Here is a 50,346-nt window from a genome sequence, read left to right on the forward strand (position 1 = left end):
TTTCGTTCACTAGCGAAAGCTAGCTAGTAAAAACTATATTGATTACGTTTTGCTTGTTCAGTTTTCAAGGTTCATTTACTTTATTTTCAGCGTCACCTCTTGGCGACTCATTAATAATATCAATATTCTATAACTATGTCAACACTTTCTCAAAAGAATTATATTGTTTTTTTATAATTAACTATTTCATTTCTATACTATCTTAATTAGAAAACAATAACATACTCATTAACGTTGTATGAATTTCAATTAAATTTCTGTCTCTTTATTTCTTGCGACAGTTAAACAAAAGTAGTTAACACTTAATTTTTTACTTTAAACTTTGACTTAGGCAATGGACCGTTCTCAATCCTTATGAAACCATATTTCCTTCTATTTTTTCGAAGTAAAATACGTGTCTATTTTCATAATACTACTTTTGAGTATCTACTAATTTGTAGTTTGTATGAAGTTGTGCCAGCGCATTTAAGCAGTATACGATCATCGCAATGTTCCCTCGATTGTGCACAGCTTGGTTGCTTTGCCCGTAGAACTTTTTAATATTCAGATGTTGTTTCATCCACACTTTAAAAAATACAGTCTCTTTCCTTATAAAGCTTACCTTCTTTGCTAATAGAAAAATCCCCTCCAGGCAGAATTGTATTGACTATTACTGTAGCCATTTTTCAACTCCTACTTAGAAGGGACAATATATCCTCATATTGCCTTTATAAATTTGTAATAATACGTGAAATATAGAATGTACGATTTTTCCCTAAATCAAAAATCTCACCTGAAAGGCATAATTTGATAAGTGGTCGTGTTGGTGCAAATTTATTTACAAACATTACTTCTCCACGTTCCAAATTAGACAATTCTACGATTGTTCCTATTGGTAGGTCAGCAACAATATCAATAAGTGCTCGAACTACTTTAATATCAAATTTTCCAAATTCGGATTCATTAATCATTTCGATTACTTTAAAGGATGATTGTTTAGCTCTATATACACGTTCGCAAGTCATTGCATGAAATACATCTGCAACCGCTATAATTTGAGCAAACATCGAAATATTTGCGATTTTCTCAGCCTTTGGGTAACCGCTTCCGTTTAAGCGTTCATGGTGTTGATAAATGGCTTCCTTCATTGTATCTTTTAAGATTGTTAAATCCTTGACCATATTATAACTATACGTCGGATGCTTATAAATTTCATCAAATTCCTTCTCTGTTAAGGTTGTTTTCTTATCGCGAATCCGAGGGTGAATTTTTGCCATTCCACAATCAGCTAACAGTCCCCCAATTGCAACTTGAATGGTTGTTCCTCTATCATAGCCTAATTTTTGTGCTATCACTGCTGAAATCAATGCCGTTGCAACACAATGATGATATAAATAATCTTTAGGGTTTGAATACTCATTTAAATCAAAAATGATTGTTCGATCCTCTAACACCATTTCCACTAACGGTAAAATAATTGAACGTGCTTTGGCAATATCAACTTTTGCACCAGCTTCCCAATTTTTAAATTCCTTTTTAAATTGTTCAACAGAATTATCATAGACCCTCTTAAATGTTGGAACAGCCTCAGGTGGTGCAACTAATTCGGTATCATTGACCTCTGATTGATGGTCCGTGCCATCCTTGTAAACAGAAACTCTTGAAATATTAAAAGCAAAAAAAACTTGTAAATGCTCATGGGAAATGATTGTGTTTTTAAATATTATAGGATATTGTGTATTTGCAAAAATATCCTCTGAAATTACTTTACCTACACGCAACTCCGATATTGGGACATGTATAGTTTCCATGCAATTAACACCTCTTCACTATTTCTCTTGCTTTAACAGTTAATTTCATTTTATCATGGAATTCAAAATAATTACTTATTTTTCATGAATTATGCTAAAAAACCGATGAACGGCAATTTTAGCTGCCGTCATCGGTCCCTTTATTATTCTTCTACTTCATCATTTTCTTCATTAGGCTCATCTTCTTTTTCAACTTTTGCTACAGTTGCAACAAGCTCGTCATCCCCTAAACGAATTAAACGAACTCCCTGTGTACTACGACCAATTAATGAAATATCATTGACATCCATACGAATCAACATGCCATTAATGGTAATAAGCATTAAATCCTCAGATCCATCAACAGTTTTTACAGCTACCATTGGACCGTTTTTATCAGTGATTTGCATGGTTTTCAACCCTACACCACCACGGCTCTGCAAACGATATTCTTCTTCAGAAGTACGTTTACCGTATCCTTTTTCCGTAACAACTAGGATTTCCTGACCTGGCTCTATAATTTCCATACCAACTACTTCATCACCATCACGTAGTTTAATACCACGTACACCGCCTGCAGTACGTCCCATTGAACGAATATCATCTTCTTGGAAACGAACAAGCATCCCATCGCGAGTACCTATTATGACTTGCTTGTCGCCATCTGTTAAACGAACTGAAATGAGATCATCATCTTCTCGTAAACTAATAGCTATTAACCCATTGGTGCGGATATTGGCAAATTGAGATATTGGTGTACGCTTTGTAATACCTGTCTTAGTAGTAAAGATGAAGTATGCCTCTTCATCATCAAATGAACCTACACGGATCATTGCTGTTACTTTTTCACCTTTTTCAATATTAAGTAAGTTAACAATTGGTAATCCCTTCGCTGTACGACCGAATTCTGGAATCTCATAACCTTTTGCTCTAAATACTTTTCCTTTTGAAGTGAAAAATAAAATTGTATCATGTGTGGATGTATTCATAAGATGCTCTACAAAATCGTCTTCATTGGTACCCATACCTTGCACACCACGACCACCACGTTTTTGACTACGATATGTGTTTGCAGCTAAACGTTTAATATATCCATTATGCGTTAAGGTTACGACCGAATTTTCAACTGGAATTAAATCTTCGTCCTCAATCATTTCTAGACCGCCAGAAGTAATTTCAGTTCGGCGTTTATCGTTAAAGCGTTCTTTCAATTCTAAGATTTCTGTACGAATAATATCGACAATTTTCGCCTCATCTGCAAGAATTGCCTTCAATTCAGCAATTAGTACTTGAAGCTCTTGATATTCAGCTTCAATTTTTTCACGCTCTAATCCGCTTAAACGGACTAAACGCATATCTAAAATTGCTTGTGCTTGACGTTCCGATAAATTAAAACGCTCCATTAATTGTGGTTTCGCTTCTTCACCACTACGAGAACCACGAATAATAGCAATAATTTCGTCGATATGATCAAGCGCAATACGCAAGCCCTCTAAAATATGCGCACGATCTTCAGCTTTCCTTAAGTCAAATTCTGTACGACGACGAATAATAACCTTTTGGTGCTCTAAATAATGATGCAACATCTCTTTAAGGCCCATCACTTTTGGCTGACCATTTACTAAAGACAGCATATTAATACCGAAGCTCGATTGCATTGCTGTTTGTTTATATAAATTATTTAATACTACATTGGCATTCGAATCTTTTCGTATTTCTATGACTACTCGCATACCACGACGATCAGATTCATCACGTAGATTTGTAATACCTTCAACTTTTTTATCGCGTACAAGCTCTGCTATTTTTTCAATAAGCTTAGCTTTATTTACTTGGTACGGTAACTCATGAATAAGAATTGTTTCCTTACCATTCGATTTTTGTTCAATCTCTACTTTCGCACGAATAATAATTGAGCCACGACCTGTTTCATATGCACGACGAATACCGCTTCGACCTAAAATTAATCCACCCGTTGGAAAATCAGGTCCAGGGATGATTTCCATTAATTCTTCAGTCGTAATGGCAGGATTTTCAGAAAGTGCTATTACCGCATCTATCGTTTCCCCAAGCTGATGTGGTGGAATATTCGTGGCCATACCAACAGCAATCCCTGCCGCTCCATTTACTAATAAGTTAGGATAACGACTTGGTAGCACAATAGGCTCTTTCTCTGAACCATCATAGTTATCTGTATAGTCAATTGTATCTTTATTAATATCGCGAAGCATTTCCATAGCAATACGAGACATACGTGACTCCGTATAACGCATTGCAGCTGCTCCATCACCATCCACAGATCCAAAGTTACCATGACCATCAACTAACATGTAACGATAGCTGAAATCTTGCGCCATACGAACCATCGCATCATAGATAGAAGAGTCACCATGTGGGTGGTATTTACCCATTACATCCCCAACGATACGTGCGGATTTTTTGTATGCTTTATCTGCTGTATTCCCAAGCTCCTGCATACCATATAAAATACGGCGGTGTACAGGTTTTAATCCATCACGCACATCAGGTAATGCACGTGAAACAATTACACTCATTGCATAATCAAGAAAGGATGTTTCAATTTCTTCTGTGATATTAACTCCTTTAACACCGGAGCGTTCTTGTTCTGACAAAGTGTAGACCTCCTCTCAAGAAAAATTAAATATCTAAATTAGCGTATACAGCATTTTCTTCAATAAATTGACGACGAGGTTCAACTTCATCGCCCATTAAGCGCTCAAATGCTTGGTTTGCTTTAATAGCATCATCTAATTCTACTTGTAATAATGTACGATGCTCAGGATCCATTGTCGTTTCCCAAAGCTGTTCTGCATTCATTTCACCTAAACCTTTATAACGCTGTACATTTGGCTTTGGCATTTTTGGTAGTCGCTCAAGAATAGCCTTTAATGTTTCATCATCATAGCAATACTCAACATGTTTGCCCTGCTTTACTTGATAAAGTGGTGGCTGGGCAATATAAATATAGCCTGCCTCTATCAAAGGACGAAGGAAACGGAAGAAGAATGTTAGCAATAATGTACGAATATGTGCACCATCAACATCGGCATCTGTCATAATGATAATTTTATGGTAACGAGTCTTTTCTAAATTAAATTCTTCACCAATACCTGTACCAAATGCTGTAATCATTGCACGTATTTCAGCATTCGATAAAATTTTATCTAATCTTGCTTTTTCAACATTCAAGATTTTACCACGTAACGGTAGGATTGCTTGAAAATGACGGTCACGTCCAGATTTAGCAGAACCACCAGCGGAATCACCCTCAACGATATAAATTTCACATTCTGCCGGATTTGTCGAAGAGCAATCTGCTAATTTACCAGGTAAGCTAGATACTTCAAGAGCATTTTTACGGCGTGTAAATTCACGTGCTTTCTTTGCAGCTACACGAGCACGAGCAGCCATTAAACCTTTTTCAACAATTTTACGAGCAACTGTTGGATTCTCTAACATAAAACGTTCAAAACCATCTGAGAATAGAGAATTGGTAATTTGGCTTACCTCAGAGTTACCAAGTTTAGTTTTAGTTTGCCCCTCAAACTGTGGATCAGGGTGCTTAACAGATACAATTGCTGTTAACCCCTCACGAACATCCTCACCAGTAAGATTAGCATCTGATTCCTTTAACAGACTGCTTTTGCGGGCGTAATCATTAATAACACGTGTAAGGGCTGTTTTAAAACCAGATTCATGTGTACCGCCTTCATACGTATTAATATTATTAGCAAATGAAAAAATATTAGAGGAGAATCCAGCATTATACTGCATAGCAATTTCAACTGAAATACCATCCTTTTCTCCAAGAACATCAATAGGATCATGGATAGGCTCTTTCGATTGATTTAAATGCTCTACATAAGAACGAATACCACCTTCATAGTGATATGTAGTAGAACGCTCCTCACCTTCACGCTCATCAGCAATCGTAATCTTTATCCCACGATTTAAATAAGCTAATTCACGAATACGATGTGCTAAAATGTCATATTCATAGACAGTGGTTTCTTTAAATATTTCAGGGTCGGCTTTAAAACGTGTAGTTGTGCCATTATGGTCTGTATCTCCAATAATGGTTAGCTGTTGTACAGTTTGACCGCGCTCAAATTTAATCTCATGAATATGACCTTCACGATGTACTTGAACAATCGTTTCAACTGATAATGCATTCACAACAGATGCCCCAACACCATGAAGTCCACCAGATACTTTGTAGCCACCGCCACCGAACTTACCACCCGCATGCAGTACTGTCATAATAACCTCTACAGCAGGTTTACCCATTTTTTCTTGAATACTTACTGGAATACCACGACCATTATCTTCTACTCGAATCCAATTGTCTTTTTCTATCGTTACTTTTATATCTGTACAAAATCCTGCTAGTGCCTCGTCAATACTATTATCAACAATTTCCCATACTAAGTGGTGAAGCCCTTTAGAACTTGTTGAACCGATATACATACCTGGTCTTTTACGTACGGCTTCTAAACCTTCTAATACCTGTATCTGATCGGCCTCATAAGCTTGATTTTGTAAACCTTCGTTCTCTATAGCCACGGCTTTCATCTACTCCTTCATAACATCATTTGTGTAAATGAATGAACAGTCAACCGAGCTGACTATTACCATTCTTTTGTAATCTAAAAAACTACCCGGGCTAACTTTCTTCAATCGCTCCTTGTTTCACGTGGAACAGCTGTGCATGCTCCATTGTCTCATGATGAATTCCATCAACGCTTGTAGTCGTTACAAAGGTTTGAACCTCACCCTGAATGGTATTTAATAAATGCGATTGGCGATAATCGTCGAGTTCCGACAATACATCATCTAAAAGTAATATGGGTGTTTCATTTGTTTCTTGTTTAATTAATTCGATTTCAGCAAGTTTTAATGAAAGAGCGGTAGTACGTTGTTGCCCTTGCGAACCATAAGTCTGAACATCATAGCCGTTTACTAAAAACTGCAAATCATCTCGATGTGGCCCTACTAATGTTACTCCTCGATCAAATTCTCGTTCCTTAGCTTCAATCAGCTTTTTATGCAAGAAGTTTTCAATTTCACTGGAAGCATGATCCTTTTCTATACCAGCTACAGTGCGATATTTAATAAGCAATTTTTCCTTCTCTTGAGAAATACCTCCATGAATTGGTTCTGCCCACTCTTGCAATAAATCCATAAATTGAAATCTTTTTTGAATAATTTGGGTAGCAGCGTGAATATATTGTTCATTATAGACCTCATACATCACGGTATCTGTCATTGTTTTTCCTTGATTCATTTTTAAATAGTGGTTACGTTGTTTTAAAATTTTTTGAAAGGTTAATAAATCATGTAAATAAACAGGCGAAATTTGCCCAATCTCCATATCAATAAAACGTCGTCGTATTTGCGGACTCCCTTTTACAACATTCAAATCCTCGGGAGCAAACATCACGACATTCATTTGACCAATATAATGACTAAGGCGACTTTGCTCTATATGATTAATCTTACCCTTCTTACCTTTTTTTGTAATCGTAAGCTCTATTGGTAAAATGCCATGCCTTTTTTGAACGGCCCCTTCTATTTTACCATAGTCTGAATCCCAACGTATCAATTCTTTATCGTTCGTCGTTCGGTGGGATTTAGCCATCGCCAATACGTATATAGATTCCATTACATTTGTTTTTCCTTGCGCATTTTCACCAATGAAAACATTAATTTTTGGAGAGAATTTTAAAGCTAAGGCATCATAGTTACGGTAATTTGTTAGTTTTAACTGCTCTATATGCATATCTTACTGTCCAGTGGATCCAACGATACGAAATCGACCACATCCAGGAATATTAACAATGTCTCCGTCACGTAATTTACGACCGCGGCGATCATCCACTTCTCCATTTACATATACATCATTTTCTTGTAAAAACCATTTCGCCATACCACCTGAGCTAATCGCATCGGTCATTTTTAAAAGTTGCCCTAACGTGACAAACTCCACATCAATTTCAATGTCCTTCATAGCTATGTTCCCTCCAAATTCAGACTGTCTATCTCTCTATCATACCTAAAATCTCATCATAAGTAAAAAAAGATAGCCGCAATTAGCGACTATCCTAATGTTTTCAAAGTCAATACAATCCATCGAACATGCTTTTAATTATTAATACGTACGTACAGGTAAAATTAACTGTAGTATTGCATCATCATGAACAGAACGTAAAATAAATGGTCTCATTGCCCCTGTAAATTGGATGACGACATCTTGACCATCGATGGCTTTTAATGCCTCCATCATATATTTCGCGCTAAAGGAAATTTTTAAGTTCTCCCCTTCAAGTAATTCTACCGGAATCTCCTCTTGTACTTTACCGATTTCTGGAGAGTTTGAAGAAACTTCAACAGCTTGGTTGTCTAAAATTTCAAAACGCACAACATTATTACGGTCACCACGAGCAACGAGCGATGCACGATCGATTGCTTGTAACAATGATTTCCCATTAATCGTTACATTAGTTTGATACTCTTCTGGGATTAAGCGGGTTGTATCTGGGTAGTTCCCTTCTAATAGACGTGAGAAGAACAATACTTCTCCAGTTTTAAATAACACCTGTTGGCTCGTAATAACAATTTGAACAAGGTTTGTTGAATCTTCTAATACTTTATTTAACTCATTTAAGCTTTTCCCAGGAATTACGACACTATGTTCAACTTCAGGTAAGTTTTCTAGCTGAACTTTTCGTCTTGCCAATCGGTGGCTATCTGTTGCAACACAGATTAACGCTTCATTTTTTATTTGCCAGTTTACACCTGTCAACACAGGTCTGCTTTCTGAAGTAGCAACAGCGAATACTGTTTCACGGATAATAGACTTTAATAGATCAGCGGGAATAGTAAATTTTTGATCTTCCGTTAATTCAGGTAGTAATGGGTATTCTGTAGCATCTGATCCAATTAAATGGAATTCCGATTTCCCAGAACGAATATGCGTTTGGAAACCAGGCGTTACGTTAATTTCAACCTCATTTGTTGGCAATTTACGAACGATTTCATTAAACATACGGGCTTGAACAACAATTGATCCTGTCTCTGTGATATGAATAATTTGTTGTCCATCTTCTTCCACTGGAATGAACGTTTGAATCGTAATATCAGCATCACTACCAGTTAGGCGAACTCCTTCCTCAGTAACATCAATTTTTATCCCCGTTAAAATAGGTATTGTTGTTTTAGAACTTACAGCTTTCATGACATCATTTAAACCTTCTAATAAACGGTCACGTAAAATATCAAATTTCATTCGTTTTCCCTCACATATTTATATTATTTATTTATATAAAATAAAAAAGATATAGTAATAGGTCCTGTGGATTTGTGGATAAGTATATTTAAGTGAATAAAATCAGTCTATCCACATGTAGATAGACTGTGCATAAGTTTGTGTTTAAATAATTGAATTGTCCACAGATTATTTTCCTAACATGCTTCTAATTTGTTTAATATCTTGTTGTAGTTGAACGTCATTTTTCAACATGGAAGAAATCTTTTCGTGAGCATGTATAACAGTAGTATGGTCACGTCCACCAAATTCTTCGCCAATTTTCGGCAGCGAGAAATCTGTTAATTCGCGGGATAAAAACATCGCAATTTGACGTGGGAAAGCTATTAATTTTGTACGTTTTTTGGCAGCAAAATCTTCTAAACGTATATTAAAATGCTCCCCTACTGCATTTTGAATGTCTAATATAGTGACAGTTCGCGGCTTCGAATTAGGAATGATATCCTTTAATGCTTCTGCAGCCAAAGTAGCATTAATATCCTTGTTTACTAGTGATGAATAGGCAACGACGCGAATAAGCGCACCTTCAAGCTCCCTAATATTGGAGTCGATCTGGTTCGCAATATAGAGCATTACCTCATTTGGCACTTCTAAACCGTCAGCCTTTGCTTTTTTTCGAAGGATGGCGATACGAGTCTCCAAATCTGGTGGTGCAATATCTGTGATTAATCCCCATTCAAAACGAGAACGTAAACGGTCTTCCAGAGTCGGAATCTCCTTTGGAGGACGGTCACTGGAAATAACAATTTGTTTCGATTCTTCATGCAATGTATTAAAAGTATGGAAAAATTCTTCCTGAGTTGATTCTTTTCCAGCTAAAAATTGAATATCATCAATTAGAAGTACATCTACATTGCGGTATTTGTTTCGAAAATCGAGTGCCTTATTATCCCGAATTGAGTTAATAAATTCATTTGTAAATTTTTCAGATGATAAATAGACTACCTTGGCATTTGGGTTATGTTCTAAAACATAATGACCAATTGCATGCATTAAGTGTGTCTTGCCAAGTCCTACTCCCCCATAAATAAAAAATGGGTTATAAGCCTTCGCGGGTGCTTCAGCCACAGCCAGTGAGGCAGCGTGTGCAAAGCGGTTACCAGAGCCAATAACAAACGTATCAAAAGTATACTTCGGGTTTAACATACCTGGTGAAATATCATGGTGATCGTTATTTTTTGCTTGGATGATCGGCGCTGGTAAATCAAAATCGTCCGAATCCTGGTTTTTTTGAACAACAAATTTAATAAGCAAGTCTTCGCCTGTAAGCTCCGTTAATATACCTGTAATCAAATGAATATAATGATTCTCAAGCCAGTCTCGAGCAAACGAATTTGGCGCGGCTATTGTAACAGTAGAACCACTACCATTATAAGTAAGTAGTTTCGTAGATTTTAGCCATGTTTCGAAGCTTGGTTTAGAAATTTTTTGTTCAACTTGAGCCAGGACATTGTTCCATAGTTCTTCTAAATGTTCCAAGCTGCTAATCTCCTTTACAGTTCAATACATTTACAACAAAAAAATAGTGCATTTATAAAAGGGAAAATACGTTCATTTTACACTTCATCCACAAACTAACAAGCTGTGGATAAAAGTTAACCAAAGGCTGTGATAAAAATTATCCACAGCATATCAACAGTTGTGGATAAAATAAAAGTAAATTTTAGTTTTCAACAAAGTGAAGCACAGTAATCGTATCAGAAAAACAAAGCTATTTCAATAGTTTACGAAACTTATCCACATACCATTCATTTATGCACTTACGAGTTGTCCACAGCCTCTGTTTATGTGAAAAAGCTGTAGATAAATGTTGTGGATAAAAAAACATGCAAAAAATACTATACACAACTCTGTGTAAAAAAAACAAGCCCCCTGTGGATAATTATTTTTTATGTAAGAGGCAGATAGAGGGTATGAAGAATATTGAGAAAGTCTCATTGAACAAAAAGCGGCAAATAAACTGGCGTGAAGAATAGTAGAGGCGAGATTAAACTCGTTTGACGAAAGAAATTTGTGAAATTCATTGACAAAACAACTAGATGCTTTATATAATATTCAGGTCTGTATGTTGAAAAATTCAACTTTCATTCAGGAGGTGTCTATATAAATGAAACGTACTTACCAACCAAAAAAACGTAAGCACAGTAAAGTTCACGGTTTCCGCGCGCGTATGAGCACGAAAAACGGTCGTAAAGTTCTTGCTGCTCGTCGTCGTAAAGGAAGAAAAGTTTTATCAGCATAAAATAAGTCCACTGAGCCACATCAGTGGTCTTTTTTTTCTTTATTTTTAGTAAAGCTAAATGAGGATCAAAAGATATTATCTAGTAGCAGGTGAAAGTAATGAAAAAACGCCAACGAGTAAAGAAGAATGAGGATTTTCAAAAGGTGTTTAAAAATGGTAAATCTTTCGCTAATCGTCAGTTTGTCGTTTATTTTCTGATGAAAGAGGGACAAACTGAATTTCGTATAGGTTTATCAGTAAGCAAGAAGCTAGGGAATGCAGTAACCCGCAACCAGATTAAACGCTATATTCGACAAAGTATTCATGAGTTAAAGGACGAGCTTAAGCCGAATATAGACTATGTTATTATCGCCAGACAACCGGCGGCCACTATGGATTTTCATGATGTAAAACAAAGTTTGCAGCATGTACTACGAATCGCAAAGGTATTGAAGAAAACGTAATACAGATGGTAACCAAAGTGGAAAAAGCGCCTTATTTTTGAAGTATTTCTTTTATAAAATAAAGCCAGGGAATACGTATAGGGGTATTTAGTAACAAGGTTTCACAGCAATATATGAAGAATTAGTAACAGTACTTAAGTAAATAAGCGTATATTGTTAGAATATTTAGTAGAGTGAAACGTGATAGACATGATAAAATAACTGATAACTTTATTCAGCAAAAAACAAAAAATGAATAGAGTAGCACGAATATAGATTTAGAAAAAGTGAATAGTATTTGTAGGGGGAAGAAGGTTGAAGAAACAACTTTGGGTAATTTTGTCGCTAGTAACAGTAGCATTACTGCTTTCTGGTTGTACAGAATTCAATGAACCAATTTCCAAAGATAGCACTGGCTTCTGGAATGAATTCATTGTTTGGCCGTTGGTATCAGCGATAAAATACTTTGCTGATCTGCTCGGTACGTATGCATTGGGAATTATTGCTGTAACGATTATTATTCGTTTAGCGATCCTACCATTGATGATTAAACAAACGAAGAGCTCTAAAAAGATGCAAGAAATTCAGCCAAAATTGAAGGAACTGCAAAAGAAGTATGCTTCTAAGGATGCACAAACACAGCAGCAATATCAGCAAGAAATGATGAAGCTAATGAGTGAGTCAGGTGTAAATCCAATTGCCGGATGTTTACCAGCAATCATTCAAATGCCAATTTTAATTGGCTTCTATCATGCGATTAGCCGTATGAATGCTACATCTACTTTTGATTTAGGGAATTTCTTTATCTTCCCATTAGCAGATCCTGCACCAGCATTAGCAATTACTGCAGGTTTAATGCAATTTATTGTATTACGTACGGGTCCAGCGATGGATAACCCTCAAATGAAAATGATGATGTACATTATGCCATTTATGATTATTGCTTTCGGTATGGCATTGCCAGCAGCATTATCACTATACTGGGTAATCGGTAATATTATCTCGATTATTCAAAACCTGTTTATTTATAAACCTTGGAATAAAGATAAAACACAACCTGCTCAAAATGGAGGGGCTAAAAAGTGAAACAACTTACGCAAATAGGCGCAACAACACAAGAAGCGATCTCATTAGCGTTACAGAAACTTGGCAAAACCCGTGAACAAGTAGATGTTGAAGTTTTACAAGAAGGTAAAAAAGGATTTTTAGGTTTTGGGGCACGTTCTGCACAGGTACGTGTGACAGTAAAGGAAGCACAGATTCCAATAGTTGAGACAGAAAAGGTTGAACAGCAAAATCTGACTCAATTGAACGAACAAGTAATAGATGATGTTGAAACAATAAGTTCACAAGTTTCTGAACAACCAAGTGAAATCGAAGCAGTTCAACAAGTCAAAGAAGACTCTGAAGAGGAAGAAGCCTCAGCTAATCCTATTGATGAGGCAAAAGCTTACTTAGTAAATATTGCTAAGCAATTGGATATCCATGATCTTGACATTGAAACGACACGGGAAGGAAAATATGTATTATTTCAGCTAAAATGTGAGAAAGCTGCACTGCTTATAGGGAAGCGTGGTCAAACATTAAATTCTCTACAGCAATTGACACAACTTGTATTAAATAAAAGTGCTAAGCAATTCTTAATGGTGAAATTAGATGTTGAAAACTATCGTGAACGTCGTCAAGAGGCATTAGAGTTACTAGCAGACCGTATGGCAGATAAAGCTCTTCGCTTAAATCAACGAGTAGCATTTGAGCCGATGCAGTCATACGAAAGAAAAATTATTCATAATCAATTGGCAAATCGCCTTGATATTGAAACATACTCAGAAGGAACGGAGCCAAATCGTTATTTAGTAATTGAACCTGTAAAGAACGGTTAAACTTCGTAAAAAACATACAGACAAAACATGAGCCATTTTATCTTAACGATAAAATGGCTTTTTTTAATCACTATTGATTTATCCACAATTGGAAAATATCCTTACTTTAGATTTTGTTGAAAATATGTTAGTCTAAGGTGTTAGTAAGTTTTGGTCGGTTTTTAATTATCCACATGTGGATAACGTTGAGGAGGTCATTAAATGGAGTTTGATACAATTGCTGCGATATCCACACCAATGGGTGAGGGAGCCATAGCCATCGTCCGTTTAAGTGGAGATGAAGCAGTGGCAATTGCAGATAAAATATTCAGATCGCCTGGTGGAAAAAGCTTAAAAACGAAGGCTTCACATACGATTCATTATGGGCATTTAGTCGATCCTAAAACAAATGAGGTAGTAGAGGAAGTAATGCTGTCATTAATGCGTGGACCAAAAACATTCACGCGTGAGGATGTAGTAGAAATCAATTGTCATGGTGGGCTAGTTTCTGTAAATAGAGTGTTGAAATTAGTGTTAACGAATGGAGCAAGACTAGCAGAGCCAGGTGAATTTACAAAACGAGCATTTTTAAATGGACGTATAGATTTATCACAAGCTGAAGCGGTAATGGATTTAATAAGAGCTAAGACAGACAGGGCGATGAATGTGGCTTTAGGTCAAATGGATGGAAAATTGTCGCGTTTAATAGGTGATCTACGCCAAGCATTACTAGAGACATTAGCACAAGTAGAGGTTAATATAGATTATCCTGAGTATGATGATGTAGAAGAGATGACAGTACCTGTTTTGGTAGAAAAATGTACGTGGGTACGTAATGAAATTATGAAACTTCTGCAAACATCCTCTCAAGGGAAAATACTACGTGAAGGTTTATCTACGGTTATTTTAGGTCGCCCAAATGTCGGTAAGTCTTCTCTTTTAAATAGTTTAGTCCAAGAGAATAAAGCTATTGTGACAGATATTGCAGGGACAACTCGTGATATTATAGAAGAGTACGTCAATGTACGTGGAGTACCACTTCGTTTAGTGGATACAGCTGGAATTCGAGAAACAGAGGATATTGTTGAACGAATTGGAGTTGAACGTTCTCGTGAAGCTTTACGTGGAGCAGATTTAATATTGTTTGTATTAAATTATGCTGATGAACTGACTACCGAGGATGAACGCTTATTCGAAACAATTGAGGCAATGGATTATATCGTTATTATTAATAAAACAGATTTACCACAGAAAATTGATATAGCTCGCGTAAAAGAGTTAGCGGGTAGTCATCGTATTGTGACAACATCTCTTTTACAGGAGGAAGGTATCACGGAATTAGAGGAAGCAATTGCGGCGCTATTCTTTGAAGGACAAATCGAAGCGGGCGATTTAACATATGTTTCAAATGCAAGACACATTGCACTATTGCATCAAGCACAAGCAACAGTTGAGGATGCATTAGCTGCAGCCCAAGCAGGTGTACCTGTGGATATGGTGCAAATAGATGTAACAAGAACGTGGGAAATACTTGGTGAAATTATTGGTGACACTGTACAGGAAAGCCTTATAAATCAGCTATTTTCACAGTTCTGCTTAGGAAAATAAATTTATGAAAGAAAGGAAGATACGAGCTATGCCAACAAAATATGAGGCAGGCACGTTTGATGTTATCGTCATTGGCGCAGGTCATGCAGGCTCAGAAGCTGCTCACGCCGCTGCCAAAATGGGTGCTAACACACTGATGCTGACGATCAATTTAGATATGATTGCGTTTATGCCATGTAATCCATCAATAGGTGGCCCTGCAAAAGGTATTGTAGTACGAGAAATTGACGCTTTAGGCGGAGCTATGGGGAAAGTCATTGATAAAACCCATATTCAAATGCGTATGTTAAATACAGGGAAAGGTCCTGCAGTACGGGCTTTACGAGCACAGGCAGATAAAGTTTTATACCAACAAGAAATGAAACGTGTGTTGGAGGAAACTGCAAATTTAACGATCCATCAAGGAATGGTGGATGAACTAATTATTGAAGATGGGGAAGTAAAAGGTGTCATTACACAAATTGGCGCCGTTTATCGTGCTAAAACAGTTGTTGTCACAACGGGAACATTCCTTCGTGGTGAGATCATTATTGGAGATGTTAAATATTCAAGTGGTCCTAATAACCAACAGCCTTCTATACGATTAGCCGATAATTTAAAAGAGCTTGGTTTTGATCTTGTTCGCTTTAAAACGGGAACTCCACCACGTGTGAACAGCCGTACAATTGATTACGACAAAACGGAAATTCAACCAGGAGATGATGTTCCACGTGCATTCAGCTTTGAAACGACTGAATTTATCATGGATCAGCTTCCTTGCTGGTTAACCTATACAAGCCCTGAAACGCACGAAATTATTGAGGCGAACTTACATCTATCTCCGATGTACTCTGGGATGATTAAAGGAACGGGACCACGTTATTGCCCATCTATTGAAGACAAGGTTGTTCGCTTTAATGACAAGCCACGCCATCAGATTTTCCTAGAGCCAGAAGGTCGCAACACACGTGAAGTCTATGTTCAAGGTTTATCAACAAGTTTACCGGAGCATGTACAATCTCGTTTACTAAAATCAATTCCTGGTTTAGAAAAGGCAGAAATGATGCGTGCCGGCTATGCCATCGAATATGATGCGATTGTGCCTACACAGCTATGGCCAACATTAGAAACAAAACGCATTAAAGGGCTATATACAGCCGGTCAAATTAACGGAACATCTGGTTACGAGGAAGCGGCTGCACAAGGCTTAATGGCAGGGATGAATGCTGCGGCAAACTCACTTGGAAAAGAAGAGCTCATTTTAAGTCGCTCAGATGCTTATATTGGTGTATTAATCGATGACCTTGTAACAAAAGGTACAAATGAACCGTATCGCTTACTAACATCTCGTGCTGAATACCGTTTACTACTTCGCCACGATAATGCTGATTTACGTTTAGTAGAGCTAGGGTATAAAATGGGGATGGTTGCAGAAGAGAGATATGCCCAATTCAATGAGAAAAAAGAGCTGATTGAAAAGGAAATCGCACGTCTTCGTGAAATTATTATTAAACCAAATGAAGCTACACAGGCTGTTATTCGTTCAGTAGGCGGTAGTGAACTGAAAGATGGTATTCGTGGAGCGGATTTATTAAAACGCCCAGAGATGCATTATGAATTAATTTCTTCACTTATTCCTGCAGATGTTGAGTTTTCGGAAGAAGTAAAGGAACAAATCGAGATTCAGCTTAAATATGAAGGTTATATCGAAAAAGCATTGCAACAAGTGGAAAAGCTTCATAAAATGGAAACTAAAAAAATCCCAGAAAATATTGATTATGATGCTATTTCAGGTTTAGCAACAGAGGCGCGTCAAAAATTAAAACAAGTTACACCACTTTCTATTGCACAGGCCTCTCGTATTTCTGGTGTGAATCCAGCTGATATTTCCATTCTGCTTGTTTATATTGAACAAGGTAAAATCGCGAAAGTAAGTAGCTAATCATCAAGAACAGTAAAGTGAATAAGGGGCGGGCATACCTTTGTGCCCGCTTCCTATTTTTCAGGCTATTTAACATAGCTTAAATACGCTTACTGGCCATATAGCTAAAGGAGACTTTACATGAACGAACAACAATTTATTGAGGCTTTAAAGGAAAAGGGGATAGAGCTCTCCGATCATCAAATTACTCAATTTAAAAAGTACTTTCAACTCCTTGTTGAGTGGAATGAAAAAATGAACCTAACGGCTATTACTGATTTAGAGGGTGTTTATTTAAAGCATTTTTATGATTCCATTAGTGCATCCTTCTATTTTGATTTTTCAACCGTGACAACAGTTTGTGATGTAGGAGCAGGGGCTGGTTTCCCAAGTATCCCAATTAAGATCTGCTACCCACATTTACACATCACTATTGTAGATTCTTTAAATAAAAGAATTACATTTTTAAATCATCTTAGTGATGAGTTGCAATTAGAGAATATGCATTTTGTACATGCTCGAGCAGAAGAGTTTGGCCAAAATCCAAAATATCGTGAGCAATTTGATATTGTAACAGCTCGTGCAGTAGCCCGATTAGCGGTCTTATCAGAGCTATGTGTACCATTAGCAAAACAAGGTGGATATTTTGTTGCCTTAAAAGCAGCAGCAGGTGCAGAAGAATTAAAAGATGCTAAAGAAGCATTGACTACATTAGGCGTTTCATTAAAAGAAGAATTTTCTTTCCATTTACCAGTTGAAGAAAGTGACCGTATTTTATATATCTTTGATAAAATAAAAGGAACACCGAAAAAATATCCGCGTAAACCAGGTGTACCAAATAAAACACCAATTCAATAATTAGTGTTTCATGTGAAACTTCTCAAAGTAGAAAATATTTTTTCTATTTTGAGCATACATACTAGTTATGGATGGTTCACGCAAATGACATCTATGAACTATATACATTTTAGGAAATATAATAAATAATAATAGAATGACACAGAGCAAGATAGTTACTTAAAGGTGGTGCCACTTGGATGAAAAGTCCTTTTTCACGTTTTTTTGGAGGCGGAAGTAAAACAGAGCCTAGTGTGAAAAATGAAGTAGAACAAGCAGAGGCGGTTCATGCAGCAGAAGAAGTTATAAAATTGCCTATTGATCAAATTGTACCTAACCGTTTTCAGCCACGTACTATTTTTGATGATGAAAAAATTGAAGAATTATCAAGAACCATTCATACACATGGTGTGATTCAGCCAATTGTTGTACGTAAAACATCAGAAAATCAATATGAAATCATTGCTGGAGAACGTCGTTATCGAGCGATGAAAAAGCTACAATGGACAGAAGTCCCTGCTATTGTACGTAATTTAACTGATAAGGAAACAGCATCTATTGCATTAATAGAGAACTTACAGCGTGAGGAGTTAACGGCGATTGAAGAAGCTGTAGCCTATCAAAAATTATTAGAGCTTCATGAGCTAACACAGGAAGCTCTGGCCCAGCGACTTGGAAAAGGACAATCCACTGTAGCTAATAAATTACGTTTATTAAAGCTGCCGGATGAAGTGCAGCAAGCAATTTTGAAGCGTAAAATATCTGAACGACATGCACGTGCATTAATTGCAATTAAAGATCAGCCATTACAACTAGAGATTTTACAACAGATAATTGAAAATGATTGGAATGTTCGTCAGCTAGAAGAGCACATCCATCTATTATTGCATCCAGAGACAGCAGATCAAGAAGATGCACCAAAGAAGGCGAAACCAAAACGTAAGGCAATTAGTAAAGATGTCCGCATTGCATTGAATACGATTAAACAATCGCTATCAATGGTAACCAAAAGTGGGATAACGGTTAAGACCGAGGAAGAGGACACAGAGGAATATTATCAAATTACAGTGAAAATACCTAAAAAGAAAAAATCTTAGAGTTAATATTATTTTAGAAAAATAATCAATTTCGTCTTGGCGTAATTGTTGCTGTCGCTTCGCTTTCGCACAGATAAATTGCCACAGAACGTGGCGTTCTTAGACTAAGTTCCGCTATTTCAGGAGGTGTTTGGACATCCACTGAAAAGGAACCAACACCACTTTCATCTCATTACCGGTAGAGGTGGGAGTCTTCTGTATCTGCCGCTATGCTTTCGATACAAAAAACATCTGCAAAATGAAGATAAATTAACTTTTATCCCTCTGTTTAGAGGAGGCATTTCAGAAATATATCTGAGATGCCTCCTTTTTTGTATATATTCTTAATATTTTATACAACTCTTTTCTGTTTTTTTGATAGAATGAGAATTAGATAGCGGTATGGAGTAGTGATTTTACAAATGATTTGTCAAAGTAAGCTTTGATAGATGAAAGCAGGTGCTTTTAAATGGGTAGAATTATAGCAATCGCCAATCAAAAGGGTGGCGTAGGTAAAACAACGACATCGGTCAATTTGAGCGCTTGTCTAGCATATTTAGGAAAGAAAGTGCTATTAATTGATGCTGATCCACAGGGCAATACAACGAGTGGTTTAGGTGTCAATAAAGGAGAACTTCAAGGCTGTATTTATGATGTCTTGATTGATGATGAAAACGTTGAAAATGTCATTCAAGAAACAAATGTAGAAAACTTATCTATAGTTCCAGCAACGATTTCACTGGCTGGAGCGGAAATCGAATTAGTTTCAACTATATCAAGAGAAGTACGTTTAAAGCACGCACTTCAAAATGTGAAAGAAGCCTATGATTATATTATTATTGATTGTCCACCGTCTTTAGGGCTTTTAACTATTAATGCTTTAACGGCATCCGATGCATTAATTATTCCAGTTCAATGTGAGTATTATGCATTAGAAGGGCTTAGTCAGCTATTGTCTACTGTTCGTTTAGTGCAGAAGCATTTAAATCAACAACTTTACATTGATGGTGTACTGTTAACGATGCTTGATGCACGAACAAACTTAGGCTTACAAGTAATTGATGAAGTAAAAAAATATTTCCAAGATAAAGTATATAGAACAATTATTCCTCGAAATGTGCGATTAAGTGAGGCTCCAAGTCATGGGCAGCCAATTATTATTTATGACGCAAAATCAAGAGGTGCAGAAGTTTATCTAGAGATGGCGAGGGAAGTGATTAAAAATGGCTAAAGGTTTAGGAAAAGGCATTGGTGCATTATTTCCTGGAGAGTCTTTAGAACAAAGTGGGCAAGTAGAAGAAATTCAATTAGAGTTAATCGTTGCAAATCCATTTCAGCCTCGTAAAATTTTTGATGAAGAAACGTTACAAGAATTAGCAGACTCTATACAGGAGCATGGCATTCTACAGCCTATTGCAGTAAGGAAAAAAGGGCGTAAATATGAAATTGTTGCTGGGGAACGTCGTTATCGTGCCGCTCAATTAGCAGATTTAGAGGTTATTCCAGCTATTATAAAAGAATTTTCAGATGCACAAATGATGGAGTTAGCTATTTTAGAAAATTTACAACGTGAAGATTTAACAGTTATTGAAGAAGCTGAAGCTTACCAAAGCTTAATGGAAAACTTACATTTAACACAGGAGGAGTTATCCAAGCGATTAGGGAAGAGTAGACCACATATAGCCAATCATGTTCGTTTACTAGCACTACCAGAGGATGTTCGCACATTAATGAATGATGGTACTCTATCAATGGGTCAGGGACGAGCATTACTAGGATTGAAAAATAAAAGAAGGATTCCTGAGGTTGCAAATAAGGTCATTAAACAAGGCTTAAATGTACGTCAGGTAGAAATGCTCGTACAAACAATAAATGAAGAAGTTTCACGTGAAACAATTCAGCCAAAGAAAAAGGATATATTTGTTGTCGCAAAGGAAACACAACTACGAGATTATTTTGGAACAAATGTCCAAATAAAGAAGGCTAATAATAAAGGGAAAATAGAAATTGAATTTTACTCTGAGGATGATTTAGAACGTATTTTAGAAATATTAAATTTACAAGATGAGTAATGCTAAATTTCTATAACTAAATCAGAGCGCCGAGCTATAAGGCGCTCTCTATTTTTCTAGAGAGAAGGAAGGCTGAAATGTGGTTTTATTTGGAGCTCTAATAAATGCACTTTTAATAATAGCAGGCTCAATCGTGGGAAGAATTTTTAAAAATATCCCTGAATCAATGAAGTCTACCGTATTATCAATCATTGGCTTAGCAGTTGCACTTTTAGGGATTAAAATGGGCTTTGAAAGTGATAACTTTATTATAATGGTGGTAAGTTTAGTAGTAGGTACTGTTATTGGTGAATGGTTAGATTTAGATAAGCAAATGAATCGACTAGGGCAATGGGTTGAATCTTTATTTAGCAAAAAACGTACCGATAATAATCAAATTAGTATTGCAGAGGGCTTTGTAACGGCTTCATTGATTTTTGTAGTTGGTTCTATGGCTGTTATAGGTGCTCTAGATAGTGGTCTGCGCAATGATCATAATGTACTCATAACGAAAGGTTTAATCGATGGATTTACTTCGATTATCTTAGCATCTACATTAGGCATAGGTGTACTATTATCTGCAGTGCCTGTTTTTCTTTATCAAGGAGTAATTGCACTTTTCGCAGGTGTTATCAGCTCCTTTATACCAGATGAAGCGTTACAAATGTTTATAACTGAGATGACTGCTGTAGGTGGTGTCATGATTTTAGCCATTGGTTTAAATATTGCAGGCTTAACCAAGATCAAGGCTGCTAACTTGTTGCCAGGTATCGTCGTTGTCGGCATTATGGTCGCAATCTTCTATACTTTTCAGTGAGAAACGATGTGCAGCGAGTAATAGCGCTCTGGAAAGTTTTTCAGCCATCGCATAAGAAATATGAAGTCTTGTATTTTGTAAAACAAGCATCTCCATAAAGCCTCCAATATTGACGATTCCTTTAACCGAAATGTCACCAATTGGAGGTAATTGCTTTTTAACAGCCTTACCAGGGAAAATAGGTCCACTCTGTACAGAAATATGCCCAACATTTTGTTCACTACCAAGACAGGCATCAATCGCAATAATAAAAGGTTTTGTAGTATGATTGTGTAACTGTTGGATTGTAGCGTCTAAATTAAGAGCATGTAAAGGATCCTCTAAAGAACCTACAACATCATATGGAAAACTAACAGATTTTTTTAGAAAACTACCTGTTAATGGCCCCAGGGTATCACCTGTACAACGGTCACTTCCAATACAACAGAAAATAAGTCGTTCATGATGAAATGGTATATGTTCTAAAAACAATGTACTTAGTTGCCAAACAGCATTTTTACTTTCATGATGAAGAGAATAAGGAAGTAATAAATTTGGTATAGTATTCATAAAAAAACTCACTTTCTTTTTTATTTGGAAGAAGTGCTCAATTTTTATGCAGTATACACAAATTTTTAGCAGGCTATACAAGAGGTGGTAATATTGGAATTCAACAAGAGATTGATGGAGAATTATTGGAATAAACTAACATCGGAAGAGTTTTGGGAACAGGCTGTAGATGCAACCATTGATATTATGATTATCCTTATTGTTTCATGGATTGCAGTACGATTAGGGAAAAAATTTATTAAAAAAGTTTTCTTAATACGCATTCGTTCACCATTAAACCATTCAGAGCGTCGACAGCGAACAATTTCAAGATTATTACAAAGTATTATTTCCTATGCTGTTTATTTTTCCGCCATTATTGCCATTTTATCTAGACTAGATATTAAAATAGCGGGATTATTGGCTGGTGCAGGTATAGTTGGTTTAGCCATTGGTTTTGGTGCACAAAGTTTAGTAAAGGATGTTATTACTGGATTTTTTATTATTTTTGAAGATCAATTTGGTGTTGGTGATTATATAAAAATCAATGGTGCTGAAGGAACTGTTGTAGAAATAGGCTTACGAACAACAAAGATTAACGGAGGTACTGGTGAGCAATTTATTATTCCAAATGGTTCAATTGGGGAAGTTGTGAACTATTCTGTCAATAACTCTAAAATTTTTATAGATTTACAGATGACAAGTGATGCCGACTTTGAAAGGGCAGAATCGATTATAAAGAAATATTTAGAATCATTACCAGATGTTCATAAAGAGCTAGTAACAGTACCAGCCTTTTTAGGTGTACAAAATGTCAAGGGCACTGAAGTAACGATACGTATCGTGGCTGAGACATTACCACAGCAACAATATGGAGTGGCACGTACTATTCGTAGAGATGTGACAAAGCTTTTTGAAGAAAATAATATACCAATGTCTCATCCAAAAATGATGTTATATGGTGTTAAAGATGAAGGGAGAAATGAGTAATGGAACCGAAGAAATTTGGTCTAAATGATATTGTTGAAATGAAGAAGCAGCATCCATGTGGCACAAACAAGTGGAAGATTATTCGTATGGGTGCAGATGTCCGAATTAAATGTGAAGGCTGTCAGCATAGTGTCATGATTCCACGCCGTGAATTTGAAAAAAAAATGAAGAAGGTTTTAATTTCTGCTAGTGAGGCATAGCTTCAGGCGTATTAGACTTTTTAAGAGTGAATCAATATAATAGATAAGGTTATATGAGAGAAAAATGAACAGATCATAGAAAGGTTGTGTCCATTCATGGCATTAACAGCTGGAATCGTTGGTTTACCTAACGTTGGGAAATCAACATTATTTAACGCAATTACAAAAGCGGGCGCATTGGCTGCAAACTATCCATTCGCAACAATCGATCCAAACGTTGGTATTGTTGAAGTACCAGATGCACGTTTAGATAAATTAACAGAATTAGTAATACCGAAAAAAACAGTACCAACAGCGTTTGAATTCACTGATATCGCAGGAATTGTAAAAGGTGCTTCCAAGGGTGAAGGATTAGGAAATAAATTCCTGGCGCATATTCGAGAAGTAGATGCCATCTGCCAAGTTGTACGTTGCTTTGTAGATGAAAATATTACGCACGTATCAGGAGCAGTTGATCCAATTGATGATATTGAGGTCATAAATTTAGAGCTTGCACTTGCTGATTTAGAATCTGTAGACAAGCGTTTACAGCGTGTTAGTAAAATGGCCAAGCAAAAAGACAAGGAAGCAATGATTGAGGAGCCTGTACTACTAAAAATTAAAGAACAATTAGAAAACGGTCGACCTGCACGTGCTGCTGAGCTTTCTGAGGATGAATTAAAGGTTATCAAGGGCCTTCATCTTTTAACAATTAAACCAATGCTTTATGTGGCTAACGTTTCAGAAGATGAAGTGGCAGATGCTGATAACAACGAGTATGTGAAAAAAGTACGTGAGTATGCGTCTGCTGAAGGTGCGCAAGTTATTACAATTTGTGCAAAGATTGAAGAAGAAATTTCTGAGCTTGATGATGAAGAAAAAGCCATGTTCCTAGAAGAACTAGGCATTAAAGAATCAGGTCTAGATCAATTAATCCGTACTTCTTATGATTTACTCGGACTAGCAACTTACTTTACAGCAGGGGTACAAGAGGTACGTGCCTGGACTTTCCGAAAAGGAATGAAGGCACCACAATGTGCTGGGATCATTCATACTGACTTTGAACGTGGTTTTATTCGTGCAGAAACAGTTGCGTTCGATGATTTAGTAGAGGCTGGATCTCAAGCTGCTGCTAAAGAAGCTGGTAAAGTACGTCTTGAAGGTAAAGAGTATATTGTACAAGATGGAGATATTATGTTATTCCGTTTCAATGTATAAAACATAAACAGGGGCAATCTTTAACGGATTGCCTTTTTTGTTTAGGATAATCTGTTCATTTTGAAAGGTGGGTACAGCGATGAATTTATTACATATAAAAGAGCGAGGACTGGAAATTGAGCAGCTAGGACATTTACCGAAAGATATCTTAGAAGCTATTTACGAGCAAAAATTGTTTAAGCTATTTACACCTAAAGAACTAGGCGGTAAAGATTTAAACTTAATGGAGGGCATGAAAGTATTTCAGGAAATGTCTGCACTTGATGGAAATTTAGGCTGGCTGGTCACAATTGGTACAGGTGGCAATGCATTTATCCCAACATTCAATCAAGCCATCTGTAAAAAAATATTTTCACCAAGAAATGCTGTTATCGCAGGTAGTGGCTATCCAACAGGCGTAGCGGTGCAAGTGGAGGGTGGCTATCGTGTAACAGGGCAATGGAAGTATTGTAGTGGTGCAGATTATGCTACTACTTTTACAATGAATTGCTTTGTTGAGTACGAAGGTATAAAAACGGATCAAATCATTAGTTGTTCGGTTGAACGTGATCACGTTGAGATTCTTCAAGATTGGTGTGCAATGGGTTTAAAAGCAACAGCCAGTCATACGATTAGTGTACAAAATGCATGGGTGCCACAAGAAGCAACATTTCAGTTAGGTGCTATTCGTAATAATTACGGAAGCTTTGTACATAGCTTTCCGTTCGGCACATTTGCAGAAGCTTCCTTCCTAAGTGTTTGCCTCGGCATAACAGAAAATTTCTTACAAGAGATATCTATTATAATCAAGCAGAAAAGTGATGATCCAAGCCGTGCAGAATGTATCGATTCATTACACTCATTATTAATGCAGCAGCAACAAAAATTTAATCAGCTTGAAGAACAATTTAATGCAATATTGACGCAATACTGGGAAAGACATAACGCTGGGCAAAATTTAACGGATGAAGAGCTACTACAATTTTCACAAATGAGTAAGGATAGTGCAGCAACCTGTATCGATATTACCAACAGCTTCATTCGTAATCTTGGAATGGAGGCAATTACTGAGACATCTTCGATTAACCGTATTTGGAGAAATTTATATACGGCAGCACAGCATGGTTTTTTAACCCCATAAATTTTTTGAAGGATAGATCAGAAAATGCCAAAGCGCGGATTAAATAGCGTTTTGGCATTTAGGGATTTTTAGGGAGTCCCAACGACTTCTATTCCTTTTCTGAGGTAGTGTATACATACAGCTTAGGCAACTGAGGATCATCTTTAATAAGTGCATCTTTTGGATATTTACGTAACTCTTTATACATTGCAAAATCTCCCACTGCTCCAGCTATTAAAAAAGCCCCCACTAGGACTATCACAGTGCTGTTAAGGTAAAAACCTACAATAGTAGGTAAAACGCCTGTCGTCCAAAAAGGGAGCAGCAAGGCCTTTTTCATTGCATGATTAGGTAGTGGTTGGTCTGTTGTAGCATAAGCTATACCAAGCTCTAAATTAAGACCATATTTTAATGACTTAAAAGGAACACCCCCAAATAACATAAATCCAATTAAATGAGAGGCTTCATGTAATACAATTAAAAAAATATACAGGACAACAAAGAGAATGGACCCAATGATCATTTCCAAAAATGAGAAATGGAAATCTTTAAAGCAAATATATTGTATAGCCACAAATAATATAACAAGTCCACTTGTGACAACAACATTGTCCATCATTAGCTTTTTTATATCGAGTTCAATCACAATCGGCTCTTTCTCTGGTAGCATGAAAGCTCTCCTTCCATGAAGCTATTATATTCATTATATAGGAAGAATTATTAGTTTGCGACTTGAAAGACATGTCTCTGTATGTTACAATTCATTGATGTGAGTAATAATTATTACTTGCTCCTTGCTCCCTTATATAGGAGAGCCTAAGTCCATAAGGAGGTGTAAATAGATGAGAAAATATGAATTAATGTACATCGTACGTCCGAACATTGAAGACGAAGCGAAGAAAGCTTTAGTTGAACGTTTCAACGAAATCTTAACTTCTAACGGTGCAGAAGTCATCGAATCAAAAGAGTGGGGCAAACGTCGCCTAGCTTACGAAATTCAAGACTTCCGTGAAGGTTACTACCAAATCGTGAAAGTAAACGCTCCTTCAGAAGCAATTAACGAATATACACGTCTTGCTAACATCAGCGAAGATATCATTCGTCACATTGCAGTTCGCGAAGAAGAAAAATAATTTTTAACAAAATGCTGAAAAGGAGGTTGTATTCTGATGATAAACCGTGTCGTTTTAGTTGGAAGACTAACAAAAGATCCTGAGCTACGCTATACACCGAATGGTATTGCGTCTACACGATTTACAGTTGCTGTGAATCGAACATTCTCAAACCAACAAGGTGAACGCGAAGCTGATTTCATTAGTTGCGTTGCGTGGCGCAAACAGGCTGAAAACCTAGCGAACTTCATGCGAAAAGGAAGTTTAATTGGAGTGGAAGGCCGTATCCAAACAGGTAGCTATGAAGGACAAGATGGTAAGCGAGTATACACAACAGATGTAGTGGCAGATAGCGTACAGTTTTTAGAGTCTCGTAATGCTAGTGCTAGCGGTGCTCCTGCTCCACAATACAGTGGACAGACTTACGGTAATAACCAGCCGTCGTATGGTGGTGGTGGTCAACCACAGCAATCATTTGGTGGCTCGATGCCTGGGCAGGGTTCATTTGGCAACGATGCTGCTTATCAACAAAATCAACCACCTATGAATCAGCCGAACTATACACGTGTAGATGAGGATCCATTTGCGAATAGCAAAGGACCAATTGAAGTATCTGAGGATGATCTTCCATTCTAAATACTTCTAACATAAAAAATTAATAAGGAGGAGACATACTATGGCACCACGTCGCGGAGGCCGCAAACGCCGTAAAGTTTGCTACTTCACTGCTAATAACATTACGCATATCGACTATAAAGATGTGGATTTATTAAAAAAATTCATCTCTGAGCGCGGTAAAATCTTACCACGTCGCGTAACTGGCACTAGCGCTAAGTACCAACGTAAATTAACTTCAGCTATCAAAGTATCTCGTATCATGGGATTACTTCCATTCGTAGCAGAGGACAAATAAGATTGATGTCGCCAAGGTATTGACCTTGTATCAATTTTTAAGACCAGCATATTTCGATATTCGTATCGGTTTATGCTGGTTTTTTGTTGCAAAATGTTTTTTTAGAAAGAATTTAGGCGATTCGGTAAAAAATCCTCTATATAGACATATATTTAGCTCTAATAGTCAAGAGTTCTACAAAATATACAACAATCTATCCAGTTGTTCTTAGCGTTTTTTGTTCAATAACGTGAAAAAATGGTACAATAAAGTTTAGTTAGTTTTGACTGAAAAAAGGAAGGTTTTCAATGCCGAATAATCAAACAAAGGCGCTTGTACAGGGTGCTGCAATGGTAGCAGTTTTTACGTTGATGATGATAATATCTGCGTATATTCCTCTTGCTTTCATGCTAGTATTTTTATTTGCACCATTACCCTTTGCATGGTATAGCGCAAAATATAAGCGCTCCACATCAATTTTAGTAGCAATTGTCGGATGTATTCTAACATTTATAACTAGCGGTTTAGCCATACTGCCATTCGCATTTATTTTTGCGGTATTAGGAATAATTATGGGTGCTGCTATTCGCCAACAAAAAAGTAAATTGTATTTATTTATGTCATCAGGTATTGCAGTTCTTTTAACGACTGCAATTGTATTTCTCGCGTATTTACGTCTCGCAGGCATTAATATGGTTGAGATTGGTGTAGAAATGGCGAAAAAAAATTATGAGCAAACAGCAACAATGTCACAAAATATAACTGGGCAATCGACTATTACTCCTGACCAGATAGAAGCTGTTTCGAAGATGATGGAATTAACGATTCCATCAACAGTAACATTGGGAGCATTTTTTATAGCATTTATACTGATGTCAATTAATTTACCTGTTTTAAAACGTCTAGGATTAAATGTACCTAAATTTTCACCATTTCAACATATGCGTTTACCACGTTCAATATTATGGTATTACATGATTGTTCTGTGTATCAATTTATTTATACGCCCAGATCTAGGTTCTACATTAGATGTTATTGTCATTAATGTTTCATATATTTTATGGGTTTTATTAATATTACAGGGAATTTCCTTTATCCATTATTTTATTTCCAAAAAGGGTATGCCAGTAGGTGTAAAATGGATTGCGACTTTGCTCGCGATACCATTATCATCCTTTATGATATTACTTGGTATCATAGACTTAGGTTTCGATGTTCGTTCACTTGTGAAAGGGAAAACTCAAGAATAAGGAGCTGATGTAATGGGGACTTTTAGAAAACGACCAATTCGCTATCCGCTTTTTGTTCTTTCCATTTTTGGCATTGTGACGTTCATGCTTCTATGTTTTTGGAATATCGGGATAGGTATTGGGTATGGAGTAGGCTTTGCACTGTTAATGGCCTATACGTGGAAGGTAGAACAAGTAGCCTTTGATGAAACAGAAAAGCATATTGAATCCATTTCTTTTCGTATGAAAAAGGTTGGAGAAGAGGCATTGCTTGAAATGCCAATTGGAATTTTACTTGTCAATGATCAATATGAAATAGAGTGGTCCAATCCATATATGCAGGGAGTTTTAAATAGGGAAACATTAGTAGGTGAAGGAATAGTCAATATTTCCGATGACATCTATGTACTGATGAAGACAGAAGAATCAAATGAAGCAACAATTACGCTACGTGAACGAAAATATCGTGTTTTTTATAAAAAAGAAGAACGTCTTCTCTATTTCTTTGATATTACAGAGCAGATTGCGATTGAAAAGCAATACTTTGCAGATCGTACAGTCATTGCCATTTTATTTGTTGATAATTATGATGAAATTACGCAGGCGATGGATGACCAGCTACGTAGTTTAACCAATACAATGGTTACATCCATTGTCAATGAATGGGCTGCAGAGCACGGAATATTTGTCAAAAGAATTTCATCTGACCGTTTTTTAGCAGTATTAAATGAATCTATCTTAATTGAGCTCGAAAAGAAAAAATTTGCTATTTTAGATACCATTCGAGAAAAAACAGCGCAAAAAAATCTCTCATTAACATTGAGTATTGGTGTTGGTGCAGGATCATCATCATTAGTGGAGCTTGGTGAGCTAGCACAATCCAGTCTTGATCTTGTTTTAGGACGTGGTGGCGATCAGGTGGCTATTAAGCAGCCAACAGGAAAGCTAAAGTTCTATGGGGGAAAAACCAATCCAGTGGAAAAACGTACACGTGTAAGAGCAAGGGTTATTTCCCATGCTTTACGTGATTTAATTCAGGATAGTGATCAAGTATTTGTGATGGGACATAAAAATCCTGATATGGATTCAATTGGTGCGTCTGTCGGTGTACGAAAAATGGCGCAAATGAATGATGTAAAGGGTTATGTTATCATAAATTTTGATGAATTAAACGGAAGTGTCACACGTTTAATGAATGAAATTGAGAGTAAATCGGATTTCTATGAAAATTTCCTAACACCAGAGGAAGCTGCGGCAAAAATGACCGAAAAGTCGTTGCTCGTTATAGTTGATACACATAAACCGGATTTAGTCATCGATTCTCATCTTTTAAGATTGGCTGAAAAGGTTGTTGTGATTGATCACCATCGTAGAAGTGAGGATTTTATAGAGAATCCAACACTTGTTTATATGGAGCCGTATGCCTCGTCGACTGCTGAGCTTATTACAGAGTTACTAGAATATCAACCAAAGCGGGCGAAGATAAATATGCTAGAGGCAACAGCCCTACTAGCGGGAATTATTGTTGATACGAAGAGTTTTACCTTGCGTACTGGCGCTCGCACATTTGAAGCAGCTTCTTATTTACGGACAAATGGTGCTGATACGGTGCTTGTCCAGCGCCTTTTAAAAGAAGATGTGGATACGTATATAGAGCGTTCTAAAATTGTACAAACCGTAAAATTTGTAAAACCTGGTATTGCCATTGCTGTCGGTGAGGAATCGAAAATTTATGATTCCGTATTAATTGCGCAAACAGCAGATATTTTATTAACAATGAAGGATGTCGGTGCTTCCTTTGTTATAGCACATCGAGCAGATGGAAAAATCGGTATAAGTGCAAGGTCGCTCGGCGAAGTAAATGTCCAGCTTATTATGGAGAAGCTCGGTGGTGGCGGTCATTTAACAAATGCGGCCTGCCAGATGGAGGGGAATTCCATAGAGGACGTGAAAAAATATTTAGAAGAGGCCATAAATGAGGTACTTGAAGGGAGTTTTGAATCATGAAAGTAGTTTTTTTAAAAGATGTTAAAGGAAAAGGTAAAAAAGGAGAAATTAAAAACGTAGCTGACGGCTATGCACAAAATTTCTTAATTAAAAATGGCTATGCAGCTGAAGCTAATGCACAAGCATTAAGTCAATTAGAAGGACAAAAGAAATTACAAGCCAAAAATGCAGCAGCAGAATTAGCCGAAGCAAAAGCGTTAAAAGAAAAATTAGAAGCTTTAACTGTAGAACTCAAAGCGAAATCAGGTGAAGGTGGTCGCTTATTCGGTTCTATTTCTACTAAACAAATTGCTGATGCACTACAAAAAGTACATGGCATTAAAATTGATAAACGTAAAATGACTTTAAATGAGGGTATTCGTGCACTAGGATTTACAAATGTACCTGTAAAACTACACCATGAAGTAACTGCAACATTAAAAGTACATGTAACGGAAGAATAAGGGGCGACAATTCATGAGCGAACCGATGATGGACCGCGTTCCACCGCATAACCGGGAAGCGGAGCAATCGGTTATCGGTGCCATTTTCCTTGATCCACAAGCATTAATTACAGCGTCGGAAATTTTATTAGCGGATGATTTTTATCATAATGCACATAAGAAAATTTTCGAAACAATGCTACGCTTAAGTGACCAAGGAAAAGCGATAGATGTTGTTACAGTTACTGAAGAATTATCTGCAAAAAAAGAGATTGAGGACGTTGGCGGGCTATCGTATTTACTAGAGCTCGCCAATGCTGTCCCTACGGCTGCTAATGTCGCACACTATGCAAAAATCGTTGAAGAAAAGGCACTCTTAAGACGTTTAATTCGCGTCGCTACTAAAATTGTAGAAGATGGCTATACACGTGAAGATGAAGTAGAAGCATTGCTAGGTGAAGCAGAGAAGAAAATGATGGAGGTAGCCAATCGTAAAAATGCTGGTGATTTTAAGCATGTTAAAGACGTTTTGGTGGAAACCTTTGATAACATTGAACAGCTCCAATCTCGTAAGGGAGATGTTACAGGTATTCCGACGGGCTTCCGTGATTTAGATAATATTACTGCTGGATTCCAGCGCAACGATTTAATTATTGTAGCGGCACGTCCATCAGTGGGGAAAACAGCCTTTGCTTTAAATGTTGCGCAAAGTGTTGCTGTCCAAGCCCGTGAGAATGTTGCAATCTTCTCACTGGAAATGGGTGCAGAGCAGCTTGTCATGCGTATGCTTTGCGCAGAGGGAAATATAGATGCACAAGTTTTGCGTACAGGTGCTTTAACTACGGAAGATTGGGGTAAACTAACTATGGCAATGGGAAGTTTATCGAATTCTGGAATCTTTATTGATGATACGCCAGGTGTACGTATTAATGAAATCCGAGCAAAATGTCGACGCTTAGCACAGGAGCATGGGCTTGGAATGATTTTAATTGATTATTTACAGCTCATTCAAGGTAGTGGTAAACCTGGAGAGAACCGTCAGCAAGAGGTATCTGAAATTTCACGTTCATTAAAGGGATTAGCACGTGAATTAAAGGTTCCGGTAATTGCTTTATCACAGCTATCACGTGGTGTTGAGCAGCGTCAAGATAAGCGACCAATGATGAGTGACCTACGTGAATCAGGAAGTATTGAGCAAGATGCTGATATTGTGGCCTTCTTATATCGTGATGATTATTACGATAAAGAATCGGAAAATAAAAATATGATTGAAATCATTATTGCAAAACAGCGTAATGGTCCAACAGGTACTGTTACACTTGCATTTAAAAAAGAATTCAATAAATTTATTAACGTGGACTGGTCGCAAATGCCACCACCACCTCCACGTGATTAAGAATATCTAACGATAGAAAAGCTTTTAATCTAAATGTTAGATAATATTCATACCATTCTGTCATTAAACACGAACGTTAAATCATATTTTTTGATTTTATGTTCGTGTTTTTAACTATTTTTTGTTGACTTGTTGTTTCTATCATTGTTACAATAGTTAACGGCTTAAAAATTGAGATACAAAGCGTATCTAACGGAGGTGCTGATTATGACATCAGTAGTTGTTGTAGGAACACAATGGGGAGACGAAGGAAAAGGTAAAATTACAGATTTCCTATCGCAAAAAGCCGATGCAATCGCTCGTTTTGCAGGTGGTGATAATGCAGGACACACCATTAAATTTGATGGTGAAACATATAAGCTACATTTAATTCCATCAGGTATTTTCTATAAAGATAAGACGTCAGTAATCGGCAATGGATTGGTTGTTAATCCAAAGTCATTAGTAACGGAGCTTAGAGGTTTACAGGAGCGTGGCATAAATACAGACAACCTACGTATTTCTAATCGTGCCCATGTTATTTTGCCATATCATATCAAACAAGATATTGCTGATGAGGAGAGCCGTGGTGACAATAAAATTGGCACGACTTGTAAAGGTATTGGCCCTTGCTATCAAGATAAAGTAGCCCGCATTGGTATCCGTATGGCCGATTTACTGGACAAAGAAATATTTGAAGAAAAACTACGTCATAATTTAGCAATTAAAAATAAATTATTTGAGAAGTTTTACGAAGTTGAAGGTGTAACGTTTGAAGAAATTTTTGAAGAGTACTATGCATATGGGCAAGAAATCGCAAAATATGTAACAGATACATCAAAAATTTTAAATGATGTTTTAGATGAAGGTGGCAAAGTGTTATTTGAAGGTGCTCAAGGTATCTTACTTGATGTCGATCAAGGCACATATCCATTTGTAACATCTTCAAATCCTGTTGCTGGTGGAGTAGCAATTGGTGCTGGGATCGGTCCATCAAGAGTTTCCAGTGTAATTGGTGTATGTAAAGCTTATACATCTCGTGTTGGTGATGGTCCATTCCCAACTGAATTATTCGATGAAGTGGGTCAGCAAATCCGTGAAGTCGGTCGTGAATATGGTACAACAACGGGTCGTCCACGTCGTGTGGGCTGGTTTGATACGGTAGTTGTCCGCCATTCACGAAGAGTAAGTGGAATTACACATCTTGCACTTAATTCAATTGATGTTCTATCTGGCTTAGACACTGTAAAAATTTGTACTGCGTATAATTATCAAGGTGAAACTATTACCGAATATCCTGCAAATCTTCATATTATTGAACAATGTGAACCAATCTATGAGGAGCTGCCAGGCTGGTCAGAGGATATAACAGGCTGCAGAACTTTAGAGGAGCTACCTGAAAATGCGCGCCGCTATGTAGAGCGTGTAAGCGAGTTAACAGGAATTCAAATTGCTACATTCTCTGTTGGCCCTGCACGTGAACAAACTAATGTTTTAGTGGATATTTGGGAAGCATAATATATGAAATATACTAAATGGGCGTCCATATACGGAACGCCCATTTTTATCTTCATTCAGCAAATGTTTTTTATATCGAAAGCGTTGCAGCAGAGGCAGATACAGCAGACTCCAACCTCTATAGGTGATGAGATAAATGCGATTTTGGTTTCTTTTCAGTGGGTGTCCAAACACCTACTGAATGAAGATAAAGCCTCCAGACGCATTGTTTATCTGTGCGAAAGCGAAGCGACAGCAACAAATGTTTTCTGTAGCGAAAGCAAAGCGGCAGCTACAATTACGCCAAGGCGAAATTGATTTAGTGAATATCCTTTTTCTTAAAGCGTCCACCTTTAACCTCTGCTATATTACCAATTGCAAGGAATGCATTATCATCAATTTCAGCGACAATCGATTTAAGTTTCGACTCCTCTAATCGTGTAATAACAGTAAAAATAACCTTTTTATCGTTACCTGTATAAGCTCCCTCACCATGAAGGAAGGTTACACCTCGACCGAGTCGATCCATTATGGTTTGACCGATTTCATCTATTTCATCACTAATAATGTATACTGATTTTGATTCCTCCATTCCTTGAATAACAATGTCAATCATTTTATAGGCAATATAATAGGCTAGGATAGAGTACATAGCTTGTTCCCAGGTGAAGATAAAGCCTGCTACCGTAAAGATAAGGATATTGAAGAACATAATAATTTCACCCACAGAAAAGGGGGTTTTTCGATTAAATAAAATGGCTAAAATTTCGGTACCATCTAACGATCCACCATACCTGATAACAATGCCGACGCCAATTCCTAAAATCATGCCACCAAAAACGGTCGCTAATAAAGTATCCTGTGTAAATGGTTGTAGATTATGTAATAAGATTGTTGTTACTGATAGTACGGTAATACCTAGGCCTGTAGAAAGTGCAAAGGTTTTACCAATTTGCTTATAGCCTAAAAAGATAAAGGGTAGGTTTAAAATGAAGATAAATATACCAAGAGGTAATGTTAATAAATGAGAAGTGATGATAGAAACACCTACGATTCCACCATCCATAATGTGGTTTGGTACTAAAAATAATTCTAATCCTAGTGCCATTATTATTGCACCTAGTGCCACCATAATGCTCCTTATGACAATTCTACGAGCTCTATTTTTTTGTGGCTTGACCAATCTAGGCGTTGTTTCAGTGGTCTGTGAATCACTCAATGTTAATCGCTCCAATCAAGTAGTGTATCCTTCTTCTCTATTTTATCGGAATATTAAAAAAGTAAAAAGAAATAAGTTTAACTCTCATAAAAAATATATGAATAGTATTGTGAAAATATCAACCAATAAATATATAAAATTACAATTATAAAAGCATATAACAGATAAGAGTTATGTAACAATTAGTCGAAAAATAATACATTTATATTACAAAAGTATGAAAATATTCAATCCCTTTACCCTTTATGGTACAGTATAGTGGTGCAAAAATATTTTGTGGGTAATTAATCCTACGATAGCATAAAGTTGGAAGGGGCTTTATTGATGAGTTCGTCTTGGTATAAAAAAGAAGAAAACAATAGATTCACTTACAATCTATCTTCATTCAAAAAAATGTCTATTATAGCTATTTTAATGACAAGTTTAACCGTTAATACTGGTTTTGCAAAAGAAAATCATAAAGAGGATTTAAATAAAATTTTTCATATTTATATAGGTAATCAATATATTGGAGCAGTATCTAACGAGAAGGCTGTTCAGGAAATTATTAAATCGAAAGAAAGAGAAGTTGGTCAACAGTATAAAGAATTGTCCATTGATGCTAGTACGTCTGTTAAAATTATCCCAGAGCAGGTGTTTAGTAATGAAACTAAAGATGCTGAAATATTAGCGAAATTAGAGCAATCCTTGGTTGCTAAGTCTCAAGCCTTTACATTATTTGTAGATAATAAGCCCCTAGTATCCTTAAAAGATGCAAAAGCTTATGAAGATACTATACGTTTACTAAAATTACAGTATGTTTCACAGCAAGAGATAAATAGTTTACATACTAATCAGCAATCAATGAATCAATTGTCGACATTAAAATCTGGCGAAACTCGTCTGTTAGATGTTTCCTTTAAACAAGGAGTTTCAGGTGTTTCACAAAATGTTTCTCCAAGTACTATTGTAACTCCTGAGAAAGCCGTGGAATATTTAATGACAGGCTCTTTAAAGCAGGAAACCTATAAAATTCAATCAGGTGATGTTCTAGGCTCAGTTGCTCAAAGGCATAACCTAACGACAGCTGAGTTACTAGCCTTAAATCCTGGTATTACTGTAGATACTGTTCTACAAATTGGACAGGCATTGAACGTAACTGTTGCTAAACCATTTGTTACTCTTGAAGTCAAACAAGAGAAAAAAGTTATAGATACAATACCTTTTAAGAAAATAGTTGAAGAAGACCCAAACATGTATAAAGGTGAGAAGGTAGTGAAGCAGCAGGGCGCTGATGGTAAAAAAGAAATATCGTATCTATTAACTTCTGAGAATGGAACGCGAACATCCAAGGTAGCGTTAGAAGAGCAGATTATACAGCAACCAGTAGATGAGATTGAGGTTGTTGGTACGAAGGTCATTTCTTCTCGTGGGACAGGTGAATTTACTTGGCCTACTGTAGGAGGCTATATTTCAAGTCAAATGGGTCAACGATGGGGAACTGTCCATCGTGGTATTGATATTGCTCGACCAAGTAATTATAATATCTTAGCTTCTGATAATGGAGTTGTAGTTGCAGCAGGTAACTCAGGAAGTTATGGTAATCGAATTGTTATCAATCATAATAATGGTTATACAACACTATATGGACATTTATCTTCAATCAATGTTGAAGTGGGACAGGTAGTGGAAAAAGGTTCTGTGATCGGTATTATGGGATCTACTGGAAATTCTACAGGTACACATCTGCATTTTGAAGTTGAAAAGGATGGTTCATTAGTCAATCCTTTATCATATGTAGGACGTTAATTTTTTCGAATAACAGGCAGTCCAAAAAAAATGGACTGTCTTTTTGTATATTTCTTCTCTATTATTTCCCGAGAAATATTTGTCGAAATTCGTTTATCTTTATTCCGCAAATGTTATTTTGTATCGAAAGCGAAGCAGCAGCTACACGGTTTTATCTGTGCGAAAGCGAAGCGGCAGCTACAATTACGCCCGTCCGAAATTGATTTTAATAGTTAATAATTGTTATTGAATTTAGAATAATGCATTGAAGCTAAAAGCATGATAGAGTTAAGAGTAGTGAATTTAACTTCTTTCAGTTTTTTTGTGACCAATGTCAAGCGTCAGCCATAGAAATCTAATAGATCGTAGTGGGTGTCTAAACATCTACTAAAAAGATAGAATAAGAAGTGAAAATCTAGAAGTGAACTAACTACAGCTTCTAATGAATGACACAAATTTCAGAGAAAAATTAAAATACACATTTAGATAAATAGCGAAAGGGAGAAAATGTATGGATAAAACAATATTAGTTGTTGATGATGAAAAACCAATCGCAGATATTTTACAGTTTAATTTAATAAAGGAAGGCTATAAGGTTATTTGTGCTTATGATGGTGATGAAGCTCTCGCAAAGGTAGAGGAAGAGCAGCCAGATTTAATGCTTTTAGATATAATGCTACCAAAGCGTGATGGTATGGAGGTTTGTAGGGAAGTCCGAAAAAAATATGATTTTCCGATTATTATGCTAACAGCAAAAGGCTCTGAGATTGATAAAGTATTAGGCTTAGAAATGGGTGCAGATGATTATGTAACAAAGCCTTTTAGTACGCGCGAATTGATTGCACGTGTCAAAGCCAATATGCGCCGTTTACAGGTGGTTGCTCCTGCTGCTGAGGAGGTTGCAGAAGAGTCGAATGAGATTGTTGTAGGCTCGCTTGTCATTCAACCTGATGCTTATCTAGTATTAAAACGGGATGAAGCCATTGAGCTTACACATCGTGAATTTGAGCTATTACATTATTTGGGGAAACATATTGGTCAAGTCATGACACGTGAGCATTTATTGCAAACTGTATGGGGTTATGATTATTTTGGTGATGTTCGAACAGTTGATGTAACGATTCGTCGTTTACGTGAAAAAATTGAGGATAATCCTAGTCACCCAGCTTGGATTGTAACACGTCGTGGAGTAGGTTATTATTTGCGAAATCCTGAGCAGGAGTAAATGGTATGCAAAAAGTTAGCTTCTTTAAATCGATTCATGTCAAGCTAGTGCTTATTTATATTTTGTTAATATTGCTTGCTTTGCAAATAATAGGTATATATTTTGCGCGTGAATTGGAGGATAATTTAAAAACCAATTTTCGAGATTCCATTTTCCAACGTGTTGATTTAATGCAATACAGCATTCGTGAGGAAATTTTAAAGGAACGCGATGAAAGTATGCCAACACTTGAAGAAAGCCTGAAAACGATTGTGATGGAGTTTTCTACAGGGTTAAAGGATGTTTCTTATGGAGATATATTAGAAATTCGTGTTATTGACAATCGACAGCGGATACGTGCTACATCTGAGTTAGAAAATCAAAATCTGATTGGACAGCGCTCAAATACGGATCTTGTCCGACGTGCATTGTCAGCAGAGACATTATTTGAAAATATCAAACTTGATAATAAAACGAGAAATCGAATTTGGGTGTTAGCGACACCCATTCGAAATGGTGCAGGTACGGATGATGAAGTTATAGGGGTTCTTTATATTGAAGCTAATATTGAATCTGTTTTTGGACAAGTGAATGACATTAACCGTATTTTCCTTGGTGGAACTGCTGTGTCCTTGGTGATTACTATCTTTTTAGGAATTTTAGTAGCACGAACAATAACACAGCCGATTGCAGATATGCGTAAACAGGCACAGGCGATGGCAAAAGGAAATTATTCACGAAAAGTACGTGTTTATGGAACAGATGAAATAGGACAGCTTGCTATAACATTTAATCATTTGACAAATCGCTTGCAGGAAGCCCAATCTACTACAGATGCAGAGAGACGAAAGCTTGATTCGGTCCTTAGTAATATGACGGATGGTGTTATTGCGACAGATCGAAAGGGACGCATCATCCTTATTAATGATCCCGCACTAGAGCTCTTACATATTTCTAGGGATATTACATTAGGCCGCCCAATTGCGTCTGTTTTAGGAATTGATCAAGAGTATAGCTTTGAGGATTTAATACACATGAATGATGCGTTGAATTTAAATTTTAGTATAACTGACGCACCCTATATTTTGCGTGCGAATTTCTCGGTCATTCAAAAAGAAACAGGTTTTATTAATGGTTTAATTACTGTACTGCACGATATTACAGAACAGGAAAAAATTGAAATGGATCGTCGGGAATTTGTATCCAATGTATCACATGAGTTACGCACACCATTAACAACGATGCGCAGCTATTTAGAGGCATTGGCGGATGGTGCCTGGAAAGATGAAAATATTGCTCCAACTTTTTTGAATGTTACACAAACAGAAACAGAGCGAATGATTCGCTTAGTGAATGACTTGTTGCAGTTATCACGCATGGATAGTGCGGATTATGAATTGAATAAGGATATTGTTCTTTTCAATTCATTCTTTAATCGTATTATTGATCGCTTTGAAATGTCAAAGTCTGACAAGGTAACGTTCCAACGTTTATTCCCAGAAGCATCTTATTATGTGGAAATTGATACAGATAAAGTGACACAGGTAATTGATAATATCATTTCTAATGCAATAAAGTATTCTCCAGATGGTGGAAATGTCAGATTTGGTTTTACTGTGCAAGGTGAGATGTTGAAGGTTATGATTTCTGATGATGGTATGGGCATTCCTAAGGAAAATGTAGGACGCATTTTCGATCGTTTTTATCGTGTGGACCGCGCACGTGCTCGTTCTATGGGCGGTACAGGTCTAGGACTAGCTATTGCCAGGGAAATGATTGAAGCGCATGGAGGTAAAATCTGGGCTGAAAGTGAGGAAGGTCAAGGTACAACCATATTCTTCACATTACCTTATGATTTAGATGATTTTGACGAGGCAGGTGAGTGGGCATGAAATATATAGAGCCAGTTAAATCAGTTGTATTATTTCTACTCGTCATGTTGAGTGTCATTTTAACCTTTATCATTTGGACATATACACCAGATTATAAAATTATTGAACAAACTGAGGGAAAAGAAATCCTAATTGGATCTCAGAAGAGGATGGAGGATATCATTCGTCCCTATAAGGCAATTTATCGTTTTGATGAGGAGTTCACGGGAACGGCATCCAATGGCGCGATGAAGGATATTATGAAAGCTTTTCAGGGCTGGAATATTCTTGATTTAGTGCCAATCAATAATAATCTTACTGCGAATTATGTAAATGAAATGATTCGTACGAATAATCGTATGACCATCTTTTTTACAGGTGAAATACCTTACTCTGCCTTTAGCTCTATTTTCCAGTTTGCTGATAAGGAAATACCTGAAACAACCTTTAATCGTATGATTATTGATTGGACGAATTATGGCAACAAAGAATTACAGATCTTTTTCATTAGTAGTAATAATAAGACTTTAATGCGCTCACGTGTAAGCCTGCAAAATACCAATCCATTTATAAGGGATGTTATTGAGCCAGCGAAAACATATAGCGCTTTTAAAGAAATTGAACGTGATGGCTTTACCTCACTTTATATGCCTAATGATAAAATTGAATCTACCAAATATATGTATACGTTTATAGAGGAGCCACTTGAATCTTTTAAAAACGTGTTATTTCCAAATCCAAATATTGTTCAGCGTAGTATTGAAAGTGCAATGACTGAAAAATATCAGGATGGCAAATCGCGAATGACTGTTGATTCAAACTTAAAATCTTTAACCTATGTATATCCAGCTGTAGAAAGTAGTGCCATCATAGAGCCATCTAAGCTCTTGAAGGATAGCTTTGAATTTATCAACGAGCACGGTGGATTTACAGCTGATTATCGCTATGTATCAAAAAATACTAATAAAAATCAGTTAGAGTATCAGCAATATTTACAGGGGTTACCAGTTTATAGTGATCAAGTTATCAGCAAGATTACGACTGTTTGGGGGGATAATGTTATATTCCGCTACAAACGCCCTTATTATTCCTTAGTTTTCGATATTCCAACCGAGAAGGAGATAAAAGAGCTGCCTTCAGGTGTGGAGATTTTGGAAAAGATTCAGCAACTGAATAATTTTGTTCTGTCAGATATAGATGATGTTGTGGTGGGGTATTATTTAAAACAAGATTCAACTAGCATAATGACATTAGAGCCTTGCTGGTTTGTAGTTCATAACGGTATAGCGACAAAATTGACGCCTGAATTATTAGGAGGTGTCGTAAATGGATTGGAATAGAACAAAATCTATTTTCATCATCGTTTTTTTAATACTGGACATCTTCTTGTATTCGTTATATTTAAAACGTTATAATGAAGCGCAGAGCGTAGAAATACCTGGTGAAAGAACAATAGAGACCCGTTTAAAGGATGATAAAATTACGTATGGTGCATTGCCTAGTAATGAATCTGCAACTTATATTACGGGCAAAGTGCATAAGTTTACGGGTAGTGATTTCCCTGATAAAAATCAGCAAGCTAATATTGATGGAACACTTGCTCATGTTGTTTTTATAAATCCTGTGAAGTTACGAAATATTAATGATAATACAAGCTTTACTGAGTTTCTCCATACAAATGTTAAAGCGGGAGATTCCTATGCATTATGGAAGGTAGATCGTGAGGAGCGAGTCGCAATCTTCTTTCAGAAGAAAAATAATCAAATGTTCTATTACAATGAGAGTGCCTCATTAAAAATAAAATGGAATATGGACGACGAAGTTATTATGTATGAGCAGACCATGATTGATAATATTGAAGAAATAGAACAACAAGAAACAGTTATTCCACCACTTCAAATTATCCAAACATTGTATGCAAAAGGACTATTAAAGGCAGAATCACGTGTTACTCATATAAAGCTGGGCTATTCGACTTTTAGTAATTTAACACAAACACAAACACAAGTGTTGATACCAACATGGGAAGTACAAGTAAAATTAGCAGACGGTGAGTCAGAAGAGTACTTTGTTGATGCGATGGAAGGAAAAATTATTGATATTCAAGAGGACAAGCAAGAGGGAGAAGAGGAAGACTGGGGAGTTGAATAATGCGATTTAGTGTTTTAGCAAGTGGCAGTACAGGCAATTCGATATATGTAGAGAATGATGAACATGCATTTATTGTCGATGCAGGGCTAAGTGGAAAAAGGATGGAGCAGCTATTTGCGAAAATCGACCGTAATATGAAACAGCTGAGTGGCATCTTCGTGACACATGAACATAGTGACCATATTAAGGGAATTGGTGTATTGGCACGAAAATATAATGTACCTGTTTATGCAAATGCCAAGACATGGCAGGCGATGGACGGGCTTGTTGGTGATATTCCCCTAGAGCAACGTTTTGAATTTGAAATGGATACAGTAAAGCACTTTGGCTCAATAGCTATTGAATCCTTTGCTGTGTCACATGATGCAGCGGATCCAATGTTCTATACTTTTCATGAAAATGGGCGCAAGCTTGTTGTTATCACGGATACAGGCTATGTTAGCGACCGTATGAAAGGTATTATTCGAGGTGCAGATTCCTTTGTTTTTGAAAGTAACCATGATGTGAATATGCTACAAATGGGCCGTTATCCATGGTCGATAAAACGCCGTATTTTAAGTGATGTAGGGCATGTCTCAAATGAAGATGCGGCAGTAGCTATGAGTGAGGTCGTATTTGAAAAGCCAACAAATATTTATTTATCGCATTTAAGTAAGGATAATAATATGAAAGAGCTTGCACGCATGAGTGTCACACAAACATTACAATCCTGCGGTATTATTGTAGGAGAGTATGTTAAGTTATTTGATACGGATGCAGAGGAACCAACCCAATTGGTAACAGTTTAATATTATTGAAACTTTTTGAGAGGCTGCTTCATCGTAATTTAAAAAAAATACGATGAGACAGCCATTTTTATGTCCATTTTATTTATTTTTCATCTGATTTTAATGTTTGAATCGTAATATTAGGGTAACAACTAACAAATACTAATACATGAAAGGATGAGGAAAATGGGCTATTTCCAAGATGATGATAAAAATCGTGATTTCCTAAATAATGATGAAATACAGAAATCACCTCTTCAAGAGCGACTTGAAAAAGAGGAGCGAGAAATACAAGAGAAGCGTCAAAAAAAGAAAGGTGGCGGCGGAGGAGGTAAGGGCGGTTACTTCTTTAGTGGTCTCATTGGGGTCATCATAGGTGCTTTGCTTGTGTGGCTTATGCTACCTGGGCTTGTTAACCAGATGCCTGGTACAACGACAAGCAATACAGGTAAAAATGAAACGACCATCAATCAAGTAGCAACAGAAGTGACAACGGATGTTACAAAAGCAGTAGATATGGCCTCAGGTGCAGTTGTAGGTATAACTAATATACAAGAAGTAACTAGCGGTGGATTCTGGAATCCGCCAACAACATCAACACAGCCTGCTGGAAGCGGTTCAGGTGTTATTTATAAGGTACAGGGTGACAAGGCCTTTATCGTAACAAATAACCATGTTATTCAGGGCGCAAAACAGCTAGAAGTAACAATGCCAGATGGAACGAAGGAAGAAGCACAGTTAGTTGGTAGAGACGAATGGACAGACTTAGCGGTTATTTCAATCAGCTCTAAGGATGTTAAAACAGTTGCAAAATTTGGGAGCTCAGATGTCCTAAAACAAGGTGAAACAGTAATCGCAATTGGTAACCCACTTGGCTTAGAATTTTATGGATCTGTTACGACAGGTGTTGTTTCTGGTAAGGATCGTTCTGTACCGGTTGATATAAATGGTGATGGAACAATTGATTGGCAGCAAGAGGTTTTACAAACAGATGCTGCTATCAACCCTGGTAATAGTGGAGGTGCATTAGTAAACCTTGCAGGAGAATTAGTCGGCATTAACTCCATGAAAATTGCTGAATCCTCTGTAGAAGGATTAGGCTTCTCAATTCCAATTAACTCAGCCATTCCAATTATTGAGGAATTAGAGAAAAACGGTGAAATGAAACGTCCAACAATGGGTATTCAGCTAGCTGATTTAACGGATGTACCATCATTCTACCAACAGCAAACATTAAAATTACCGAAAGATATTACGACAGGCGTTGTCATTACAGACGTTGTAAATAACTCACCAGCATCAAAAGCAGGTGTCCAACAATATGATGTCATTGTAGAAATGGATGGCAAAAAAATCGAAACAGCAATTGATTTACGCAAACATTTATATAATGATAAAAAAATTGGTGATAAATTAACAATGAAAGTATACCGCCAAGGTAAATTAGTGGAGCTATCACTAACTTTAACAAATAGCAATTCATTGTAAATATAAATCAGTGAGGGGTTAATAATCCTCACTGATTTTTTTGTGGATAGAAAAAAATTGACTAGCCTTATACAAAAGGATAGAGCAAATATTGTGGATAACTAGAAAATTGTGAATAATATCTCTACACATCAAAACAGCAAGAGAAAGCCTTTTCTTTCATACTTGTCAGTCCTTTGTTACAATAGATTGTGGATAACATAGACTGAAATGTGAATAAGTTTGTGGAAATTTCGGAAAACAAGGAGACATAGAGAAATGGAAAAATACAGCTGCGAAAACCATATAGATCACGCTTTAGACATGTTTGTAGCGGAGCAAAAAGTATTCCCAATTATGGATAAAGTCGAAGAGGAAAAAAAGTTATCCACAAAATGTAGTTACTGTGAACAACCAGCAGAATATATTGTATCAAGTAAATAACTTTACACAATATATAGGAATGCTATGTGGATATGTTGATAACTTCTGTGGATAATTTGTTTGTAAATGAATTGTAAAGGTGGATAACGTGTGAATATAACGATTGTATCAGTCGGCAAACTAAAAGAAAAGTACTTAAAAATGGGCATTGATGAATATGTGAAACGACTCGGTGGTTATGCAAAGATGGATATCATTGAGGTACCAGATGAAAAAGCCCCCGAGCAGCTAAGCGATGCCGAAATGGACATCGTCAAGAAAAAGGAGGGTGAACGTATCCTCTCCAAAATTAGTCCAGATACATACGTTATCGCCCTAGCGATTAACGGCAAAATGAAAACCTCTGAACAAATGGCAGCAGATCTTGAAACCCTCATGACCTACGGCAAAAGCAAAATCGCCTTCGTCATCGGTGGCTCCCTCGGCCTACACAATGAAGTATTGAAGCGAGCTGACGAGCAGCAATCCTTCGGCCAAATGACATTACCCCACCAGCTAATGAAGCTAGTCCTGGTGGAGCAGATTTATCGGAGTTTTAGGATTATGAAGGGTGAACCGTATCATAAATAAGTGCGGTTTTTTTAAAGAATCACCTAGAACGTTGATTTAACAATGTTTTAGGTGTTTTTAATTGAAAAAATATTAAAATTAGCTCTAGAGTATTACGATGAAACCAATCAATATCAAGCCCCAAATTGCTTTACTTTTTACCATTTTCCAATAGTTTATTGCTTTTTTTTTGGAATAAGTGTGTATAATTTGTGTGTAGTGTTATTCCAAAATATGAGAATAATTCATAGTTTAGGAAATAAATGTTGTTATGGAACAATTTAAAAGAATATAAGGGAAGGAGAATTTATGAAGCATTTTTCTATAGCTTTATTAACTTTATTTTTGAGTTTAATTGTTTTTTTCATTCTAGGAGCATTTGGTTTAACAGATTATATTGATGGCTTAATCATGTCTATAGGTTTAATTATAGTTATTTTACTATCTGTAATTATTAGTCTATTAGTAAAAATTAACCAAAATATCAAAAAGATGTTTAAATAGGTTAAAAATATGTTATCGCGAACAAAAGGGAGGTTTTACCATGATAAAAAAATTAGGTTTTATAGTTGTACTATGTTCATCGTTTTTATTTTTTAATCCTCTTGTAAAGGGTGCCGAAATTCAAGAGTTAACAGCAGATGAACTAGATTATCTTTACAATGAATTAGGATTTACAGAGGCAAAAATTAATGCATTACCTGCTAGTCATCTAAAAGATTTCGTTGCAGGAAAAGCAGAAGTAGTTGGTAGTTTTAATGAAGTTTATTCATTTGACGAAAAAGGATTTACTACACTAGCTGATATTCCAAAAGGAGATTTAAGTTTTATCGGAGATGTTCTTAAAGTAAATACAAGTGATGTATCTGGTTACAATAAGTTTTATGCTTATGCAAACTTGGGTCTATGTGAGAAAACACAATTAGACCAATTTCGAAGACTTTGGCATAAGTAAGTACTGTTTTATTGTTTAAATATAAACGAGCCTATCCAAGATGAATAGGCTTTTCTTTAAATAACAATAAAAGCGAGCATCAACCTGTTCAGTTGATGTTTACATCCCACGTAGGCGGTCAATGGCCCTTTTCACTTTGACGGGCTACGTGGGATGTGGAATAATCCATTCGGGATGTTGCCCAAGAAGAAAACTTAAGCGAGATGTGTCCAAAAACTTGATGTAGATCCACTTTTCCTTTAAGCGATCAAACAACAACAACACTTTCCCGTATGACGCTGCTTTATTGGCATTTCTAAGTCCGCTATCAGCCAATCCATGATTTCATCTTTATACATCTATCTTTTTTGACACGGTTTTACGCTTCTCTAGTTTCAGATTAAAATCCTGTTGCTCCACGTATTTTTGTACGGTTTTAAAATCATGTCCCGTTTCATTTGCTATTTTCCGTAAGGAATAACCCTTTTCCTCATACAAAAATTTGATATGATGAACTTGTATCATTGTAAGCATCCTTTCCATTCCTCCTAATCGACTTTTTTGCCAATTAGAAGGTTAGTAGATTTGAAGGGTACGGACAATGATATTTTTTTACGTTTTAAAGGACCTATAACTGCTAGAATTTCCAGTTACATTCTGTCCCTTTTTATTTTGCACTAAACATTTTATATTAAAGTGAAATTCCACGTAATTAACCATATATAAATTGACCCGTAGTCATAAATAATAATTATAAAATAAATATTCTAAAATTTAATCAATAAAATAATAAGATAAATATTGACCGCGAGTCTAAAAAATATTATAAATAGTTTAGTGGCTATTTCCAAAAAAAAGGGGAAATGTAAGTTGTCTAATACACGTATTCATTTTATGGATTTTTTAAAAGTGTTTCTTTCTTGCACTGTAATCGTCCACCATGCAGGTCAACCCTATGGCGGGGCAAATGGTTTTTGGTATGTACGAGATTTGGGTGTCGATTCTGACTTGGGCGTTTTTTTTGGGATTAACTCTGCCTTTAATATGAGTCTTTATTTTTTTCTTTCTGCTTATTTTATCCCTCTTGCGTATAAACACAAAGGGAATATAGGTTTTTTGAAAGATCGGTTGAAGAGAATTGGTATACCTTTATTGTTTGGATTTATAGTAATAATTCCTTTAATAATGTACTTTTATTATAATGAATTTCGTGGTTACCCTAACCTATCGTTATATGAATACTATAGAAATATTTATCTAGGATTTGGTGAAAAACCATTAAATTGGACAGGGCCATCTTGGCCAGACCTAAATTTTGGCCATCTTTGGTTTATTGAACATCTTCTTATTTATTCACTGATATATCTATTATTAAAGAATCTTTTTAAAAATATTAATTTACCAAAAATTTCAATTGCTCCAACACATAAACATATTTTTATATTTGTTATTATCGTATCGTTAATCACTTTTTTAGTTCGAACAAGTTATTCGATTGATGAATGGATTGGTGTACTAGGTTTTATCCAAATGGAGTATGCACACTTTCCTCAATATTTAGCATTTGTAGTTTTGGGAATAACAGCTGCTAATAGTAACTGGATTTATCATATCCCTAAAGGCGTTGGTAATTTATGGTTATTTATAGGGGTTTTATTAATTGCTTTAAATGTCATTGGGATTGTACCACATTCAAGGGGTGGATGGGATAGTAGTTCACTTATTTATGCAATCTATGAGACCTTTTTATGTACAGGACTTTCAATTGGTTTAATTGAATTATTTCAACGTAAATTAAATAGAAAATCAAAATGGATGGAGACGCTAGCTAAAAATTCCTTTTGTGTTTACATTATTCATATTCCGGTTTTAATTGGAATTCAATATATTTTAATTAGTGTACCTGTTTCAGGCTATATAAAATTCGTATTAGCATCACTATTGGGGATTGTCTTTAGCCATTTAATATCGTATTTTATTATTCGAAAATTACCGGTTATTAGTCTATTATTCTCTGGTACAAATCATAGACGTTCTCAAAGTTTAGTCGATAAATTTAATAAGAAGAGTATATATTAGTTCTCTGCTTGTCTCCAATTCTCTCTTTGACAACATTCCTGCGAGTTTTTATAACCCAGGCTATTCTCGCAGGAGTACTTTGGAAATATACAGGATCTTTATGAAGATATTCCTTTAAAGAAAACATCAAAACTCATCATAAGTTGTGTAATAAGATCATCTTCGCCTCCACCAAGACACCAGTGGGTTAATACACCAATAAACATTTGAATAGTTAAGTCTGCCAGTGTTTCAGGGGATAATTTTTGTGTAAATTCCCCCGTTTCTTGTCCATGCTTAAAAATTGGAATCAATAAAGCACGAAGATTATTCATATTATCTATGTGATTATTTAAATTATTAGCACTTGAGAGAGTTGCCATTAAAGTTGCTCTTCTTAATGACCTTGTATAGTTTAAATTATGTACGATATTAATTAACGAAGAGAGTAGTTTAGGTACTACTGGACTTGTGATATTCATTAATTTTTCAGCTTCTGAATAGATTGAAATTCTTTCGAAATCCTCTATGACTGCCTCTTTTGTCGGAAAATAATTAAAAAAAGTACCCTTAGAAACTCCAGCTAATTTCACAATATCTTCAACCTTTGTCGACTCATATCCGTTTTCTGAAAATAATTTGAAAGCAGCGTTTGTTATAGCTAATTTAGTTTGTCTTTTCTTTTCTTCCCTTCCCAACTTTATTCACTCCATTTCTTACAATAACGTTATTATTAATTCTACTATAAATAACTATTTAAAAAGTAATTATTGTTTTAATAATACGTATTAAGAAAAACAGACAGCTATTATTGATATGCACCCAATTAGGTAGATAGATGAAATAAAAAAATTCATCTTATCTAATTGGTGGCATTTTTGTATGGCCTTTTATAAACATCCCAAAGAATTAATGTTATCTATTGTTCATTTTTATATCAAGACACTAGCGTCGCATTGAAATAGCTTAGGTTTCAATTTGAGTCTGAATTTTCTGTAATTATATTTCCCCATAAAAAAATCCTTTATAATGGTTTGGCGGTAGTAACCAATCCAAATCCAACATAAGGGACAAACACATGGATAAGATACCAATTGAACTAATAATATAAAAAGAAGATGATAAGGGTTGGTTTAGGATAAAGGTGATTAAACAATTCTATTCATTCCTTATTTGGCAACAAATAAAAAGAATCCATTTTGATCAATCTTTTTCCTAAATGGATTCTTATCTTGAATATTTAAATTTAAGGTTTATAAAAAAGTTTGATTATTTCTACTTGTATTCTTCAACAATCGCGCCCGATTGTGAATATCAAGATAGTGGTCACTGATTTTTACTTGTTAAACTAAAGCACCCCATTCGTATTATAAGGTCAGCCAGAGTAAATCTGGTTGACTATTTTTTATTCAATTTATAGATTGATAGTAGCCGGGGT

The 50,346-nt window shown here is 36.2% G+C and carries 47 protein-coding genes and 2 pseudogenes; 36 read left to right on the forward strand and 13 right to left on the reverse strand.

Annotation, left to right across the window (positions count from 1 at the left end):
* Positions 1–439: 439 nt before the first annotated feature.
* From AC2CGN_RS23975 to dnaA, 8 genes and pseudogenes are all read right to left on the reverse strand, one after another.
* Positions 440–577: pseudogene (locus AC2CGN_RS23975) on the reverse strand (IS4 family transposase); the annotation flags it as partial.
* 130 nt (positions 578–707) lie between these two features.
* Entirely contained in the window at positions 708–1,790 is a 1,083-nt protein-coding gene (locus AC2CGN_RS23980; RefSeq protein ID WP_429983564.1) for an HD-GYP domain-containing protein, read from the reverse strand.
* Between the two features lie 143 nt (positions 1,791–1,933).
* Positions 1,934–4,402, reverse strand: a complete 2,469-nt coding sequence (gene gyrA / locus AC2CGN_RS23985; protein WP_286923233.1) for a DNA gyrase subunit A — start codon at positions 4,400–4,402, stop codon at positions 1,934–1,936.
* A gap of 25 nt (positions 4,403–4,427) precedes the next feature.
* The gene (gene gyrB, locus AC2CGN_RS23990; protein WP_429983562.1) at positions 4,428–6,362 is read right to left on the reverse strand and encodes a DNA topoisomerase (ATP-hydrolyzing) subunit B; all 1,935 of its coding nucleotides are present in this window, start codon (positions 6,360–6,362) and stop codon (positions 4,428–4,430) included.
* 91 nt (positions 6,363–6,453) lie between these two features.
* Positions 6,454–7,569: a DNA replication/repair protein RecF gene (recF, locus tag AC2CGN_RS23995; protein ID WP_484516684.1), complete on the reverse strand. Its 1,116-nt coding sequence runs from the start codon at positions 7,567–7,569 to the stop codon at positions 6,454–6,456.
* A 3-nt stretch (positions 7,570–7,572) separates the two neighbouring features.
* Entirely contained in the window at positions 7,573–7,797 is a 225-nt protein-coding gene (yaaA, locus tag AC2CGN_RS24000) for a S4 domain-containing protein YaaA (RefSeq protein ID WP_054771591.1), read from the reverse strand.
* Positions 7,798–7,938: 141 nt separating this feature from the next.
* Positions 7,939–9,075, reverse strand: coding sequence for a DNA polymerase III subunit beta (gene dnaN, locus AC2CGN_RS24005; protein ID WP_283870211.1), 1,137 nt, complete (start codon positions 9,073–9,075; stop codon positions 7,939–7,941).
* Positions 9,076–9,243: 168 nt separating this feature from the next.
* Positions 9,244–10,593, reverse strand: coding sequence for a chromosomal replication initiator protein DnaA (dnaA, locus tag AC2CGN_RS24010; protein ID WP_283870210.1), 1,350 nt, complete (start codon positions 10,591–10,593; stop codon positions 9,244–9,246).
* A 628-nt stretch (positions 10,594–11,221) separates the two neighbouring features.
* Here dnaA and rpmH point away from each other — a divergent pair.
* The 11 genes from rpmH (at position 11,222) to AC2CGN_RS24065 (ending at position 21,929) form a co-directional block, all read left to right on the forward strand.
* Complete coding sequence (rpmH, locus tag AC2CGN_RS24015; RefSeq protein WP_004233310.1) at positions 11,222–11,356, forward strand: 50S ribosomal protein L34; 135 nt, start codon at positions 11,222–11,224, stop codon at positions 11,354–11,356.
* A 98-nt stretch (positions 11,357–11,454) separates the two neighbouring features.
* Complete coding sequence (rnpA, locus tag AC2CGN_RS24020; RefSeq protein WP_283870209.1) at positions 11,455–11,799, forward strand: ribonuclease P protein component; 345 nt, start codon at positions 11,455–11,457, stop codon at positions 11,797–11,799.
* 294 nt (positions 11,800–12,093) lie between these two features.
* Positions 12,094–12,864, forward strand: a complete 771-nt coding sequence (gene yidC / locus AC2CGN_RS24025) for a membrane protein insertase YidC (protein ID WP_286923228.1) — start codon at positions 12,094–12,096, stop codon at positions 12,862–12,864.
* On the forward strand, positions 12,861–13,661 hold the full coding sequence (jag, locus tag AC2CGN_RS24030) for an RNA-binding cell elongation regulator Jag/EloR (protein ID WP_484516688.1): 801 nt from the start codon (positions 12,861–12,863) through the stop codon (positions 13,659–13,661). The genes yidC and jag overlap by 4 nt, the downstream gene beginning before the upstream one ends.
* A gap of 201 nt (positions 13,662–13,862) precedes the next feature.
* Positions 13,863–15,248, forward strand: coding sequence for a tRNA uridine-5-carboxymethylaminomethyl(34) synthesis GTPase MnmE (mnmE, locus tag AC2CGN_RS24035; RefSeq protein ID WP_484516690.1), 1,386 nt, complete (start codon positions 13,863–13,865; stop codon positions 15,246–15,248).
* A gap of 28 nt (positions 15,249–15,276) precedes the next feature.
* On the forward strand, positions 15,277–17,169 hold the full coding sequence (gene mnmG, locus AC2CGN_RS24040) for a tRNA uridine-5-carboxymethylaminomethyl(34) synthesis enzyme MnmG (RefSeq protein ID WP_286923237.1): 1,893 nt from the start codon (positions 15,277–15,279) through the stop codon (positions 17,167–17,169).
* Between the two features lie 120 nt (positions 17,170–17,289).
* Positions 17,290–18,006, forward strand: a complete 717-nt coding sequence (rsmG, locus tag AC2CGN_RS24045; RefSeq protein WP_484516692.1) for a 16S rRNA (guanine(527)-N(7))-methyltransferase RsmG — start codon at positions 17,290–17,292, stop codon at positions 18,004–18,006.
* Positions 18,007–18,185: 179 nt separating this feature from the next.
* Complete coding sequence (noc, locus tag AC2CGN_RS24050) at positions 18,186–19,082, forward strand: nucleoid occlusion protein (protein ID WP_429988362.1); 897 nt, start codon at positions 18,186–18,188, stop codon at positions 19,080–19,082.
* Positions 19,083–19,530: 448 nt separating this feature from the next.
* The gene (locus AC2CGN_RS24055; protein WP_283870202.1) at positions 19,531–20,292 is read left to right on the forward strand and encodes a ParA family protein; all 762 of its coding nucleotides are present in this window, start codon (positions 19,531–19,533) and stop codon (positions 20,290–20,292) included.
* Complete coding sequence (locus AC2CGN_RS24060) at positions 20,285–21,133, forward strand: ParB/RepB/Spo0J family partition protein (RefSeq protein ID WP_286923225.1); 849 nt, start codon at positions 20,285–20,287, stop codon at positions 21,131–21,133. Before AC2CGN_RS24055 ends, AC2CGN_RS24060 begins: the two co-directional genes overlap by 8 nt.
* A 79-nt stretch (positions 21,134–21,212) precedes the next feature.
* Positions 21,213–21,929 (forward strand): DUF554 domain-containing protein, encoded by a 717-nt coding sequence (locus AC2CGN_RS24065; protein ID WP_286923224.1) that lies wholly within the window; start codon positions 21,213–21,215, stop codon positions 21,927–21,929.
* Here the strand turns inward: AC2CGN_RS24065 and yyaC are convergent.
* The gene (gene yyaC / locus AC2CGN_RS24070) at positions 21,846–22,478 is read right to left on the reverse strand and encodes a spore protease YyaC (RefSeq protein WP_484516695.1); all 633 of its coding nucleotides are present in this window, start codon (positions 22,476–22,478) and stop codon (positions 21,846–21,848) included. The genes AC2CGN_RS24065 and yyaC overlap by 84 nt on opposite strands.
* A gap of 114 nt (positions 22,479–22,592) precedes the next feature.
* Here yyaC and AC2CGN_RS24075 point away from each other — a divergent pair, with 114 nt between their 5' ends.
* The 4 genes from AC2CGN_RS24075 to AC2CGN_RS24090 all read left to right on the forward strand — a co-directional run bounded on the left by AC2CGN_RS24075 (position 22,593) and on the right by AC2CGN_RS24090 (position 25,964).
* Positions 22,593–23,447 carry a mechanosensitive ion channel family protein gene (locus AC2CGN_RS24075; RefSeq protein ID WP_286923222.1) on the forward strand — a complete coding sequence of 285 codons (855 nt, stop codon included), beginning with the start codon at positions 22,593–22,595 and terminating at the stop codon, positions 23,445–23,447.
* Positions 23,447–23,647, forward strand: coding sequence for a DUF951 domain-containing protein (locus tag AC2CGN_RS24080; protein ID WP_054771598.1), 201 nt, complete (start codon positions 23,447–23,449; stop codon positions 23,645–23,647). Before AC2CGN_RS24075 ends, AC2CGN_RS24080 begins: the two co-directional genes overlap by 1 nt.
* A 96-nt stretch (positions 23,648–23,743) precedes the next feature.
* A complete protein-coding gene (gene ychF / locus AC2CGN_RS24085) occupies positions 23,744–24,844 on the forward strand; it encodes a redox-regulated ATPase YchF (protein ID WP_286923221.1) in 1,101 nt (366 codons plus the stop codon).
* A gap of 79 nt (positions 24,845–24,923) precedes the next feature.
* Entirely contained in the window at positions 24,924–25,964 is a 1,041-nt protein-coding gene (locus tag AC2CGN_RS24090; protein ID WP_484516698.1) for an acyl-CoA dehydrogenase family protein, read from the forward strand.
* An 88-nt stretch (positions 25,965–26,052) separates the two neighbouring features.
* Here AC2CGN_RS24090 and AC2CGN_RS24095 read toward each other — a convergent pair whose 3' ends face one another.
* Positions 26,053–26,613: a DUF3267 domain-containing protein gene (locus AC2CGN_RS24095; RefSeq protein WP_429983555.1), complete on the reverse strand. Its 561-nt coding sequence runs from the start codon at positions 26,611–26,613 to the stop codon at positions 26,053–26,055.
* 172 nt (positions 26,614–26,785) lie between these two features.
* On the opposite strand from AC2CGN_RS24095, the gene rpsF reads away from it, so the two are divergent.
* From rpsF to AC2CGN_RS24140, 9 genes are all read left to right on the forward strand, one after another.
* Positions 26,786–27,076 (forward strand): 30S ribosomal protein S6, encoded by a 291-nt coding sequence (gene rpsF, locus AC2CGN_RS24100; protein ID WP_054771600.1) that lies wholly within the window; start codon positions 26,786–26,788, stop codon positions 27,074–27,076.
* Between the two features lie 36 nt (positions 27,077–27,112).
* On the forward strand, positions 27,113–27,691 hold the full coding sequence (ssb, locus tag AC2CGN_RS24105; RefSeq protein WP_286923218.1) for a single-stranded DNA-binding protein: 579 nt from the start codon (positions 27,113–27,115) through the stop codon (positions 27,689–27,691).
* Positions 27,692–27,731: 40 nt separating this feature from the next.
* Entirely contained in the window at positions 27,732–27,968 is a 237-nt protein-coding gene (rpsR, locus tag AC2CGN_RS24110; protein WP_012296211.1) for a 30S ribosomal protein S18, read from the forward strand.
* A 287-nt stretch (positions 27,969–28,255) separates the two neighbouring features.
* On the forward strand, positions 28,256–29,197 hold the full coding sequence (locus tag AC2CGN_RS24115; protein ID WP_484516701.1) for a YybS family protein: 942 nt from the start codon (positions 28,256–28,258) through the stop codon (positions 29,195–29,197).
* A gap of 12 nt (positions 29,198–29,209) precedes the next feature.
* Positions 29,210–31,183 carry a DHH family phosphoesterase gene (locus AC2CGN_RS24120; RefSeq protein ID WP_286923216.1) on the forward strand — a complete coding sequence of 658 codons (1,974 nt, stop codon included), beginning with the start codon at positions 29,210–29,212 and terminating at the stop codon, positions 31,181–31,183.
* Positions 31,180–31,626, forward strand: a complete 447-nt coding sequence (rplI, locus tag AC2CGN_RS24125) for a 50S ribosomal protein L9 (RefSeq protein ID WP_283870191.1) — start codon at positions 31,180–31,182, stop codon at positions 31,624–31,626. The genes AC2CGN_RS24120 and rplI overlap by 4 nt, the downstream gene beginning before the upstream one ends.
* A 13-nt stretch (positions 31,627–31,639) precedes the next feature.
* On the forward strand, positions 31,640–33,001 hold the full coding sequence (dnaB, locus tag AC2CGN_RS24130) for a replicative DNA helicase (RefSeq protein WP_283870190.1): 1,362 nt from the start codon (positions 31,640–31,642) through the stop codon (positions 32,999–33,001).
* A 207-nt stretch (positions 33,002–33,208) separates the two neighbouring features.
* Positions 33,209–34,498: an adenylosuccinate synthase gene (locus AC2CGN_RS24135; protein ID WP_429983554.1), complete on the forward strand. Its 1,290-nt coding sequence runs from the start codon at positions 33,209–33,211 to the stop codon at positions 34,496–34,498.
* 3 nt (positions 34,499–34,501) lie between these two features.
* Positions 34,502–34,795, forward strand: coding sequence for a hypothetical protein (locus AC2CGN_RS24140; RefSeq protein ID WP_484516704.1), 294 nt, complete (start codon positions 34,502–34,504; stop codon positions 34,793–34,795).
* A gap of 1 nt (position 34,796) precedes the next feature.
* On the opposite strand, the gene AC2CGN_RS24145 is transcribed toward AC2CGN_RS24140, so the two are convergent.
* Positions 34,797–35,609, reverse strand: a complete 813-nt coding sequence (locus AC2CGN_RS24145; protein WP_429984035.1) for a YitT family protein — start codon at positions 35,607–35,609, stop codon at positions 34,797–34,799.
* A gap of 411 nt (positions 35,610–36,020) precedes the next feature.
* Here AC2CGN_RS24145 and AC2CGN_RS24150 point away from each other — a divergent pair, with 411 nt between their 5' ends.
* The 11 genes from AC2CGN_RS24150 to AC2CGN_RS24200 all read left to right on the forward strand — a co-directional run bounded on the left by AC2CGN_RS24150 (position 36,021) and on the right by AC2CGN_RS24200 (position 46,871).
* Positions 36,021–37,484 carry a LysM peptidoglycan-binding domain-containing M23 family metallopeptidase gene (locus AC2CGN_RS24150; RefSeq protein ID WP_484516706.1) on the forward strand — a complete coding sequence of 488 codons (1,464 nt, stop codon included), beginning with the start codon at positions 36,021–36,023 and terminating at the stop codon, positions 37,482–37,484.
* Positions 37,485–37,514: 30 nt separating this feature from the next.
* Positions 37,515–37,700: a hypothetical protein gene (locus AC2CGN_RS24155; RefSeq protein ID WP_484516708.1), complete on the forward strand. Its 186-nt coding sequence runs from the start codon at positions 37,515–37,517 to the stop codon at positions 37,698–37,700.
* Between the two features lie 274 nt (positions 37,701–37,974).
* Positions 37,975–38,688, forward strand: coding sequence for a response regulator YycF (gene yycF, locus AC2CGN_RS24160; protein ID WP_286923212.1), 714 nt, complete (start codon positions 37,975–37,977; stop codon positions 38,686–38,688).
* Positions 38,689–38,693: 5 nt separating this feature from the next.
* Complete coding sequence (walK, locus tag AC2CGN_RS24165; protein ID WP_286923211.1) at positions 38,694–40,559, forward strand: cell wall metabolism sensor histidine kinase WalK; 1,866 nt, start codon at positions 38,694–38,696, stop codon at positions 40,557–40,559.
* Positions 40,556–41,878 carry a YycH family regulatory protein gene (locus tag AC2CGN_RS24170; RefSeq protein WP_286923210.1) on the forward strand — a complete coding sequence of 441 codons (1,323 nt, stop codon included), beginning with the start codon at positions 40,556–40,558 and terminating at the stop codon, positions 41,876–41,878. Before walK ends, AC2CGN_RS24170 begins: the two co-directional genes overlap by 4 nt.
* Positions 41,865–42,689, forward strand: coding sequence for a two-component system regulatory protein YycI (locus AC2CGN_RS24175; RefSeq protein WP_286923209.1), 825 nt, complete (start codon positions 41,865–41,867; stop codon positions 42,687–42,689). The genes AC2CGN_RS24170 and AC2CGN_RS24175 overlap by 14 nt, the downstream gene beginning before the upstream one ends.
* On the forward strand, positions 42,689–43,477 hold the full coding sequence (locus tag AC2CGN_RS24180; RefSeq protein WP_283870182.1) for an MBL fold metallo-hydrolase: 789 nt from the start codon (positions 42,689–42,691) through the stop codon (positions 43,475–43,477). The genes AC2CGN_RS24175 and AC2CGN_RS24180 overlap by 1 nt, the downstream gene beginning before the upstream one ends.
* Before the next feature lie 165 nt (positions 43,478–43,642).
* Positions 43,643–44,944: a S1C family serine protease gene (locus tag AC2CGN_RS24185; RefSeq protein ID WP_286923207.1), complete on the forward strand. Its 1,302-nt coding sequence runs from the start codon at positions 43,643–43,645 to the stop codon at positions 44,942–44,944.
* A gap of 258 nt (positions 44,945–45,202) precedes the next feature.
* Entirely contained in the window at positions 45,203–45,367 is a 165-nt protein-coding gene (locus tag AC2CGN_RS24190) for a CxxH/CxxC protein (RefSeq protein ID WP_283870180.1), read from the forward strand.
* Positions 45,368–45,457: 90 nt separating this feature from the next.
* Positions 45,458–45,937 (forward strand): 23S rRNA (pseudouridine(1915)-N(3))-methyltransferase RlmH, encoded by a 480-nt coding sequence (gene rlmH, locus AC2CGN_RS24195; RefSeq protein WP_484516711.1) that lies wholly within the window; start codon positions 45,458–45,460, stop codon positions 45,935–45,937.
* 523 nt (positions 45,938–46,460) lie between these two features.
* On the forward strand, positions 46,461–46,871 hold the full coding sequence (locus tag AC2CGN_RS24200) for a hypothetical protein (protein WP_484516713.1): 411 nt from the start codon (positions 46,461–46,463) through the stop codon (positions 46,869–46,871).
* 263 nt (positions 46,872–47,134) lie between these two features.
* Here AC2CGN_RS24200 and AC2CGN_RS24205 read toward each other — a convergent pair.
* Positions 47,135–47,375: pseudogene (locus AC2CGN_RS24205) on the reverse strand (IS21 family transposase); the annotation flags it as partial.
* A 369-nt stretch (positions 47,376–47,744) separates the two neighbouring features.
* On the opposite strand from AC2CGN_RS24205, the gene AC2CGN_RS24210 reads away from it, so the two are divergent.
* On the forward strand, positions 47,745–48,929 hold the full coding sequence (locus tag AC2CGN_RS24210) for an acyltransferase family protein (RefSeq protein WP_484516714.1): 1,185 nt from the start codon (positions 47,745–47,747) through the stop codon (positions 48,927–48,929).
* Positions 48,930–49,027: 98 nt separating this feature from the next.
* Here the strand turns inward: AC2CGN_RS24210 and AC2CGN_RS24215 are convergent, their stop codons facing one another.
* The gene (locus tag AC2CGN_RS24215; protein ID WP_283870034.1) at positions 49,028–49,606 is read right to left on the reverse strand and encodes a TetR/AcrR family transcriptional regulator; all 579 of its coding nucleotides are present in this window, start codon (positions 49,604–49,606) and stop codon (positions 49,028–49,030) included.
* Positions 49,607–50,346 lie beyond the last annotated feature (740 nt).

The sequence above is a fragment of the Lysinibacillus sp. DFXJR4 genome (assembly GCF_057196045.1).

Bases quoted from the DNA above. Each gene is read 5' to 3' on its own strand.
- AC2CGN_RS23980 (WP_429983564.1), bottom strand. From the start codon at position 1,790: ATGGAAACTATACATGTCCCAATATCGGAGTTGCGTGTAGGTAAAGTA.
- gyrB (WP_429983562.1), bottom strand. From the start codon at position 6,362: ATGAAAGCCGTGGCTATAGAGAACGAAGGTTTACAAAATCAAGCTTAT.
- recF (WP_484516684.1), bottom strand. From the start codon at position 7,569: ATGCATATAGAGCAGTTAAAACTAACAAATTACCGTAACTATGATGCC.
- yaaA (WP_054771591.1), bottom strand. From the start codon at position 7,797: ATGAAGGACATTGAAATTGATGTGGAGTTTGTCACGTTAGGGCAACTT.
- dnaN (WP_283870211.1), bottom strand. From the start codon at position 9,075: ATGAAATTTGATATTTTACGTGACCGTTTATTAGAAGGTTTAAATGAT.
- rpmH (WP_004233310.1), top strand. From the start codon at position 11,222: ATGAAACGTACTTACCAACCAAAAAAACGTAAGCACAGTAAAGTTCAC.
- rnpA (WP_283870209.1), top strand. From the start codon at position 11,455: ATGAAAAAACGCCAACGAGTAAAGAAGAATGAGGATTTTCAAAAGGTG.
- mnmE (WP_484516690.1), top strand. From the start codon at position 13,863: ATGGAGTTTGATACAATTGCTGCGATATCCACACCAATGGGTGAGGGA.
- mnmG (WP_286923237.1), top strand. From the start codon at position 15,277: ATGCCAACAAAATATGAGGCAGGCACGTTTGATGTTATCGTCATTGGC.
- rsmG (WP_484516692.1), top strand. From the start codon at position 17,290: ATGAACGAACAACAATTTATTGAGGCTTTAAAGGAAAAGGGGATAGAG.
- noc (WP_429988362.1), top strand. From the start codon at position 18,186: ATGAAAAGTCCTTTTTCACGTTTTTTTGGAGGCGGAAGTAAAACAGAG.
- AC2CGN_RS24055 (WP_283870202.1), top strand. From the start codon at position 19,531: ATGGGTAGAATTATAGCAATCGCCAATCAAAAGGGTGGCGTAGGTAAA.
- AC2CGN_RS24060 (WP_286923225.1), top strand. From the start codon at position 20,285: ATGGCTAAAGGTTTAGGAAAAGGCATTGGTGCATTATTTCCTGGAGAG.
- yyaC (WP_484516695.1), bottom strand. From the start codon at position 22,478: ATGAATACTATACCAAATTTATTACTTCCTTATTCTCTTCATCATGAA.
- AC2CGN_RS24075 (WP_286923222.1), top strand. From the start codon at position 22,593: ATGGAGAATTATTGGAATAAACTAACATCGGAAGAGTTTTGGGAACAG.
- AC2CGN_RS24080 (WP_054771598.1), top strand. From the start codon at position 23,447: ATGGAACCGAAGAAATTTGGTCTAAATGATATTGTTGAAATGAAGAAG.
- ychF (WP_286923221.1), top strand. From the start codon at position 23,744: ATGGCATTAACAGCTGGAATCGTTGGTTTACCTAACGTTGGGAAATCA.
- AC2CGN_RS24090 (WP_484516698.1), top strand. From the start codon at position 24,924: ATGAATTTATTACATATAAAAGAGCGAGGACTGGAAATTGAGCAGCTA.
- AC2CGN_RS24095 (WP_429983555.1), bottom strand. From the start codon at position 26,613: ATGCTACCAGAGAAAGAGCCGATTGTGATTGAACTCGATATAAAAAAG.
- rpsF (WP_054771600.1), top strand. From the start codon at position 26,786: ATGAGAAAATATGAATTAATGTACATCGTACGTCCGAACATTGAAGAC.
- ssb (WP_286923218.1), top strand. From the start codon at position 27,113: ATGATAAACCGTGTCGTTTTAGTTGGAAGACTAACAAAAGATCCTGAG.
- rpsR (WP_012296211.1), top strand. From the start codon at position 27,732: ATGGCACCACGTCGCGGAGGCCGCAAACGCCGTAAAGTTTGCTACTTC.
- AC2CGN_RS24115 (WP_484516701.1), top strand. From the start codon at position 28,256: ATGCCGAATAATCAAACAAAGGCGCTTGTACAGGGTGCTGCAATGGTA.
- AC2CGN_RS24120 (WP_286923216.1), top strand. From the start codon at position 29,210: ATGGGGACTTTTAGAAAACGACCAATTCGCTATCCGCTTTTTGTTCTT.
- rplI (WP_283870191.1), top strand. From the start codon at position 31,180: ATGAAAGTAGTTTTTTTAAAAGATGTTAAAGGAAAAGGTAAAAAAGGA.
- dnaB (WP_283870190.1), top strand. From the start codon at position 31,640: ATGAGCGAACCGATGATGGACCGCGTTCCACCGCATAACCGGGAAGCG.
- AC2CGN_RS24135 (WP_429983554.1), top strand. From the start codon at position 33,209: ATGACATCAGTAGTTGTTGTAGGAACACAATGGGGAGACGAAGGAAAA.
- AC2CGN_RS24140 (WP_484516704.1), top strand. From the start codon at position 34,502: ATGAAATATACTAAATGGGCGTCCATATACGGAACGCCCATTTTTATC.
- AC2CGN_RS24145 (WP_429984035.1), bottom strand. From the start codon at position 35,609: ATGGTGGCACTAGGTGCAATAATAATGGCACTAGGATTAGAATTATTT.
- AC2CGN_RS24150 (WP_484516706.1), top strand. From the start codon at position 36,021: ATGAGTTCGTCTTGGTATAAAAAAGAAGAAAACAATAGATTCACTTAC.
- AC2CGN_RS24155 (WP_484516708.1), top strand. From the start codon at position 37,515: ATGGACTGTCTTTTTGTATATTTCTTCTCTATTATTTCCCGAGAAATA.
- yycF (WP_286923212.1), top strand. From the start codon at position 37,975: ATGGATAAAACAATATTAGTTGTTGATGATGAAAAACCAATCGCAGAT.
- walK (WP_286923211.1), top strand. From the start codon at position 38,694: ATGCAAAAAGTTAGCTTCTTTAAATCGATTCATGTCAAGCTAGTGCTT.
- AC2CGN_RS24170 (WP_286923210.1), top strand. From the start codon at position 40,556: ATGAAATATATAGAGCCAGTTAAATCAGTTGTATTATTTCTACTCGTC.
- AC2CGN_RS24175 (WP_286923209.1), top strand. From the start codon at position 41,865: ATGGATTGGAATAGAACAAAATCTATTTTCATCATCGTTTTTTTAATA.
- AC2CGN_RS24180 (WP_283870182.1), top strand. From the start codon at position 42,689: ATGCGATTTAGTGTTTTAGCAAGTGGCAGTACAGGCAATTCGATATAT.
- AC2CGN_RS24185 (WP_286923207.1), top strand. From the start codon at position 43,643: ATGGGCTATTTCCAAGATGATGATAAAAATCGTGATTTCCTAAATAAT.
- AC2CGN_RS24190 (WP_283870180.1), top strand. From the start codon at position 45,203: ATGGAAAAATACAGCTGCGAAAACCATATAGATCACGCTTTAGACATG.
- AC2CGN_RS24200 (WP_484516713.1), top strand. From the start codon at position 46,461: ATGATAAAAAAATTAGGTTTTATAGTTGTACTATGTTCATCGTTTTTA.
- AC2CGN_RS24210 (WP_484516714.1), top strand. From the start codon at position 47,745: ATGGATTTTTTAAAAGTGTTTCTTTCTTGCACTGTAATCGTCCACCAT.